This window comes from Kitasatospora viridis (genome assembly GCF_007829815.1).
Classification (GTDB): domain Bacteria; phylum Actinomycetota; class Actinomycetes; order Streptomycetales; family Streptomycetaceae; genus Kitasatospora; species Kitasatospora viridis.
The window spans coordinates 1-57,275 of record NZ_VIWT01000007.1; the positions used below are offsets into that span (position 1 = coordinate 1).

Here is a 57,275-nt window from a genome sequence, read left to right on the forward strand (position 1 = left end):
TACGAGCTGTCCACGACGTCCAGGCAGTGCTCGTTCCCGGCCCGGTCCCAGCCGGCGCTGCCCCGCACCAGGTCGAGGATCGGCTCGACCTTCAGCACGTTGCGCTCGTCCAGCATCCCGGGCCCGAGGTCGATCATCCCGCCGTACACCGGGTACAGGTACAGCATCGAGAGCAGCAACTTCACGAACCGCAGCTGGTAGTTGATGAAGCCCGCGCCGATCCGGCGCTCGGGGGTGTAGTAGTTGACGATGTGCCGCTTGTGGATCACGCCGGGCAGCTTGGCGTGGACCAGGGCGTGCAGCACGGCGTAGTCACTGCCGAGGGTCGCCAGCGAGGGCAGCAACGGCAGCACCTCGTAGGCCCGGTGGTCCAGGGCGACGTTGCACATGTAGACGTCCCAGATGTCCGGCACGCCGAGGACGGACTCGTCGTCACCGAACGCCTCGTCGCCGGCACCCGTGAAGGAGACCTCCACCATCGCGTCCCGGTCCTCCTGCGGCCACACGGGCGGCGTCCACAGGCGCACCAGGTCGCGGTAGACCTCCGGGTCCAGCTCCTTGATCTCGCCGATGTCCACGTTGAGTTCGCCGATGAAGGAGCCGCTGACCAGCATCACCGGCTTGTCCGCGTCGGCCGGGTCGAGCTTGGAGACGGACACGCCGGCCACCGCCTCGCCGGCCGGCTTGCCGATCGACAGCAGCTCGTGGTGGATCGGGAACATCTTGCGGCCGTCGACGACCTGGTAGTCGAAGTCGTCGTTGCGCAGGTGCGCCGAGGTGCAGCCCAGCGCGGTCGCGCCCAGGAACAGCCGGTTGACGCAAGAGCCGTAGGCGACGCCCTGCGGGAGCATCAGGTCGAGCAGCAGCGCGGGGTCGGCGGCGGCGCCGGAGCGCTCGGCCACCCCGAGCAGGAAGTCCCGCTGCTCCGCGTTGCCGAGGTGGTGCACGAACACGCCGGCGGTGGGCGCCAGCGAGGCCACGGCGGCCGCGTTCTTCGCGAACTCGGCGGCCTCGGTGGTGTCGAGGACGAGGAGGTGGACCTCGACCCCGAAGGTCGCGACGGCGTAGGCCGCCTCCTCGGCGAGGTCCACGATCGTGTCGGGGCAGGCACGCATGGTGGGCAGGGCGAGGCAGACTCGTTGCATGTGTGGGACTCTCCGTCTGGTCAGCGGATTCGTTGCGAGAGTTGTCGATTGAGCGGAGCACGCAGCCCTGGCTGGCGGCGCAGCAACGAAGCGTCGGTGTAGGGCGGTTGACGACGCGCGCGCGGACGTGATCGCGGCCGGCGGTCCGGGCGGCGGTCCGGACGGCGGTGGCGGCGCCGGATCGCGGGGCCTCGCCGGACTCGGGTGGATGACCTTGCTCACCACATTGGACTAGACCAACTTCGGTGTCAACACGGTGCATTCGGCGATCGGGCGGCGCGCGCCGACTCTGCCCGATGGGGAAGGCGTCCCTGCCCTTGAGCGTACGTCGGAGGGCCGGTGAGCCGCTGTGCGCTGCGGCTCACCGGCCCTCCTGGCCGTGCTGGTGTGGGGTTGTCGGGTCAGCCCAGGCCGAGGGTGTCGGCGACCTGGCCGGCCATCGCGGCCTCGCCCGTGGCATTGGGGTGCACTGGAACGTAGTTGGTGCCGAACAGGATCGGTTCGATCCAGCGGGTGCCGATCGGCTGGCAGGCGTCGTGCCCGTCGGAGGCGGCGGACATGTCGACGTAGGTGGCGCCGGTGTCGGCGGCGGCCCGCTGTACGGCCGCGTTCAGGTGCCCCTCCAGATCGCGCAGGTAGGGGATGTCGCCGGAGGCGATGGGCATCTTCAGGAAGCAGCCGGGAACCGCCTGGCTGGGCACGATCCACGGGTAGCCGACGATGGCCACCCGGGCGTTGGGCGCCTTGGCCCGGACGGCGGTGAGCGCCGCCTTCAGTGCCGGGTAGGTGCTGTTGTCGATGGTGTCGTCGAAGCTGGAGCCGTACAGGCTCTGGCAGGGGTGGCCGAACCCGAGGGTGACCACGCCGGCCGAGCCGCAGGCCAGGATGGCGTCGATGAAGGTGTTGTTGTCGTTGCCGCCGATGGTCATGGTGACCAGGTCGGTGCTCGCGCTCAGCGCGTCCAACTGCGGTGCGACGCCCGGATACTGGGAGCCGGCGAAGTCCTTGGTCTGAGCCCCGCCGCAGGTGGCGTCGGTGAGGTTCAGGCCGGCCTGGGCGGCCAGGTCGTGCGGGTAGTTGAGGCTGGAGCGGGCGCACTCCAGCGGCGCGCTCAGGTCGAGCGGCAGGACGCCCGATCCGGCGCTGTAACTGTCGCCGAGCGCGACGTAGTTGAGGGGCTGTTGGGCCTGGGCCTGGACCGGCGTCGCGAGCGCGAGGCCGGCCAGGGTGGCGGCCGTCGCGACGGTGGCCGCGAGGCGGCGGGGGAGGGCGGGCAGGGGCATTCGGGGTCTCCTTGAAACCAGGGGTGGGGGCTGTGCCAAAGAGAGGTGTCGGCCGAGCAGTTGGGGGGCTGCGGGCCGCGCTTCCGTGAAGTTACTCGCCGGGAAGTTACCCACTGGTCAGGTAGCGGTCAATGGCCGTCGCACGTTTTGTCGCGGACGGCCGCATCGTCGAGTGTCCGCGGGCGGCTCCTCCGTAGCTGGTGACTCGTACCCCCTGGGGTAAGAGGTTCCCAATGCATACCCCCCTGGGGTACTGTCGCCCGGTAATGATCAGCGAGTGGCGACACACCGATGATCAGGGGAGGGCGACGGTCCGCGGTGATGCCCCACAGTGGGTACGCGGCGGTCGCCGGCGCGACATGACGACGGAGGAAGCAGGACCGATGCACGCCATTCTTCACGCGCTGTCCATCACGGGGTCGATGACCTGGGAGATCACCTGGGCCCTGATCCTCGGCTTCACGCTCTCCGCCATTGTGCAGGCCGTCGTGCGCCGAGCGACGATCGTCCGGCTGCTGGGCGACGATCATCCCCGCACCCTGGCGGTCGCCTCCGCGCTGGGCATGGCGTCCTCGTCCTGCTCCTACGCAGCCGTCGCGCTGGCCCGCTCGCTGTTCCGCAAGGGCGCGAACTTCACCGCTGCGATGGCCTTCGAGATCGCCTCGACCAACCTGGTCGTCGAACTCGGAGTGATCCTGGCCCTGCTGATGGGCTGGCAGTTCAGCGCGGCCGAGTTCATCGGCGGGCCGATCATGATCGTGCTGATCGCGGTGCTCTTCCGGCTCTTCCTGCGCTCCAAGCTGCTGCGTGAGGCACGGGAGCAGGCCGAGCGCGGGCGTGCGGGATCGATGGAGGGCCACGCCGCGATGGACATGTCCGTCCAGCGTGAAGGATCGTTCGCCCGCCGGTTGTTCTCCGGCGAGGGCTTCACCTCGGTGGCGCACGTCTTCGTCATGGAGTGGGCTGCGATCCTGCGCGACCTGGTGGTCGGCCTGCTGATCGCGGGGGCGATCGCTGCCTGGGTGCCGGACTCCTTCTGGCACTCCTTCTTCTTCGCCGGCCACCCACTCGCGTCCAAGATCTGGGGCCCGATCATCGGACCGGTCGTCGCGGTGATCTCCTTCGTCTGCTCCATCGGCAACGTGCCGCTCGCGGTGGTGCTCTGGAAGGGCGGGATCAGCTTCGGCGGGGTGGTGTCCTTCATCTTCGCCGACCTGCTGATCCTGCCGATCCTCAACATCTACCGGAAGTACTACGGCCCGCGGATGGCCGCCTTCATCGCCGCGACCTTCTACGCCGCCATGGTCGTCGCCGGGTACGTGGTGGAGTTCGCCTTCGGCGGCGTCGGCCTGATCCCCGACCAGGCCGACGCCAAGATCCCGATGGAGGGCGTGAGCTGGAACTACACCACCTGGCTCAACATCGCCTTCCTGCTGCTGACCGCCGCGCTGATCATCCGCTTCTGGCGCACCGGCGGCCCGGCGATGCTGCGGATGATGGGCGGCTCACCGGACGATGGCCACACCGGGCACCACCACGCGGGCCACGACCACGACGGGCACCACCACGCCGGCCACGACCACCACACCGAGCACGACCACCACGCCGAGCACGCGCAGCACGCCGATCACCACGAGGCCGCGCCCACCGACCACGCGCACCACCATCATGGTCCGCAGACCGCCCCGGGCGATGCCTACCCCCGGGGGGTACAGTGATCCTCGTGAGTCCTCCGCTCGCCGCCTTGACGCGGCGCCAGTTCATGGCCCTCAGCGGGCCCGCGCCCGCCGGCGTGCGGTGGCGCGGCGGGCCGGCTGGACTGCTCCTGCTCCTCGTGGCGGCGCTGGGCCTGATCGCTCACCACTCGCTCACACCGCCCATGGCGATGTCCGCGCCCATCGCCACCGCCGTCAGCCCGGCAGCGATGTCCGCACTCATGGCGCCCGACGGCGTCGCGGCCACCGACCATGCGCGCCTCGGAACGCCCACCGCACAGCACGCACTGCCCGTCGGCTCCTCCGGCTGTGAGCAGGAGCACTGCACGGGCACCCCACAGCAGCCCAAGCCCCTGCCGGCTCCGGCACTCCCCGGCGGTCTGATCGTCGTTGCCCGGCCCGCGGCGGATCGCCCAGGCGCACCCGGATTCCCGTCCAGGTCGGGGGCGCCCCCACCGGACCTGGTACAACTCTCGGTCTCTCGCACGTAGAAGTCGCCTGAGCCGGTCGCACCCCCGCCGGCTCCGCAGCTCAGCCATGCCCACGGCACGCCGTGTTGCGTGCTTCGCGACTTCGACGAGAGACAACTCCATGACCACGACCGACCGCCGCTCCGTCCTGCTGGCCGGGCTCGGCCTGGCGGGCACCGGCCTGCTGGCCGCCTGCTCCGGCTCCCCGTCCGCCACCACGCCTGCCCTGGTCAGCCCCTCCGGCAGCCAGGTCACCCAGGCCGAGGCCAAGCGGCGCGCCACGGGCCGCGAGAAGACCGTCACGCTCACTGCGACCGCCGCCCCGCTGGACCTGGGCGGCGCGACCGTGCGGACTTGGCGGTACGAAGACCTGCCGCAAGGCGGCCTGCGCCTGTCAGCCGGCGACACCCTGGTCGCCACGCTCAAGAACCACCTCCCGGCCGCGACCTCGATCCACTGGCACGGACTGGCGCTGCGCAACGACATGGACGGCGTCCCGCCGGTCACCATGCGCGCCGTACAGCCCGGCGCCGACTTCACCTACCGCTTCGTCACCGAGCGGCCCGGCACCCACTGGTTCCACCCGCACACCGGGGTCCAGCTCGACCGGGCCCTCTACGGGCCGCTGATCGTCGACGATCCGAAGGAGCCGCTCAGCTACGACGCCGAGTGGGTCGTGGTGCTGGACGACTGGCTGGACGGGGTGACCGGCACCCCCGACCAAGCCCTCTCCGGCCTGCGCAAGGGCATGGCCGGAATGGACGCAACCGGGATGGACATGAACGGCATGGACGGCATGGACATGGACGGCATGGACATGGGATCCGGCAGCTCCGCCTCGCCGGACTCGGGCGGCATGTCACCGTTCATGCTGATGGGCGCCACCAGCCGGCTACTGGGCGGCGACGCGGGAGATGTCGCCTACCCGTACCACCTGGTGAACGGCCGGCTCGCCACCGCACCGGACGTCTACCAGGCCAAGCCCGGCACCCGGGTGCGCCTGCGAATCATCAACGCCGGCGGCGACACCGCCTACCGCCTGGCCCTGGGCGGCCACCGGATGACCATCACCCACACGGACGGCTACCCCGTGCAGCACGAGGAAGTGGACGCGCTGCTGCTCGGCATGGGCGAGCGCTACGACGTCCTGGTCACCCTGAAGGACGGCGTGTTCCCCCTGACCGCGCTGGCCGAGGGCAAGAGCGCCAACGGCATGGCGCTGGTGCGCACCGGCTCCGGCACCGCCCCCGCGCCCACCACCCGCCCGGCCGAACTGGACGGCCGGATCCTGCGCTCCACCGACCTGCGCGCCGACGAATCCGTCCGGTTGCCCGCCAGGAAGGTCGACCGGACCCACCGGATCGAGCTGACCGGCGGCATGGCCAAGTACGACTGGGCGCTGAACGGCAAGCCGTTCGACCTGAACAACCCCACCGCCAACCCGTTCACGGTCACCGTCGGCGAGCGGGTGCGCCTGCGGTTCGTCAACAGGACCACCATGTGGCACCCCATGCACCTGCACGGCCACGCCTTCCAGGCCGGCGCCCAGGGCCCGCGCAAGGACACGGTCATCGTGCTGCCGGGCGCCACGGTCGAATGCGACTTCGATGCCGACAACCCCGGCCAGTGGCTGACGCACTGCCACAACCTCTACCACGGCGAGGCCGGAATGATGGGCCTGGTCGCCTACGCCGCCTGATCCCGCACCAACTCCCGAGAGACCGAAAGGGCCGACCCAGGCCGTGCGCATCTGACGTCACGGGTAACCCGGGAGCGGACCCTGCGTCGCGGACCTTCCCGGATCCGGCGCCGTCCGCCGCGCGGCGGCGGGGAACGGTTCGCGGTGCCCGCGCCATTGAGTGGGCACCGCGAACAACCGCACCATGCACCAGGATTCGACTGCGCGGCCCCCTCTGGACGCCCGCCAGGTCGCAACGACATCCGACCAGGCCGCCCTTCAGGGCGCCGGGACGTTCTCAAGACAGGACGTGCCGCTCCCAGAGGCTGGTCAGGTGCGCGTGCAGGACGTCCTGTGCCTCTTGCGGGGTGAGGCGGCCGATGAGGACGTGGGTGGTGAGGCCGTCGGCGAGCGCGAGGAGGGTGCGGGCCTCGCGCTGCGGGTCGGTGGGCGCGGGGTGTCCGGCGCTCTCGCCGGCTTCCCGGATGAGCCGGGTGAACGTCTGCTGCAGAGCTGCGTAGTTGGCTTTCAGGGTGTCGGCGAGCGGCTCGCTCACCACGGCCTGGGCGACGAAGGCGAGCCAGACCCGGGCCTCGGCGCGGTGTTCTTCCCGCAGCAGGGCGACTTCGGTGACCGCGTGGCCCAGGGTGGTGGCGGCCGACTGGGCCGGACTCTGGACGAGGCGGGCCCGGACCCGCTCGGTGATCCGTTCGCCGATGTTCCTGAGGGTGAACACGAGCATCTCTTCCTTGCTGCGGAAGCAGCGCTGCACGGCGCCCATCGACACCTGGGCCCGGGCGGCGACGTCGCGCAGGGTCACGCCTTCGAGTCCGTGCTCGTCGGCGAGGAGGCAGACGGCCTCGGCGATGCGGCTGCGCCGGTCCTCGTGGTCAACCTTCCTGGGCATGCCTGGTTACCTCCGTCGGGTCGATGCCTTATTCGATGCGCTCGTATCGGTTCCCAGGCTACAGTTCCGATGCAAGCGCATCGGAACGTGGATGGGGAGGATCGGAATCATGGGGGATGCCCTGTGGGAACTGTCGGCTGCGGCACAGGCGCGGGCAGTGCGAGGCGGTGAGGTCCGCGCCGTCGAGCTGGTCGAGAGCCATCTGGAGCGCATCGCCGAGGTCAACCCGGAGGTGAACGCGGTCACCCAGCTCCTGGCGCAACGCGCCCGGCAGGCCGCCGAGTGGACGGACCGGCGGTGGGCCGCGGGCGAAGAGTTGGGCCCGCTCGCCGGGGTGCCGTTCACCGTGAAGGAGTCCACGGCCATCGAGGGCGTGCCGACCACGTTCGGCACCCCGCGCTTCCACGATCTGGTGGCGCCGGCCGACGCGCCCCCGGTGGCCCGGCTGCGCGCGGCCGGGGCGATCCCGATCGGACACAGCAACATGCCCACCCTGATCCTGGCCGGGATGCACACGCGCAGCGAGCTGTTCGGCGACACGCTCAATCCCTGGGACCGCGCCCGGACTCCCGGCGGCACGAGCGGTGGCGACGCGGTGGCCGTCGCGACCGGCATGGCCGCGCTCGGGCTCGGCAACGACTCCGGCGGATCGGTGCGGGTCCCGGCCCAGTTCTGCGGTGTGGCCGGGCTGAAGCCGACCACCGGCCGCTTTCCCGCCGACCACCGCATCCTCGGCCCGGACGACCCCGGCCCGGCGTCCCAACTGCTGGTCACCGACGGCCCGTTCGCCCGGACCGTGGGTGATCTGCGGCTGGCGTACGAGGTGTTGGCGGGCACCGATCCGCAGGACCCGCGGGCCGTACCGGTGCCCGCGTACGGCGAGCCCCTGCCCGGGCCGGTGAAGGTCGCGGTCGTGGCGGACCCCGGCGGGCACGGCGTCCACCCCACCGTGCGCGCGGCCATCGCGACCGCGGCCGACGCACTGCGGGACGCCGGGTACGACGTGCGCGAAGTGGCGGACGTGCCCCGGCTGGACGAAGCGCTCGACGCCTACGGCCGGATCGTCGTGACCGAGTTCGCCCCGACCTGGCCAGTGGTGCGGGGGCTGCTCGGCGAGGGCGGTGACCGCTACATCGAGATGACGATGGAGCAGACCCCGCCCGCGACAGCGGACGAATTCATGAGGCTCATGGGCAGCTGGCTGGGCATCCGCCGCTCCTGGGCCGAATTCCTGCACGAGTACCCGCTGTTGCTCGGCCCCTCGTTCACCGAACCACCCGTCGAACCCGGGCTGGAGTCGCGCGACCGGCCCGGGCACGACCGCGTCGGCTCGGGCATGCGCCTGTGCACCGTGACCAGCTTCGTGGGCGTGCCCGGAGTGGCCGTGCCGACCGGGGTCGCCGACGGCCTGCCGACCGGAGTGCAGATCATCGGGCGCGCCTTCCGCGAGGACCTGTGCCTGGCCGCGGCCGAGGCGATCGAGGCCCGGCTCGGCGTCCTCGCGCCCGTTGACCCGCACTGGGGCGTTCGGGCTGATTGATCCCCCGCGTCACAGCGGCCTCGCGCGGCTGGTGGATGACGCATGCCTGGCTTTCGATGAGTACGAGACCTATCGCCCAGCTGACTGCCCGAGTTGGTCAGTGAGGTCAAGAGCGTAGGCACGAACGGCTGGGTCGGTTGCCAGGGCTGCGTCGGCGAGGAGGTGAAGGCGCCAGTACAGGCGCAGGCGTTGGCGGATGTCCCGGGAGCCCGGATCCGTGATGATCGGTTGTGGTGAGGTCAGGTGAAGGCGGACGGCGAGTCTGGCGAGGTCGGAGAGCGGGTCGCCGAAGGCGGCGAGTTCCCAGTCCAGTAGTAGCCCGTGGCCCTGGGGTGTGCTGACGAGGTGTCCGGGTTGCAGGTCGTGGTGGAGCAGCCGTGGCGCGGTGTTGGGATTCACTCGATCGAGTTCCCGGCGCACTGAGTTCACGGCGTTGACGAGTTCGGGTGCTGTGCGGGCGTAGAGGTTCAGACGGTCGGTGAGGTAGGCCTGCCAGGTGGGGTGTCGGGTGGCACCGGCCAGGCGTCCGAAGTGGGTGCCGGGGATGGCGTGGACGGTGGCGAGGGGGTCGGCCAGTTCTTTCAGGAACCGGTCGACGGGGACTGGCTCGGCTTGGACGGCGCTCTGCGCGGTCCAAGCCGGCCGTCCCTCGGGGGCAGCGGCCAGCAGGCGGGGCCCGGGGCCGTGATGATGGGTGATCAGGGCGAGGGCGGCGGCTTCGTTGGCGGCGCGGGCCGGGTCCTGATAGTGCTTGAGGACGTACGGCACCTCGTCGGTGATGTACCAGACCCGGTTGGCCTGGCCGGTGGTGATCTCGATGGCTCCCCTCGGGACGCGGCCGTCGATCCTCGCCACGGCGGTCAGGCGAGGTCGCCGAGGTAGCGGGTGGGAGCCTCGTCGGTGAGGCCGGCGATCAGGTCGCGCAACCCATGGGGCAGCAGGTTCAGGCCCGGGATCTTCTCCAACTCCACCCACTCCAGGCCGGTCTGGGCCTCGTCCTGGGCGTGACCGCCGAGCTGGTGCGGGTCGCTGTCGAGGCGGCACAGGAAGATCGCCTCGATTCGGTGGTCGCTCGGGTCGCCGTCGTGATTGGCGCCGATGTACTCACGCAGCCACAGCAGACGCTCGGGAGTGACGTCCAGGCCGGTCTCTTCCAGGACCTCGCGGTGGGCGGTGGCGTCGAAGGCCTCGCCAGGGTGTTGGCCGCCGCCGGGCAGGAAGTAGCAGTCCTGCCCGCTCCAGTGGGCGCGCTGGAGCAGGATCCGGCCGTCGTGGAGGACGACGGCCTTGGCCGCGTTGCGGATGGTGGGGACGGTGGGTTCGGCCATGGCGTGCTCCGGTGTCTGAAAGGTGGTCAGGTTCAGCGTTCAGTCTTGCCGAAGTCGGAGCGGCGTCCGGCCGTTTTGGCCCAGAGCAGCCGCCAGGGCCCGGCCAGGCGTACGAACGGTTGGAGGGGGCTGGCCGCCACGAGAGCGATCGGATGTACGGGGCGAGTGCGGGGAGGCAGTTCCGTGCCGCTCGGCGGGCGGACGCCTCGGTGTAGTGCGGGGACGAGAGCGAGCAGTCGGGCGGTGGTGACCGGGCCGTGCAACAGGACGCCCACCGCAGCGACCTCGGCCCACAGCGGGCCTGCCCACCAGGCGCTGGCGACGGCGGCGGCGAGCACGGGTGCGCCCAGGAGCCAGACGGCTTCGTCCAGCCACTCCCGCAGCACGAGAACGGCCTTGGCCTGGGAGGAGAGCGTGCTGGGCAGGTGGGCGATGGCACGAGCGTGCCGGTCGGGCCGGGCGGAGGCGGCGAAGGCGAGCGCATGGAGGTTGGCCAGTCCGGTGGTGTCGGTGTAGGGCTCGTCGAGGACCAGCGCTGCGCTGGGGACGAGATCCGCCCCGAGCAGGGAGAGGCGGTGCCCGGTGCCGAGGTCCTCCATCGGCTCGGGGAAGCCTGCGAGGGTACGCAGGGCGGGCAGGTGCACGGCCATCCCGCAGCCGACGGCGTACACCATCGGCCGCAGCGCCGTGCGCGCCGGGCCGGGCAGACGGGAGCGGGTGATCTGCTGGTGGAAGAGGAGGCGGGCCAGTTCGATGCCGAGTGATCGGCGCAATTGGTAGGCCCACTCGCCGGCCAGCAGCAGGCCGACCGGACCGGTCGGGAACGCGCGACGAGCGAGCAGCGGGAGGCGCTGCTGCTGGATGAGCGCTGGGGTGCGGCCGGTTCCGGCCCGGTTGATGGAGGCGGCGTCGGCGAGGGCGGTGAGGGCGCGGGTGTCGGGGACGGCGTCGGCATCGTAGACCAGGACGAAGGTGTCGTCGCCGTCGGCGCCCTCGTGCCAGCCGAGTGGGCCGAGGATATCGGGCAGGCGGTCGAGCGCCCAGTTGAGTTGTCCGGCCTTGCGGCCCCCGACATCGTCCTGGTGAACGTGCACCAGCGGAAGGTGCCGTGTGGGTTGGCTGGCCAGCTCGGTCACGATGTCGGCGGTGCTGGGCTCGGTGTCGAACAGGTCGGTCAGCAGCGCGAGCTGCCCGTCGGGCGGAGCGGCGTTCACCAGCTGGGCGACGACTGGGCAGCGGCGGGCGGGGAACAGGCCCCGCAGATGAGCCGCCGTCAGGACGGGCAGTGCGGCTAGCTTGGGCAGGCGGTGGCGCTGCTCGGTGCGGGCGGAGTGCTCGCGTTCGGTGGTGATGACCACGACGGCAGCTTGGCCAGCGGGGTAGTCGAGCGCGGTGAACGCGGCGATCGACTCGGCGGCCACGTCCTGCTCGCGAAGCATCGGCACCAGCACCACGAACCAGGGCACGGCATCACCGCCGCCGGGGTCCTGGTGGGCGGGTGCGGAGCGCAGCAGCCAGCGCGCGCTCGCCTCGACGGCGAGGGCGGCCCAGGCGGCGCGGGCCAATAGAACGGTCACCAGCAGCGGCACGAGGACGTCCAGCCACAGCGCGAGCAGACTCACTCTTCCTCCAACAGGCGGTAGACGGCGCGGACCTGGTCGGCGACCAGTGGCCAGGCGAGGGACTCGGCTCGCCCGCGCGCGGCTGAGCGCCGAAGTTCGTGGGCCTGGGTGCCGAGTTCGCCGAGGAGCGTGTCGACGGCGGTCGCGGCGGACGGGGCGTCGCCCGGAGGCACGAGAAGTGCGGCCAGGTTGGTACCGGCGTAATACGGGATTCCGCCGATTCCGGTGACGACGGCCGGGGTGCCGCAGGAGAGGGCCTCCAGCAGCGCATTGTTGGCGCTGGCCCCGGTCAGGGGCAGCAGTAACAGGGACGCCCGCCGGTAAAGGTCGATCAACTCCTGTTCGCTGATCCCTTCGAGAACTCGGACGGCCGGGTGCCAGTGGCGTGCGGCGGCCTCTCGGGTGACAACGGCCAGTTCGACGTCCCGACCATGGCGCTGGTGCAGGATGTGATGGACGGCGTCGAGGGTGTCGAAGTCGCGCAGCCACCAACCGACGGTCAGCACCAGGGGGCGGCCAGGCCACGGGGGCGAAGCGGCGGGGGTGAAGACGGTGGTGTCGATGCCATGCGGGACCAAGTGCACGCGCTCGGGCGGCAGCAGGTCGGCGAAGAAGTTCCGCTGGCCGGGGTCGAGCACGATGAGGTGCCGACCACGCGGGGCCAGACGCCGCCATTCCTCTGGCAGCAGAAGCCGGGCCAGCCGCTCGGGCGGCTGGTGGTAGGTGACGGCGGTGGGCGCCCTGCGGTGGCGGGAGAACCAGAACTGCTCGTCCCCGTAGAGGACGTGCGCGGGCCGGCGGGAAGCGAGAACGCGCAGGTCGGTGGCGAAGTGCTCGGCCGGGTAGAACGGCAGCGGGCACCGGGAGGCGAGCAGGCGGTGCGCGACCCGGCTGGCTGGCCGGGCGACCGGGTGCGTCGGAGGGGTGATGCGCTGGACCTCGGGCAGGTGGTCGAGTAGGCGGTCGTAGCCGCCGTGGGCGGTGTGCCAGGGCACGCGGACGACGGAGGCGATCACGTGTCAGGTCTCCTTCGCGGGCAGCAGGCTACGGCGGCGCAGCTGCGTGGTGACGGTGGCTGGCTGGTCCAGGCGCAGCACATCCAGGCCGGTGGTGCGGCTGGGGTGCAGGCGCTGGGTCCAGCGCTGGCGGTGTCGGTGGTGGTGCACCGGGCCCCAGCGCAGGATGGAGTCGGGGCTGAGCAGGTGGCGGAAGGTCTCCTGGTTGCCGGCGAACAACTCCTCGCCCGTGGCCGCCCGGCGCAGCGAGCGGGTGACGAGGCGGGGCAGGCAGACCCGCAGCGGAAGGTCGAGCCACACGACCAGCTCGGCGCGAGACAGAAGCATCTCCGCGACCTCGCCGCCGTAGTTGCCGTCCGCGATCCAGGTTGCGGTGGCGAGCCGCTGACGGACGGTTCGGTGAAAGTTAACGGTGTCCAGGGGCGTCCAGTCCGGGCCCCAGAACAGGTCGTCGAGGTCGACGCGCGGCAGGCCGGTGTGGCTGGCGATCGCTGCGGCCAGAGTCGACTTGCCCGCCGCGACCGGACCGACTACAGCGATTCGACGGGGTGTCACCGCAGTTTCCCCGCTATTGCGTCGGCGATCCGGGCCAGCAGATCGGGTTGGTGGACGCCTACGGTGATCTCGATGACGGGCACTGTGGCGACAAGACGGTCGGCGATGGTGGTGGCCTGGCGGGCCAAGTCGCCGACGGGCCGCAGGCGGTCCGCGAACCAGGGCTTCAGCCAGTCCTCGTCGTACGGGGTGCAGCACGCGTCGGTGAGCCGACTGCGGGCCTGCGCGGCCCTGAGTGCGGTCACCCGCAGTGAGGTGCCGTCATCATGCAGGCGCGGGACCACGATCAGCCGTAGCGGCACCGTCTCCCGCACCCGGCAACCGAACGCCGCGGCGAACTCCCGCGGCGTCAGCGCTACCTTGTGTGCGCTGCCGAAGACCTTGGGCAATGTGCCCGCGTGGGGCAGACCCTTGCGCGGGGACACGGCTGCCAGGGTGCCGCCGCCTATCCGAACCGAGAGCGGAATTCCCATCACTGTCCCGGCGTCAGGGGCGATTGCCGCGCGGTCAGAGGCGACCAGGTCCGCACGAAGGTGGGTCGCAAGCGCCGTCAGCACGGTGGTCTTGCCCGCCCCGGACGGCGCGGCCACGAGCACGCCAAAGTCGGTCAGCGCAGCGGCCGCAGCATGGAAGACGGCCCAGCCACGGTGCTCGGCACAGCGCAGCGCCACTTCACGCACGACGCGCATGACGTACCGCTCGCCGCGTTCGGCACCGGGGCGTAGCAGTATCGTCAGCCGGCCCGTCGCGTCCCGGGCATAGAGGTGGTCAGGTCGCAGCAGGCTGTCCGGGACTGGACACCACCACGCGACCTGGCCGCGCCGACACGCCAGGTACGGCTCGCCGCGAAACGGCACCACGGTCACCGAACGGGAGGCCGCGAGGCTCACCAACTGCTCGGCGAACCGGGACTCGTCATGCTGAATCCGGATCCGCGTCTCCTCGCCGCAGGAGGGGGCGAGCGCGTGCTCGGGGCCGAACTCCTTGACGTACTTCTCCTGGGCCGGGTTGGAGTAATGGTCGATGGCAAGGCGGAAGCGATGGCCAGCGAAGAAGACGGCGACCGTGTCGAAACCGATCATGATGGACAGTCCACTCGGGTCGCAGGCATCGGGGTGGCGTGCGTGAACAGTTCTTCGGGCGTGCCGGCCGCCAGTCGGTGAGCGATGTCGATCCCCATCTTGACCGCGTGGTCCATGTTGCCGATCTCGTACCGCCAGGTCCCGAACCGTCCCCGGGGATAGACACCCTGCTTCTCGAACCATGGCACCACCTGAGCCAGGACCTCGTCGCGCCCGAGCGTGGGCACCGGGTAGGCGTACGGGATCACCTCGATGTGGGCGCTCACCAGCGGTGCCCGCTCGGGCACCAAGCCATGGCGGCGCAGCGCCTGGTCACACGAGTGGACCAGGGCCTGCTCATCGAGAGCCTTGCCGGGGGCGATGGACGTTTCGGTCATCCAGGCGCTGAACGCGCCAGTATCGGCACCAGGGACGTTGGCCGGCGCGTACTTGCCGAAGTTCGTGGCTCGATAGAACGGGACGTCCGGCTGGGGAAAGTACAGCCATGACCGCTCGTCGGACGTGGGCGTCCGGTACCCCAACCCGACCATGGCCACCGTGGTGTGCCGCAAGCCCTGCGCTGCTGCCCTCAGTGACTCCGGGCAAGCGGCAGTCATCGCGGCGAGCTGGTTCAGCGGGCCAGTCGCCACCAACTGGTCGTAGCGGACCAGCCGTCCGTCGGCGAGAGCGACGGTGCGTCCCACGGGATCGATGGCGATGGCCTGGGAACGCGTGTGCAGACGGTCCGAGCCGATCCGAGCGGCCAGTCTGCGCCAGATCTCGCCGGTGCCACCGCGCGCAGGGAAGGCGAAGGTGGAGTTCGGGCCCCAGCAATCGGGGACGGCGGTGCCGGCGAACGCGGCCAGGACCTGTTCGATGTCCACCGGGGCCACCCGCTCGGCAACCCAGGTCGAGCCCATGTCCTCCAGCCGTGTCGCCCAGACCTTGGTGTTGTATGGAGCGAAGAACCGATCGACCAGCGTCCGACCGTACATGCCGGCCAGCCACGTCGCGAAGTCCACCGGTGCACGCCCCGGGGTGCCGGTGCCCTGGCGCAGCGTCAGCAGTTCGCGCAGGCAGGTTGCCGACTCCGCAGGAGGCAGGTGGTGAAGGTGCCTCTGGAACGGGTAGGGCACCCACCGGTCGGAGTACCTGACGAACGATGACCTGTCGTGGTGCAGGAGCTCGTCGGCGGCGAACAGTTCGTCCAGTAGCCGGTCGAACTCCCCGAAGTGCGAGAAGACCACGTGGCCACCCAGGTCCCAGGTGAATCCGGCTGCATCCACGACGGACGAGGCGAGCCCGCCCGGGACTTCGGCTGCCTCCAGCAGGAGGAAGTCGTGGTGCCCGAGTCGGGTGAGCTGGTCCGCACATGCGAGACCGCAGGGTCCGGCGCCGAGGATCACGATCCGCCCGGGCACGGCGGCGGGTGGGTGTTGCCCCGGGCGGGTGGATGACGGGCGTAGTCCCATGTGTTCACTCCGGTTACTTGGTGGAAGCACGCTTCGATGCACGGCGGCCCCTGACCTTTGAGGGGCGCCGAGGTTAGTCCCAGTCACCGCGGCGGGCGATGACCGTGAGCGTTGTCGGGTCGGCGGGCTGCCCATCGGGCTCTCCGCCGTAGCGTCGGCGCAGGATCGGGAGGCCGCAGCGCATGTCGGTGACCACCCGCTCTCGGCCGCGAGCGTCCTTGACGAGGTCGCCGACGCCGACCGGGGGCTCCGCGGGATGCTCGGGACGGTTGGCGCTGATCAACTCGGTACCTCCGGAAGGATTGGTGGGGTGGTGGGCCACCCCAGGCCGCCAGCGAGCGGCGAGAGTGGGCCAGCCGGACGATGCAGTTGCAGAGAGGCTGAAGGATCTAGTTGACGAGTCGGGCCGTCACACGGCTGACCGAGCTCGGCACCCGGTCGATCCGAACGATGGCGTCCTTGCCCCCGGCCGGGCTCGATGCGAAGCGGAAGTCGGAAGCGAGCGCGCGAACCAGATCCAACCCGCGGCCGTGGATGCTCAGTTCGTCGACGGGACCGCGCTGGGAGAACCCCGGGATGGTGGGGTCGTTGTCGTGGATGATGACCACAACGCCCCCGGGTGCCCACTGCACCAGCAGGCTGGCCTGCGGGTCGGGGCTCCCGTCCGGCGTGAGCGCGTGGCACAGCACGTTGGACAGCAGCTCGGTCACGATGACTGCCACGTCGTCAGCGAGCTCCGCCAGGCTCCAGAGCCTCAAGCAGCCAACGACGACGGCTCGCGCGTGGCGCACCTTGCTCGCCGCCAAGGTCAGCTCCATCGTCAGCTGGCCCGAGCCGCAGCGGATCAAGGCGCGGGAGCGCCCCAAGGTCGTCGTCGTGTTCTCTGTGCCCATGTCGATTCCAGTCGTTCGCCGGAAACTGCCTCGCGGAGCTCGGTAGCGGTGTGTACTGGCCCCTGTACCGATTGAAACCATTGAAGGGGGCCCGCGAGGGCCACCGACAGAGGGTGATGCGGATGCCTCGGGAATCCGCATCAGGAGGTCAGAGCTCATGCCGCAACCAGAGAGGGTGCTCGACCCCAGCGCCTCGCCAGCCGCGTGGTTCGGCGCCGAGCTGCGCCATCGACGTAAGGCGGCCGGATACAGAACTGCTGGCCCGTTTGCTGCAGCCGTGCAGGTCAGCGTCGATGTGCTGCTGAAGATCGAGAAGGGCGAATACCGTTGTCCGGAGGACCTGCCGCCGCGGCTCGACGCGGTCCTCGGGACCGGTGGGCTGTTCCAGCGGGCTTGGGCGATGGCCTTCGAAGCGGACAATTGGCTGGCTGATGCGGATAAATCACGTCGTGGACTCCCCAGTCGAACCGCACAGCTACTCGAAGGACGCATGCTGGGGGGAACTGCACCACTCCCAGCCGGAAGTGACCCCATGCAACGTCGTGCTCTCCTCGCCATCAGCGGGCTTGCTGCCCTCGCCCCCCTGAACCTCGTCGGACTCCTCACGCCCGCGACAGCTCTGCCGCTGCCGCGACGGATCAGCCCTGGCGAGATCAGCCAGCTGACGGAGATGGCCGACAGCCTTCAACGGTGGGACAACTCCTACGGCAGCGGAGGAATGGTTGGCCAAGCGGCTTCCAACGCCATGCGGTGGGCCGTCGGCCTGCTCTCTGTCGACTGTCCGGACTCGCTGCGGCAGAACTTCCTGGCGGCCATCGCCCGTCTCGGACTGGTCGCCGGCGCCTGCCAGTTCGACATCCTGGAGCATGAGCCTGCCGAGACCGCCTTCCGAATCGCGGTGGAGTGCGCCGAGGAGGGGCTCCACTGGCACCTGCGTGCCAAGGGCTACTCCATGCTTGCCCGCCAGGCGGTCTGGATCGGTCAAGCGGACAACGGCCTGACGTACGCGGAGAAGGGCTTGGTGCGCTCGGACCGCCTGTCCGCCACGGAGCAGGCGATGCTCCACGCCGCCAGGGCGCGCGCATGGGGGAAGCTCCGCAATGTCCGGGAGACGCTGGCCGCGGTCGGTGCTGCTGACGATTCCTTCGCACGCCGGGAGCCGGAGAACGATCCCACCTGGATGAGCTACTACGACGAGGCTCAGCACAACGGCGATACCGCCCACGCCCTGTTCGACCTCGCGGTCGGAGTCGAAGGGCATGATTCCGCGCAAGCCATCAGGCGGTTCACCACGGCTGTACGTGGCCACGATGACCAGTACTCGCGCTCGCGGGCGCTCTCCTCAACGAAGTTGGCGTCCCTCGTCATTGCTACCGGCGACCCGGCCGAAGGCATCGCCCTCGGGCACCGCGCTGTGGCTCTCTCGAAGAACCTGACCTCGCAGCGAGCAGCGGCAGACCTGAAGGAGCTCGGAACCTACGCGGACCGGGCCTCGACAGTTCCCGGGGCGCTTGAGCTGCGCCATCTGGTCAGAACTATCGTCCAGGCGTGACTGGATCAGGAACGGTGTCATCGTCCGAGGTTTTGCGGGAGGCGTGCTCAGCCGCCGGCTTCGATGCACGCGGTGCCGAGCCGCGTCGGCTCGCCGAGAACGAGACGTGGTCGCTGGCCTCGGGGATCATCGTCCGCATCTCGATGGCTGGGCAGGGAACCGTAGCGGCCCGAGAGGTACAGGTCGCGCGCTGGCTCGCGGAGCAGGGAGTCCGCGCCGTGGCGCCGCTCGCGATGGACCAGCCGGTTGTGGTTGCCAGTCGGCCGGTCACCTTCTGGGTCGAGGTCCCCAACCATCAGCACGGCACGGTCTCCGAGGTTGCGGCGGTCCTGCGGACCCTTCACTCCCTCCCACGCCCTGACCACTTGGATGTCGGCAGGCTGGATCCCTTCGTCCGGCTCAGGGACCGGATCACCGCTGCTGTCACGCTCTCCTCCAGCGACCGCCGATGGCTGGTCGACGTCCATGACGACCTGGTCCAGCAGTGGAACGGCGGGTTCGGCAGCGGGCGACCGGAGTGTTTCATCCACGGCGACGCGTGGCCCGGAAACATCGTCAGCACCTCCGAAGGGCCGCTGGTCATGGACCTGGAACGCGCTTCCGTGGGCCCGCCGGAATGGGACCTCGTGTCCACCGCCGTCCGCTGCCGGACGACTGGCGCCATATCACCAGATGACTACGAGTCCTTCTGCGAGACCTACGGGTATGACGTCACCCTCTGGGACGGCTACTCGGTACTCGCCGCCATACGCGAACTCCGGATCACCTCCTATGCTGCGCAGCACGCATCCACGTACCCAAGTTGGCGGAGGGAGGCCCAGGTCCGCGTCGACTGCCTGCGGGGGCGCCGTGGGCCGCGCCCGTGGAACTGGAAGGGAATTCTGTAGCAGGCGCGCTCAAGAAGGCGTTGACGGTGATGGCGCCGCAATGAAGCGCCGCGACCTCGTCAGCGCCCCGGACTTCGCGCATCCTGACCAGCCGTTCCGGCAGCGACGAGCCCGCCACCCGGCGTGGCGGCAGGGCCTTGACGAGATGCGCCATGGCAGACTGACGGCACATCGAAGTTCGGTCACTGGCAGTCGACTTGGCAAGGTCATCCGCACCCTGCCTTGGAGGTCGTGATGCGTGCAGGCGTCGTGGTCGGTGCGCACCCCGGAGTGGCGGATCTTGCGGTGCGGGCCGAGGAGTTGGGTCTGCACAGCTTCTGGATCAACGACACCCCGATGGTCCACGGCGATCCCTTCGTCGCCTTGAGCCTGTGCGCGAAGGCCACCAGCCGCATCAAGCTCGGCATCGCCGTGACCTCGCCGGCGTTGCGCTCGGCTCCGGCTGCCGCGAGCGGGCTCGCCAGTCTCAACGCGCTGGCGCCGGGCCGGATCGTCTGCGGTGTCGGCACCGGGAACACCGCCCGGCGCACGCTGGGGATGCGGCCGACCACGGCAGCCAGGCTGGAGAGCTTCACCGCCGCGCTGCAGGAGCTGTGCGCCGGGCGCTCGACCGAGTACCGGGAAGGCGACCGGGTCCGCGACGTCCGGTTCCTGCACGCCGGGGCGCAGGTGAACACCACCGACCCGATCGAGTTCGTCGTGGCCGCGCTGGCCGGGCCGAAGGCCGCCGCTGTCGCCGGGCGCCGCGGCACCGGCCTGATCTCCTTCGGGCTGCTGGACCCCACCGCCTGGCACGCGCTGCACGAGGCCCGCCGCCACGCCTCGCAGGACGCGACCCGCACCCCCGACTCCTACCTGGTCACCGCGCTCCACCTCCTCGACGAGGGCGAGGACCCCCACGGCGACGCGGCCCGGGACGCGACCGGCCACCTGGTCCTGTCGCTGCTGGCCTTCGCCGCCGACACGGCCGCCGAAACACCCGCCTTCGCCGACCAACTCGGCCCTGCGGAACGCGAGGCGGTCCGGCGGCTCCTCGACCGGCGCGGCACCACCCCCACCGCGCCGGACCGGCACACCAAGCTCTACCCCGACTACCTCGGACGCATCGCAGCGGACGACCGGGACCTGGTGCTGCCCTCGCTGATGAACGCCCTGGCGCTGGTCGGCACCCGCGACGAACTCCTCGCCCGCATTGCCATCCTGGAACAGGCGGGCATCGACGAACTCCTCATCCAGCCGGTGGTCGACCCGCCCACCGAGATGGCCCGGCTCGCGGAACTCCTCCGCTGAGCGGTACGAATGTCCTCGGCAACTGCACCATGAAGACGTACGAAGACGTAGGGCAATCGGCATGAGTGAGACCATCGAGCAGCTGAGTCGCGTGCTCCCGTCGAGCACGCCTGGCGGGTCGAAGGACTGGGCGTCGGCCGCCCGCAAGATGGGCATCGAACTTCCGCGTGACTACCGGGAGTTCGTCGACACATTGGGCGGCGGGTACATCGACGGCTACCTGTACGTGATGGAGCCGGACTGCCCGTTCGAGGCCTCCGACCTGGTCGGCTTCGCCGAGGAGCGCGCCGAGGCCCTGGAGTACCTCTGGAGCAGTTCGGAGGACAAGCCGGGTGAGCTCGCCGACGCCGGTGACCGCCTGATCGCCTTCGCCATGAGCGACAACGGGGAAACCGCCTACTGGTTGGCGAAGGCCGGGCAAGCACCGGACGAGTGGACGATCATGGTCAACGAAGCCCGCGGCGAGTGGTGGGAGCACTACGACTTGAGCTTCGGTCAGTTCCTGCTCTCGACCCTGACCGGAGAGCTCCGCTGCGAGATCTTCTCCGACAGCTTCCCCGCATCCCCGCACACCTTCCGTTCCTTCGCCGACCCGTCCTGGGACGAGTGAGCCGGGTCGGACCGGTGTGTCCGGCGCTCACCGGCTACTGCGCCGGCTGCGGTCGGCCCACCCAGACCTCGGTGATCCCGCTGACGTAGCGGGCCCCGCAGTGGTCGGCGGGGACCACCAGTTGGGGCCCGGCCTCGTCCAGGGGAGTGCCGTCCATGCTGGTGGCGAGCAGGACCTGTTGGCCGCCGAAGTCCGGGTCGATCTCCGCCCAGGAGAGCACCGCCTGGTGGCCGTCGGCGCCCTTGACCGTCAGCACGAAGCCGGGGCGCTCCTTGCGGCCGGTCAGGTCGACCTGCGGGCGGGCCGCGCACAGGACGTCCCACAGCTTGGGCCCCTCGAAGCCGTGCCGCTGCTCGCCGTCGGAGCGGCAGTCGAAGCTCACCTGGACCTGATGCACCGGCAGATCGCGCAGTTGGGCGACGGTGAGCTCGACGGGGGCGTCGAGGTGGCCGTGGAAGCGGAAGGCGGCAGATCTGTGCATCGGGACTCCGTTCCGGACCGCGCCCGTGCGGTCCGTCCCGAGTGCTACCCGCCGAACCTCGCAGATACCCGCCTGCGTGGCAGTTTCACCAGCAGCTGCGATGTATCAGCCCATGCAGACCTGGGAAATGCGAGCCCACGAGGTGACCGGCCGTCAGCTGTGCTGCGGGATCCCGCCCGGCGGGCCCGCCCCTGCCGGGGAGACTCGGACGGTCCTCGTCCCCGCCTCGCCGACGGTCCTGTCCGGCCGCTGCTCGACGCCGCCGGCGAAACGTCAAGTACGCACGCTGGCCGGCGTCGGCCGCCGGGTAGCGGGCACGCGCGCCCCGCCCCTACCGACCGAGACGGGGAGCGGTCCTCGGTCGGCGGCGCGCGGACCGGTTCAGGCCCGGTCGGTGGTGACTTCGACGCTCCGGGTGAGGGCGAGGACGGCCGTGTCGTCGTCGCGGGGGCCGCCGGTGAAGCGGTGGACATCGGCGGTGAGGGTGTCGATGAGGTCCTGGGGCCGGGCGAACGGGCCCCGGCCTCGCAGCCGGGTGAGGGGATCGTAGAAGCTGCCCGCCGGGTCGCGGGCCTCGGTGATGCCGTCGGTGACCAGCAGGAGGCTGTCGCCGGCGGCGAAGGGCCAGCTGTCCGGGGCGGCACGGGGCAAGCCGGGAAGGCCCACGCCCAGGGGTAGGCCGGGGTCCGTGGCCGCCAGCGCCTCGACGCGGGTGCCGGTGCACAGGTAGGCGGGCGGGTGGCCGCAACTGAGCAGGTGGATCCGGTCGGCGGTGGGGGTGAACTCGCCGAGCAGAGCCGTGACGAAGCCCTCCAACCGGTATTCCGCCCCCGCCTCCGTGGCCAGGGCGCGCGCCAGGGAGTGGTCGAGGCGGTCGGCGAGTTCGGTGAGGTTGTCGGCCTGCTCGGCCGCTTCGCGGAAGGCGCCGAGCAGCACGGCGACGGCGGAGACCGCGCCGAGCCCCTTGCCGCGGACATCGGCGATGAGGACGCGGGGGCCGTTCGGCCCCTGCTCGACCGCGTAGGCATCGCCGCCGATCAGCGCCTCGTGCTGGGCGGCCTGGTAGCGGGCGGCCACGGCCAGCGGGCCGATGCGCGCGGGAGGTGCGGGCAGGACGGCGTGTTGGGCGGCCTCCGCAACGGAGCGGACGACGGCCAGGCGGCGGCCGTGGCGTGCGACGACGCGGTTGACGGCCACTCCGATGGCGACGGCGAAGAGGGTGTTGGCGACTTCCAGGCCGCCGGCGCCGCTCGCCGCGAACCCCGAATCGACGGTGACGATGACGATGCCCACGAGGATGGCGGCACCGATGGCCAGAGTGGCGGGCAGGGAGAACAGGGCACCGCTGATGACCACTGCCGCGGCGAGCATCGGGTCGCCCCAGTAGTTGGCCGGGTCGAGGGCGTCCCAGACGAGTCCCGCGACGACCAGGACGCTTGGCGCGACCCGCACGTACCAGGGCCAGTACGGGGTTCTGGTGACCATGGCTGCCCCAGGTGCCGGGCGGTATGCGGACAGTTGCCACTGTAGGTGTGCCAAGGCATGCCCGGTCATTGATCTTGCGGCGTGTTCCGGATCCCGGGGAGGTAGCCGCACCTCGGCGGTGGACCGGACGGGTCCGTGGCGTCCCCGCGCCGGTACGGCGGCGCTGACTCCGCGTCGGCCGACAGGTGTCGCCCGGTGCGCCGGAGGGCAGGATCGGGCGTGCCGCGCGGAACCGGCGCGGGCGCCGAGGGGGATGGTCATGGCGGCAACGGGGGCGACGTGGGCGCGTGCGGTCCGGGTTCTGCTGGTCGGACTCGTCCTGGCAGCGGTCTGCGCAGGCTGCGGCTGGGTCATCTACACAGACAACTTCAAGGGGGTCAAGGAATGGGACGTCGACGCACAGGGGCCCGTCATCGTCTCCGTCGACGGGCGGTACCTCACCCTCACGGGCGTGCCTGATCCGGCCTGGGATCCGGGCGAGTGCGCCGGCAACCTCACCGTCACGGTGGTGGCCGTGGAACACGCCACCACCGTGGCCATCCACTTCCACCTGCGCACCGCTCCGGCGGACATGGGACTGCCGCGGGGCAGTTGTGCGGCGTTCGCCGGGGTCAGGGGGGACATCGCCCACCCGCTCGGCTCGCGGACACTGACGGACAGTCACGGGCAGCCGCTCAAGACCGTGTTGGTGGCGAGCCTGCCGAGACCCCACGACCCGGGCCTGACCGAGGGCTACACCGGAGTGTGCACCCCCGCGGAGCAGCCGATCGTGCAAGGCACCTGCCTCGGCTCGCTGACTGTCGTCCGCAACTACCTCGACGCCTCGCAGCAGGAATGGACGCTGTACCAGTCCCTCGACCCGACGGCACCTGACCCCTCCACCGTGGCGGACCCGACGGCGCAGCACACGGTGCTGAACGGAGTCCCTGCCGTCTGCGGTCAGACGGCAGAGGGCGGTGCGGTCGTCGGCTGGACCGAGGCCGGGACGGCGCAGCAACTGGTGTTCGCCCCGCAAAGCCGCGCCACCACCACGCCCGACCAGGCCTGTACCCGTGCCATCGCCGAGGCGCGGACCGTGCGGTGAACCGCCGGTGGGCGGTGACGGTGGCGGTGGGCACGGCAGCGGCGTGCGCGCTCGCCGGCCTGGTCGGCTACCGGGCGGCCCTGGGCGCCGCGCTGCCCGGGCTGGCCCGTACCCCGGTCGACACCGTGCTGCTGTCCGCGGACGGCCGGGGGCTCAGTGTCGCGCGGAGCGGGGAGTGCCTGGGCACGGGAGCGCTGCGGGCCCGGGAGACACCGTCCGCCGTCGTGCTCGACTTCCGGACCGATCCGCCGAGCCGCGACTGCTTCGGCGGGGCCCAGCAGACGGTCTGGTCGGTCCGGCTCGGGCGACCGCTGGGCGACCGCGCGCTGCGCGACGCGAACAGCGCCAACAGCGGGGCCGGCGACGCGGTGCCGTACTTCCGCGCCGCCGACCTCCCGGTCGCCGGCTCGCTCCCGCCCGGCTTCCACCACGCGTACGACGCCCCCGGCTACCTCGGGGCCACCGCAGCAGGGCAGTGGAGCCCGGCCGCCTCGGAGCTCTTCCTCGCCGGGACGGCGCGCCTGTGGCTGGTGGTGGAGTACGGCCGCCACTGGCCCGGCGACTGGCCCGCCAACGCCACCACCCTCCTCCCGGTCCAGGGCCGGCTGGCCAGGGTCGGCCCGGACGGCATCGCCTGGCAGCAGCCGGACCCCGCATCCGGCCCCGTGCGCAGCTACGCGCTGCTGGCCGACCCACCCCTCCCGGCCGGGCAACTGGCCGCCATGGCCGACCAGTTGCGTCCGCTTCCGGGCTGAATGGGCGGTCGGTGTGCCTCAGCCGCGCAGGCTCGACAGCCAGGCCTCGACGTCGTCCGCGGTGCGCGGCAGCGCGGCCGAGAGGTTCTCGTTGCCGTCGGCGGTGACCAGGATGTCGTCCTCGATCCGCACGCCGATGCCGCGGTACTCCTCGGGCACGGTCAGGTCGTCGGCCTGGAAGTAGATGCCGGGCTCGACGGTGAGGACCATGCCGGCCTCCAGGGTGCCCTCCACGTACAGGTCGGTGCGGGCCCGGGCGCAGTCGTGCACGTCCAGGCCGAGCATGTGACCGGTGCCGGCCAGCGTCCAGCGTCGCTGCAGGCCGAGCGCGAAGGCCTCGTCCACCGAGCGGCCGGGGATCAGGCCCCAGGAGACCAGGTGCTCGGTGAGGGTCCGCTGGGCGGCGTCGTGGAAGTCCCGGTACGCCGCACCGGGCTTGACGGCGGCGATGCCCGCCTCCTGCGCGGCCAGGACCGCCTCGTAGACCTTGCGCTGGAGCGGGGTGAAGCGGCCGCTGACCGGCACGGTGCGGGTGACGTCGGCGGTGTAGAGGTTGTTGGTCTCCACACCGGCGTCGAGCAGCAGCAGGTCGCCGGGGCGGGCCTGGCCGTCGTTGCGGACCCAGTGCATGGTGGTGGCGTGCGGGCCGGCGGCGGCGATCGTGCCGTAGCCGACGTCGTTGCCCTCGATCCGCGCCCGCATGAAGAACGTGCCCTCGATGCGGCGCTCCGGGGTCGGCTCGTCGGTGCCGAGGATGCGCATGACGTCCTCGAAGCCGCGGGCGGTGGCCGCGCAGGCGAAGCGCAGGTCGCCGATCTCGAACTCGTCCTTGACCAGGCGCATGCCGGAGAGGAAGGTGCGGAACTCCTCGTCCGGCTCGGCGCTCACCCGGCCGGCCAGTGCGGCCTCGACGCCGGCGTCGTACCCGCGCAGCAGGCGGACCGGTCCGGTGGCCTCGGCGAGCCGGGCAGCCAGGGCGCGGACGTCGTGGCAGGGCAGGCCGAGGAGCCGCTCGTTCTCGGTGAGGCTGTTGCGCCGGCCGTCCCAGATCTCGCCGTGGTGGTCCGTCCAGAACTCGCCGTTCTGGCGGTCCGAGCGGGGCAGCAGGTGGGCGACCGCCCGGTGGCCGTCCGCGGTGGGCTCCAGGACCAGCACGGCGTCCTGGGACTGATCGCCCGTCAGGTAGACGTAGTCGGAGGAGGGGCGGAACGGGTAGTCCGTGTCGTTGGCGCGGACCTTCGGGTTGCCGGACGGGATCACCAGCAGCTCGCCCGGGAAGCGGGCGGACAGCTCGGCCCGGCGGCGCGCGGTGTGCGCGGCCTGCGGGAGGGGGGTCAGGTCGTGCTGCTCGGTGTCGGCCCAGCCCTGCGTCATGTTCTCGGCGAGCTCGTCGCTCACACCCCCGAGCAGTCCGTTCTTCCGGGCGTTGCGCTCGCTCGCGGGCGCCTCGGGCTCGGGGCGCTGGGCGGTCGGCTGGGTCACAGGTGTCTCCTGAGGTTGTCCTGAGGTTGCTTCGGGCGTGCCCGGATCATCCCGCAGTCCGCCGGGCACCGGGGAGGGGTGCGTACCGCCTTCCTGGGGGCGGTAGGGCTTCGTGACGGACTGTCGGCTGTCCCACAGCGAATTCCGACAATGGCTGCGGGATCAATGGGGGTGGCCACGAACCCGTATACCTGTTTCTTGGCCGGTCTCTCGCCAGGCTCTCGCCGGGCTCAGGCCAGGTTCACGCCAGCGGACGGGCCGCGGCCGTCGGTTCGGCTCGTGCCTCGCGCGGGGTCAGCGGGCCGTGGCCGTCGGCGCACTGGACGACGACCTCCAGCGGGGCCCCGCAGCCGCGGTGGTGGACCTCCAGGGGCGGGCCGTCCGGGTCGGCCGTCCAGCGGTCGCCCCACTGCTTGAGCGCGATGACGGCCGGCCAGAGGTCCCAGCCCTTCTCGGTGAGCCGGTACTCGTGGCGGGTGCGGCTGCCGGGCTCGCGGTAGGGGACGGCGGCCAGGATCCCGGCGGCGACGAGCTTGCGCAGGCGGTCGGAGAGGACGGCCTCGGACAGGCCGACGTGCCGGCGGAAGTCGTCGAAGCGGCGCACGCCGTTCATCGCGTCGCGCAGCACGAGGAGGGCCCAGCGTTCGCCGATCAGGTCGACGGCCCGCTGGACGGTGCAGTTCTCGGTGCTCGTCTCCAGCCACGTCGTCATGGGGCCCATCCTAGGCTGGCTTCGGGATTGACAGCCAGCAGTGGAGGTGGCTAGCTTCGAATTATGAAGTCAGCTAGAGGGGAGCAGGGCATGACCAGGACGCGGACACGGACACGGACCCGGACGTACGGCTGGCAGGACCCCGCCATCACGGCCTCCGCCGTCGGGGACGAGAGCGGGCTGGAGTTCCTGCGCGGGTTCCTCACCGGTGAGCTGCCGCCGCCCCCGCTCGCCGCGACGCTCGGATTCGCGCTGGAGGAGGTCGAGTTCGGGCGCGCGGTGTTCGTCCTGGAGCCGGGGGAGGAGCACTACAACCCGATCGGCAGCGTGCACGGCGGCGTCTACGCCTCGCTGCTGGACTCGGCGGCCGGCTGCGCGGTCCACTCCGTGCTCCCCGCCGGGACGGGGTACACCTCGCTCGACCTGAACGTGAAGTTCCTGCGCCCGATCACCGTCGACACCGGGAAGGTCCGCGCGGTCGGCACCGTCCTCACCAAGGGGCGGCGCACGGCCCTCGCCCAGGCCGAACTGCTGGACTCCGAGGACCGCCTGCTCGCCCACGCCACCAGCAGCTGCATGCTCCTGCCGCTACCGCCCCGCTGACGCCATCCGTGTACCCGGCCGTGGACCGTGGTCCGGTTGATGGACCTCGACCCACCTGTTCCGAGGGCTCCCGTATGATCCGGAACAGTTACTGACAGCTCCCGTCCTAGGAGGACCCTCATGGCTCAGGTCACACTCAAGGGAAGCCCGGTTCAGGTCAAGGGCGACCTGCCCCAGGCGGGCGCTCAGGCCCCCGCGTTCAGCCTCGTCGGCGAGGGCTTGGCGGACAAGTCCCTGGTGGACTTCGCCGGGACGCGCAAGATCCTCAACATCTTCCCGAGCGTCGACACCCCCACCTGCGCGGCCTCCGTCCGCGCGTTCAACGCCACGGCCGGCGACCTCGCCAACACCGTGGTGCTGTGCATCTCGGCCGACCTGCCCTTCGCGCAGGGCCGGTTCTGCGGCGCCGAGGGGCTGGAGAACGTGAAGACGCTCTCGACCCTGCGCGGTCGCGAGTTCCTGGAGAACTACGGCGTGGCGATCGCCGACGGCCCGCTGGCCGGCCTGGCCGCCCGCGCCGTCGTGGTGCTCGACGAGAACGACAAGGTCATCCACTCGCAGCTGGTCGGCGAGATCGCCGATGAGCCCGACTACGAGGCCGCGCTGGCGAGCCTGAAGTAACACACGGCCGCCACGGGCGACCGGTCGTCACGGGTCCGCGAGCGAGCGCGACTTCGAGCGCTCGTGAGCCGGCCCCGGGTCAGCGGCCGGTCGGCCCCGTGGCGGTGTGCCGCAGCCGGCGGGCGTCGAACGTCCGCTGCCGGGCCCGGCTACTTCGACTTGAGCTTCTTCGACAGCAGCTTCACGGCGGCCTTGCGCACGTCCTCCGTCGGGTTCGCGTTGTCGGGCTGCATCACGTCGCGGCTGACGCCGAGCGCGTCACTGATCGTCAGGGCGAACTCGCGGACGTCGGGGTCCGAAGACCGGGCGTAGTCGAAGAGCTGACCCGACTTCACCTCGCGCTCGCTCTCGATCTTCTTCCAGACCGCCACGGTGTCCCAGAGGTGCCGGGGCCCGGACTTGTCGTCGGCCGCCGTGGCCTTCCAGCGCTTGCCGAGGGTCCGCTTCGAGGCGTACCCGGCGACGACGGCACCGACGACGCCGCCTGCCACACCGACCGCGATGCCGGCGGTGGCCGCCGCCGCGCCGACCGTCACGGCGACGCCCACCGCGCCGCCCGCGATGCCGACCGACGAGCTGAGCACATCGGCCGCCCGGTAGGCGATCCGGCGCTGGGTCTTCATCTCGGCGTACTGCCGGATCACTTCGAGGGTGGCCAGACCCGTCACCCGAGTATTCGCCTCGATCTCCTGCAGGGTGGCGGCAATGGCCTGCGCGACCTCGCTCATCCGAGCCCGGACGGATTTGCTCGCCTCGGCCCCGGCCTCCTCGCTGGCCCCGATGAGCCTGGTCGTGACCGCGAGGGACAGCTCCAGGTTCCGCAGCTCCTGGTAGCCCTCTTGCAGTTCCTTCAGGTGCGCCTCCAGATCGGCGCCGGCGTCGGCGATCGGGCCGGGTTCTTGACCCTCAGCCTCGTAGGTCGTGATGGCGCGCAGCGCCCGGCGCCGCTTGTCGGCTTTCCAGCCCTTGCGCATTGCCCGGGCCAGCGAGATCAGGCCGCTCGGCAGCGAGATGCCGCCGGCCACCAGGGAGAGCGTGCCCGCGGTGCCGCCCTCCGCCGCGTTGGCGATCTGCATGCCGCCCTCGGTGGCGTGGATGGCGGTGTCGGCAACGCCCAAGGCGCTGTGGCCGACGTTCGTGCCGGCCACCTTGTTGTTGTAGGCGCCCAGCGCTGACCCGGTCGCGTTGCCCTGCGCGTTGGCCTTGTGGGCGTCGTGCAGGTCCCCGCCGGCGGTCACCAGACCCTTGATCTCGCCGATGCCGCTGACTGCCGCCTCGCCGAGCTTCAGGACGCCCCCGATCGCCCCGTGGGGCGACCGCTGGATGCTGGGGGCGGCCGCCGACTGCACCGCGGTCCCGGCCCCGGCAGGGCTGTGGGCGAAGTCCTGCTCCAGGTCGGCGCGTTGGACCGGGGCCGGGGCGGACATGGCGCGGGTGGCGTTGGCCTCGGCGGCGCGCTCGAAGCGGTCGGCGGGGTCGGACACGCTGAGGCCGGAGCCGTTGTCGGTGCCGGCGACGGGGCCTTGGCTCTGCTGGATGACGTGGGTGAGCTCGTGCGCCAGGGTGTGCTTGTCGGCGCCGCCGGCGCCGATGACGACGTGGTTGCCGGAGGTGTAGGCGCGGGCACCGAGCTCGGCGGCCGAGGCGCGGGCCTCGGCACCGGTGTGCAGGCGCACGTCGGAGAAGTCCGCGCCCAGGCGGGCCTCCATGTCGGTGCGGGTGGCCTCGGGCAGCGGGCTGCCCGAGGAGCGGAGCACGCCGTGGACCGCGGCGGCCGGGCCGGGCCCGGCGGCGTGGGCGTCCTCGGCGGCGTGGCCGGTGTGCGCGTGGCCGGGTTCCTGCTCCTGGTCGCGGGCCAGCAGCTGGAGCACTGCGGCGTTGCCCGCCGAGCGTTGGAGCGCCAGCACGTCCGCCGGGGTCAGCGGGCGCCCGCCCGGTCGGACCGCCGCGCCACCGGCGGGTTTCCGGTTCGCGGCGGACCCGCGGCCCTTGCCCGCCGCGTCCGACGCCACCGTCCGGTCCTGCGCTCGCATGCCAGCTCCTTGAGATCCTCAGGTGGTAGCCCCACGGGCACAGTGCCATCCGGGTGTGATCTCGGCAACGGTCCGCGAGGGCAGACTTGGGCTGCCCGCACGGACAGTGGGCTCAGCAAGGCCACCCACGATCGTCTAAGCCTTGACCACCTTCTCGCGCCGGTAGGCCGCTTCGAGGTCATCGATCGCCTGGTCCAGCAGGCTCGCGGCAGGTGTCACCAGGTCCGACCAGGTGCCGGTCCGCTGCTGCTGGGCGGCCCGCAGCGCCGTGAAGTCCGGCGCCCGGCCGGCCCGCACCTCCTCGGCCACCGCGTGCGTCGCGGCGGCCAGCGCCTGCGCGAACTCCGTGGCGCCGGGGGCCGGCTCGGCCGTCGCCGGCGGCAGTTGGGCCTCCAACAGCACCCCGGCCCGGGCGAGCAGGCCGACCGCCGCCCGGGCCTTCTCCAGCCGACGGGGCGTCAGCGTCTCGCAGCAGTGCCAGCCGGGTTCCACCTCGGCCCGGGTGATCCCCTCCAGCAGTTCGGCGCGGGCCGTGCGGGCGTCCAGCAGTGCCTCGCGCACCGCGCGGCGATCGCCGGTGCGCGGTGCGCCGTGGACCGTCAGCACGGCAGAGCAGTAGCGGCCGGTCGCCTCGATCCAGTCGCCGAGCCGGTCGTTCAGCCGGGTCGAGGCCCAGCTCGGGAAGAGCGCGAAGGTGGCCAGCGCGATCGCGCCGCCGATCAGGGTCAGCTCGACCCGCTGCAGGGCCAGCGGCAGCGGATCTCCCGGCTGCAGGCCGAGCAGGAAGACCACGTAGGCGCTGACGAAGGCGGTCATCATCGCGTAGCCGGTCTTCAGCGTCAGGTACGCCCCGCCGAGGCAGAACACCGCCAGGCCGACGGCGAACCAGCGGTTCGGGTGCAGCAGCTCGACCAGCACGGTGGCCACCACCACCCCGACCGAGGTGCCGGCCAGCCGGGCCACACCCCGGCTGAAGGTCTGCCCGAAGTCCGGCCGGATCACCATCGCCGCGGTCAGCGGCGCCCAGTACCCGCGCGAGAAGCCGAGCAGCCCGGTGATCAGGTGCGCCACCGTCACCACCGTGGCCAGCCGCACCGCGTGGCGCAGCACCGGCGAGTCGTGGCGCAGCTGGCGGCGCACGTTGTGCAGCGCCCGGGGAACGGCGTGGAACAGGGCCGGGCGCGGCAGCCCGCTGCTCGTCGTGATTGCCGCGCCTGGTGCGCTCGGCGCGTCGGCGGTGCTGTGGTGCGCCGAGCGCTCCAGGGTGTCGGCGGCCCGGCCGAGCAGCGTGGTCAGCTGCCGGGCGCAGCGGGCGGCCGGCCCGGGCAGCGGCTCGGCCGCCGTGCGGCGCGGTGCGGGCAGCAGGGTGGCCGCCGAGCCGGGCAGCTCCAGCGGGTCGCCGGTGCGCACCGCCAGCGCCAGCGCGTCCAGCGTCTCGGCGGCGGCGGCCAGCAGCGCGCGCACCCGCTCCCGGGCCGGACCCTGCTCGGGCACGCCCGCCCGCGGGTCGGCCAGTGCGGTCAGCGCCGGGCGCATCGACTCGGCCAGGGTGCGCAGCCCGTGCAGCTCCGGTGGGCGGTGCCGTTCCTGCCAGGGCGTCAGCTCGGAGGCGTGCCGGGCCTGGATCAGCGCCTCGGGGTCGATCGGCGCGGTGGGGTCCTCGCGCAGTGTGCGGGCGTACTTGGCGAGCGAGGCGTAGGCGTCGGCCAGCGCGTCGCGTTGCGCCTGCCAGTCCTCGATCGGCCAGAGCGCGATCAGCAGTGCCTGCACCACCCCGCCGAGCGTGCAGAGCAGCCCGTGTTCGAGCGCGGTGGGCACGCTCACCGGGAGCTGGACCACCACCAGCATCACCGAGATGGTGGTCGCCGCCACCACCCCGCCGGTCTGCCCGATCGACCAGGCCAGCCCGGCCAGCAGCGCCCAGCAGGCCAGGACCACCGGGAACAGGCCGGGCACCCCGACCGAGACGTAGCCGGTGAAGGTGCTGACGCCCAGTCCGAGCGCGGAGGCGATGGCCAGTGAGGGGCGCGGGCGGAAGCTGCGCTGGAAGGTGGCGACCCCGGCGATGAACGCGCCGAGCGCGGCCGAGGCGGCCGGGCGCGGGCCGCCCAGCGCCAGGGTGGGGAAGGCCACCAGGGCCACGGCCAGCGCACCGCGCACGGCTCGGCGGGGGCTGGAGTACGCGCGGTTCAAGTGCAGCCCGGTTCGGGTGGTGCTGCGCAGGGAGTCGATCCAGGGCATGGCGGAGAGTTTATGCGGAAGGTGATCCTCCGTTGCAGGGTCCCCAGCTCCCCAGTTCCCCGGCTCCCCGGCGCAAACTCGGGTGCGGCCGCCGCCCGCTGTCCCTAGGCTGCTGCGGTCGCGGCGGACGCAACGCCGTATCGACCGTCAGCGGATCGGAGATGCACGGGGTATGACCAGTCAACTGTTCGCCGTCTGCTTCAACGCGACCCGGCCGTCGGACCTGGCGACGTTCTGGTCCGGGGTCCTGGGATGGAAGGCGGCCGAGGGTCCGGACGGCGACGTCGCGATCCTGCCTCCTGACATTGCCGACCCCGCCGGGTTCCGGATCCGCTTCCTGCCGAGCCAGGAGCCGAGGACCGGCCGGAACCGGGTGCACTTCGACCTGACGAGCACCTCCCCGGAGGATCAGCAGCGGACGGTGGCCAGGGCGCTGGACCTCGGCGGGCACCACCTCGACGTGGGCCAACTCCCCGAAGAGGGACACGTGGTGCTCGCCGATCCGGACGGCAACGAGTTCTGCGTGATCGCGCCGGGCAACAAGTTCCTCGCCGACACCGGCGTCATCGGAGCGCTGTCCTGCGACGGTACGCGGGAGGTGGGCTACTTCTGGAGCGCCGCGCTGCGCTGGCCGCTCGTCTGGGACCAGGACGAGGAGACCGCGATCCAGTCGCCGACCGGCGGCACGAAGATCACCTGGGGCGGCCCTCCGGTGGCGCCGAAGACGGGCCCGAACAGGCTCTACTTCGACCTGCGCCTGCCGGACGGCGCCGACTGGGAGGCGGAGCTCGACCGCCTGATCTCGCTCGGCGCGACGCGCGCCGACACCGGCGAAGGAGCGGGCGAGGGCGGCCGCGCGCTGCTGCTCGACCCCGACGGCAACGAGTTCTCCGTGCAGCGGCTCAGGTAGCGGGGGAGTCGGCCTCGGCCTCGCTGCTGCGGATCAGCTCCTGCACGTGCTCGGCCCGCGGGCTCCCGATCTCCGTCAGCACGGCGTGGGCGGCTTGCCAGGACGCGCGGGCCTCGTCGAGGCGGCCCAGGGCCTTGAGGGCGTTGCCGAGGCCGGCGAGCCCCCGCCCGTGCTGTTCGAGGTCGCCGATCTGCTCGGCGACCCGCAGCTGCTCGGCGTAGACGTCGTGCGCGCGATCGGCCCGGTCGAGGTGCAGGTTCAGGTCGGCGACGTTGCTGAGCAGGATGCACTCCGCGCGCCGGTCGCCGTACTCCCGGGCGCCGGTCAGCGCCAGCTGGGTGTAGTCGTACGCCGCCGGCACGTCGCCGAGCTCGTAGTACGCGACGCCGAGGTTCACCTGGCAGATCATCACGTGCCGCGGATCGCCGCCGTTGGAGCTGATGCTCTGTTCGAGGACGGTGACCGCCTCGGCGGGCCGGTTGCGGGTGTTGTGCAGCCGGCCTAGTTCGAGCAGGGCCCAGCCCGCGCCGCGCCCGTCACCTGCTTCGCGGTAGAGCCCGAGCGCCTCGGTGAACATGTCCTCCTGCTCCTCGTACCGGGACATGTTCGCGAGCGCGGTGCCGGCGCCGAGCAGGTTCCAGGCGAGCACCGTCCCGTCGCCACGGGCGCGGGCGGCTTCCGCCGCTACGGCGTGCGCGTCCACGCTGTTGATCCGGTGGAACCTGAGGTTCCGGAAGTGCGCGAGGATGACCGGGAGTTGCCAGGTGGGCTCGTAGAGCTGTGCGGCCGCTGCTGCGCCGTGCACCGCGATGAGGTTCGCGTGCTCCGCGTCGAGCCAGGCCAGGGCCGCGGCGTAGGAGTCGAATCCCAGCGCCGTGGTGTCACCGCCCTCAGTGAGTTCCGGCAACACCGGGGCGTTCATCGTCTTCGCGGCACGGTACGCGGAACGCAGGAACCACTGGACGAGGCGTTCCAGGGCCGCCGGGCCTTCGCCGCTCTCCGGCGTGTCCGCCGCCGTTTCGAGGGCGTAGGCCCGCAGCAGGTCGTGGAGCTCGTAGCGGCCGGGCGTGCTCTGGCGGACCAGGTGCTCGTCCAGGAGCTGTTCGAGGGCCTCCTCGGCCGCCGGGACGGGGATCTGCGCGAGGGCGGCCACCATGGCCGGCGTGAAGTCGGGCCCCGGGTGCTGGCCGATCAGCCGGAACACGCGCCGCAGCGGTTCGGTGAGGTCGCGGTAGGAGAGGTCGAACACGGGGCGGATCGCGCGGCCGCCGGCCCGCAGCGTCTCCAGCCGGCTGGTCCGCATCCGGTCCGCGAGCTGTGCGAGGGACCACGCGGGCCGCGAGCGGAGCCGTGCCGCGGTCAGCGCCAGGGCGAGCGGGAGCCGGTCGCAGTAGTCGATGATGCGTGCGGCGGCCTCGGGTTCGGCGGCGACGCGGTCGCGACCGGCGATCCGGCCGAGCAGGTCGAGCGCCTCGGGGTCGGTGAAGGTGTCGAGCAACTGCGGCGTGGCGCCGTCGAGACCGGCCAGGCTGCGGCGGCTGGTGATCAGGACCAGGCAGCCGGCGCCGGCGGGGATGAGGTCGCGGACCTGCTCCTCGTTGGCGGCGTTGTCCAGCAGCACCAGCGCGTTGCGGCTGCGCAGCTGGTCGCGGTACATCACCGCGCGCTCGTCCAGGCTCGCCGGAATCTGCTGCGCGGGCACACCGAGCTGCCGCAGGAACGCCTCCAGGACGGTCGACGGGTCCGCCGGCGCGAGGTCGGGGTCGAACCCGCGCAGGTTCACGTGCAACTGGGCGTCGGCGAAGTGCCCGGCGCGGACCAGCTCGTGGGCCGCGTGCACGGCGAGTTGGGTCTTCCCGACGCCGGCCATGCCCTCGATCGCGGAGATCACCACTGTCTTCGCGCCGATGCCGTTACCGTCGTCGTCGCCGTTGCCTTCGCCGGTCGCGGCGGTGATCAGCCGGGCGAGTTCCGCGCGGCGCCCCGTGAAGGTCGCGAGCTCCGCGGGCAGTTGTCCGAAGACGCCGACCGGGCCGCCGGTCTTGACCTGGACGTGCACGCGCACGCAGGCGGCGCGCCACCGGCCGACGGCGTCCTCGTCCAGGCCCAGTGCGCGGACCACGGCGACCACGAGGTCCTGGTTGAGGCGGCGCCGGCCGGGCTGGAACATGTCGGCGATCGTCGACTTCGACACCTGCTGAGTCGGCGCCAGGAACGGTCCGACCCGCTTGGCCAGCTCCCGGAACGACGGATCCCCGGCCCACACCCGGAGCCGCTCCAACAGCCCGATGTAGTCCGCCAGATCCACCGCCTTGTCCGGATCGGGCAACTCGCCGAGCCGCTCCGCAGCCATGCTCTCCTCCGCGTCCTGTCGCCCCTCGTGATCCGGCGCGGGTCAGCCTAGCGTCCGGACTTGTCCGGGAAAGTGGAGGGCGGTCCCGGACACCGGCCATCCTCGGAGCCCGGACACCGCTCCGGACCAGCGACTTCGGCTGACGCCACGACTCCCGTCAAGGGGAACCGCTCATGCACACCCACAGAACCGCCGTACCGCCCATGCCCTCCCTCGTCGGCACCCCGGGTGCACCCTCGGTGACCGGAACGATCCCACGCCACCCGGAGCGCCCCGGCCTGCTCGGCCACTGACCCACACCTCCGGGAAACCGCGGCGACGGACTCGACGGGGGTGAGCCCGGCGCCGACCAGGGGGTGTGCACGGTGCCCGGTGCCGATCGGCACCGGGCACCTCCCGTCAGCGCCCGGCCTGCGTGAAGCGGCCGCCGAGGTAGCGGAACTCCGGGTCGTCAGCAGGGAGTTCGCCGAGCTTCGCGATCAGCCCGGCGGCGAACACCTCGGCGTCGTCCAGCGGCTGGTAGCCGAGCGCCCGGGCCGAGGTGAGATCCCACCAGGCCCGGGTGTTGCCGGAGATCCCGTAGGCCACGGTGTGGCCGGCCACGGGCCCGGTGAGCGCGGCGTGCACCAGCCGGGCGCAGTCGCCCGGGCTGAGCCAGGTGGCGAGCATCCGGACGCTGCGGGGTTCGGGGGCGAAGGAGCCGATGCGCAGTGAGACCGTCTCCATGCCGTGCCGATCCGCGTACAGCGAGGCGAGGTTCTCCCCGAAGCACTTGGAGAGCCCGTAGTAGGTGTCCGGCCGCTGCGGGGTGCTGTCCGGCACCCGACCGCCGTCGGCGGGCCGTTCGGTGAACCCCACCGCGTGGTTGCTGCTGGCGTAGACGATCCGCCGCACGCCCGCCGCCCGGGCGGCCTCGTAGAGCTGGTAGGTGCCCTCGACGTTGGCGGCCATGATGTCGGCGAACGGTGCCTCTCCCGCGATCCCGGCCGCGTGGACGACGGCATCGACGCCGTCCATCGCCGCCGCCAGCGCCCCGGCCTCGCGAAGGTCGGCGACGACCGCGTCGGGCTCGCCGGGCACCGGCAGACGGTCGAAGGACCGCAGCTGGTAGCCGTAGCCGGGCAGCAACTCCCGCAAGCTGGTACCGATGCGGCCGGCGGCACCGGTGAGCAGCACCCGTCGTGGTCGGTTCGCCATCTGTGGCATCTCCATGGCTCGTCGCGGACTTCATCGAACTGACAATCGGATCCGGCGCGACCATACTTGATGAACCGACAGGGCCTGCTGGATTAATGGACGTACTCGGGCCGACCGGGTCGCGCGGAGGCGACCCGCCAGTCGGAACTACGGGCGTGCGAGCGCTGCCGAGTGGGCATCCGCCTGGTCGGCGCGCTGGTCGACGCGCTGGTTGGCACCGTGCGCGGTGTGCAGGTAGCAGTCGAGCAGCCGCTGCATCGCGCCGGCCACCGCGCCGCCCGCCTCGGCGACGGGCGCGGCCTGCGCCAGACCACGGGCGTAGGCGCGCAGCAGGTCGTGCATCCGGTAGCGGCCCGGGACCGACTGCAGGAGCAGGCTGCGGTCGAGGAGGGACTCCAGCAGGCGCTCGGCGTGCCGCATGCTCGTGCCGAACATGTCCGCGGCGGCGTGGGCGTCCAGGTCCGGCCCCGGGGCCAGCCCCACCAGCTCGAACATGCGCCGCTCGTCCCCGTACAGCACCGCGTACGAGGCGTCGAACAGGGACCGCAGGTTGCGCTCGCCGTCCTGGAGCTGGGACAGGCGGTCGGCGCTGTCGTGGATCTGGGCGAGGAGGTCTTCGATCCGCAGCGCCCGGTGGTGGCGCAGGCGAGCGCCGACGATGCGCACCGCCAGCGGCAGGCCGCCGCAGAGGGCGACCAGCTGGGAGGCGGCCGGGTGGCCGGCCGGTGTGCGGTCCGGCCCCGCGACTCTGTGCAACAGGGCGAGCGCCTCGTCCCCGGGCAGCACGTCGAGACTGAGCAGGTGGGCGTCGTCCAGTCCGGCCAGCACGGTTCGGCTGGTGATCAGGACCAGGCAGCCCGGTGTCCCGGGAAGGAGCGGGCGGACCTGGGCGGTGCCGGCGGCGTTGTCGAGGACGATGAGGGTGCGGGTGCCGGCCAGTCGGGAGCGGTAGAGCGCCGCACGCTCGGCCGTGTCCTCGGGAATCGACTCCGGCGCCACCCCGAGCGAGCGCAGCAGAAAGGCGAGGGCGGCGTCGGCCGTGACCGGTTCCAGGCCGGTGGTGCCGCCGCGCAGGTCGACGAACAACTGCCCGTCGGGGAATCGCTCGCTGACACGGTGAGCGGCACGCACGGCCAGGGCGCTCTTCCCGACGCCGGCCATCCCGTCGATCGCGGAGATCACCACCATCCCGGCGTCACTCCCGGCGGATGCCGAGGCCGACAGGGCGAGCAGCTCCTCAAGCTCCCGGGAGCGCCCGGTGAAGACCCGGGTGTCGAAGGGCAGTTGCCGCGGCACCGGATCGGCGACCGTGGCAGGCGACGCCGTGACGGCAGCGCGCGCGGGTCGCGCTGCGGGGCCCGACAGGAGCAGGGCCGGGTCCGCCCTGAGGATCCGGGCGTGCAGGGCCTGCGATGCCGCCGAGGGCTCCACCGCGAGCTCGTCCGCCAGCGTGCGGCGCAGCGCACGGTAGGCGTCCAACGCATCGGCCTGCCGCCCGTCCCGGTAGAGCGCGAGCATGAGCTGCGCCTGGAACGGCTCACGCAGCGGCTGCTCGGCGACCAGCGCGCGCAGCTCGCCCAGGACGTCCCGGTGGTGACCGAGGCTCAGGTCCGCTTCGACCCGGCCCTGAAGGGCCTGGAACCGGGCCTCGTTCAGCTGGTGCACCCGTGGGTGGTCCGCCAGGGCGGGAACGTCGTCGAACGGGCGCCCCCGCCACAGGTCCAGCGCCGCGTGGTACTGCTCGCGGGCGTCCGTCCAGTCCTCGCGCGCGGCGGCGCGCCGCGCGTCGGCGCTGTGCCCCTCGAACAGGTGCAGATCGAGCGTGCCCGCATCCACGCGCAGGCGGTAGCCCGGCGCGACGGCCTCCAGCAACGGCCCTCCGTCACCGAGGCTCTGACGCAGACGGGTGACCTGGTTGTACAGCGACGACACCACTGACGCGGGCTGCTTGCCGTCCCACAGGTACCCGGCGAGTTGATCAGTCGACACGACACTGTTCGCGTGCGCCAGCAGAACCGCCAGAAGTGTCCGCCGCCGCAGTCCGCGCACCGCCACCACGCCGCCCCCGGCCCCCCGCACGTCGATCGGGCCCAACACGCTGAAACGCACCCATACCCCCCGGCACCAGGTTCGAGACGACCACGCACGACAGCCAGATGGTAGTTCCATGACAGGCCGTGTCGACAGGATCACCGCGGCGGGCGGACGAGAACCGCCCGAGCCGCACACTTCGGCCGACACGACATCGAGGGACGACATGAATCTCACTCAGGGCCGGGCGAGGGCCGCCAAGGCGGCGGCTCTCGCGACCATCGCCTGGACGTGCGTGCTGGGGGCGCCCGGCAGCGCCTCGGCCATGGCGCCGGGCACCAACCCGCAGTCCTGGCCCGCGACCTCGTCGCAGTGGATCAACCTGGAGACCGGGAACTGTCTGAGCTCCGACGCCGGCCGCCAGGCCGAGCCAGGAGCCGCTGCCAATGTCAACACCGAGGCCTGCGGCTACGCCGGGATTCCCTACCTCCCCTCCCTCTGGCTGGACCCGTCGCTCGGCCAGACCCTCTACTACGAGATCTTGCGGAGCAGCTGGGACGGCCAGGAAAGCCTGTCGTCGACGAGTGACGACTGCCTGGACAGCAACAACGCCATATCGAATGGCAAGCAGGGCTACGTGTACGTCATCCCGTGCAACTGGAACAACTGGCAGATGTGGTCCGAGATGCCCACGACCGGCGGTCACTGGACCCTGACGAACTACCACACCGGCCTGGCCCTGGACGCCGGCCCCGGCGGCGGGAACGCCGACGGCATCTACGCCAACACCCCCAACGGCAACCCCTGGCAGACCTGGCAGTGACACACCCGGCCTGCCCGGGGAACCCCCTCCGGGCAGGCCGCCTCCCACCCCGAACACCTCGAACACCGACCAGCCCAGGACAAGGACCCATGCCGATGCGCAACGCCGTCACCAAGCTGATCCCCTTGGCCCTCGCCACAGCGGGCCTGGCCGGCGCGCTCACGGCGTGCTCCACACCCCACGCCCCCGCACCGGCCGCGCTCGCCGGCTTCCCATCGGCCCCTCAACCGGACAACCCCGTCGTCTACCGCGACGGCAACACCGAACTGCTCGCCGACGGAAGCCTCGTGCTCCCGCTCGACGGTTATGACGCCTACGCACAACCCACCGACCGGACACTGCTCACCGACGCCCTGACCACCGTCGAGTCCACCTGCATGCAAGCCCACGGCGCACACCTGCCCGCCGGCTACGCCACCATGGACATGCCCAAACCGCTACCACCCCTCACCTACTACGGCGTCACCACCACAGCCCAGGCCCGGACCACCGCATACCGACTGCCCGGCACCGACGACACACGGAACACCACCCAGGCACTCGCCACCACCGCCGACCAGAACGCCTTCTACGGCAACTCCGGCTGCGCCCAGGCCGCACACGCCTCACTCCAGCTCTCCCGGGCCGACAACGCGTTCAACACCGTCCAGGACCTGCGCTCCCAAGCCCTGCTCTCCCTGATCGCCGACCCCGCGCTGAAGACGGCCAACGCCGCCTGGAGCTCCTGCATGAAGACCGCCGGCTACGACTACGCCACCCCCACCGGTCCCGGCCACGACAAGTCCCTGCTCGGCAAAGGCCTGCCCACCCCGCCCGGAAGCTCCCTGCCGCCCGTCTCACCCGACGAGCGCACCGCCGCCCAGACCGACGTCACCTGCAAACAGAAGACCAACTACCTCCAGACCTACGCCACCCTCGCCGCCGAACACCAGAACCGACTCATCGAACAGAACACGCAGAAGCTCCAACAGGCCCTGCACGACTGGCAGACCGTCCTGACCACCGCCCGCACCCACGCCGGCGCGCCGCACGGATCCCCGACCCCCACGCCGTGAGCACCCACTGGTCGTGACCCCCGCCACCAACCTCCGGCCCGCGCCGAGAACTGGCTACCCGTCAGGAAGTGGGACACGATCGGGGGTAGGGTCGGTGGGCCGAGGCTGCGGGAGCTTTTGCCGCCTCGCGCCGAGGAGTTGAGGGTTCCGAGAGAGGCATGCCGACTGTGCGGGGCGACGGGTGTTCGAGGTTCGGGGCGAGTTCGACGGGGGTGGGGTGGTGAAGGCGCTCCAGGAGGGCGATCCCGCGCGGGTCGGGCCGTACGAGCTGGTCGGGGTGCTGGGTTCGGGCGGGATGGGCAAGGTCTACCTGGGGCAGCGCGACGGCGAGCTGGTCGCGGTCAAGGTGATCAACGACGAGCTGGCGCACGACGCCGAGTTCCTCGCCCGGTTCCGCCGCGAGGTGGTCGCGACGCAGGCGGTGTCCGGGCCGTACGTCGCGGCCGTCAAGGACCACGACGTCGAGGCGGAGCAGCCCTGGCTGGCGACCGAGTATGTGCCCGGTCCCTCGCTGCACGCGGTGATCGCCGAGCACGGCCCGCTGGCCGTGGTGCCGGTGCGGGCGTTGGGGATGCGGCTGGCCGAGGCACTGGCCGCGATCCACGGGGCGGGGCTGGTGCACCGGGACGTGAAGCCCGGCAACATCCTGCTGGGCCCGGACGGTCCCCGGCTGATCGACTTCGGGGTCGCGCGCGGTGCGGCGGTGACCACCCTGACCCAGACCGGGGTGCTGCTGGGCACCCCGCAGTTCATGGCACCGGAGCAGTTGCAGGGCAAGGGCCGGGTCGGCCCGGCGGCCGACGTGTTCGCGCTGGGGCTGGTGCTGGCCTTCGCCGCGACCGGTCAGCACCCGTTCGGCCAGACCGACTCCTTCGGGTTCGGCTTCCGGATCGTCTACGAGGAGCCGGACCTCGACGCCGTGCCGGCCGAACTGGTCGAGGCGGTCCGGAGCTGCCTGGTCAAGGACCCCGAGCAGCGGCTGACCACCGAGGCGCTGGCGAGGGCGCTGAACCTGGGCGAGGCGACGCTCGACGTCAGCGGCGTGACCAGTCTGCGCGAGTACGCCGCCCATCCGCCCACCATTCCGGTCGTGCCGCAGGGGCCGAAGAGCGGCCGGCGGGCCCGGCTGCGGCGACCGTGGGTGATCGCCGCGGCGGCCGCGGTGGTGATCACTGTGGCGGTCGCCGCCGTGCTGGGTCTGGACGGGCGGACGCCGGCGGACAACCAGGGCCTGGGATCGCCGAGCGCCAGTCACCCGGGCTCCTCGCTGCCGGCGACTCCCACGGCGGGTTCCTCGGGTGCGAGCGGTTCGCCGTCTTCGGCCGCGCCGTCCTCCTCACCACCGTCCTCCTCGCCGCCGTCGTCGCCGTCGGCCGCACCGTCGAGTGGCGCGCCCTCGCTCGCGCAGACGCCGAGCGGAGCCGCCGCCAGCCCGCCCAAGGGCTCCGGCAGTGTGGGCACCGGAGGGGGATCGGCCCCCGGGACGGGCGGGACCCCGGGCGGCACCGGCGGCAGCGGCACGAGCGCGGGCAACTCCGGCGGCACGCCTGGCGGTACGTCAGGAGGCAACGCCCCGCCCCCGAGCCCGGCTCCGCCGCAGGGCTCCCCGCCACCGGACATGACCCAGTTCAGCTACAAGTTCAACGAGTTCTGCGCCGGCGCGTGCTCGATGCCGCTGACCGTGAGCTGGACTGCCCTGTCGGGCGCGACCCGCTACGACATCCACTACGACAACCAGACCGCGAAGGTGGACACCGTCTACTCGGCGACCGGTACCAGCTACCTGATCAACGGCCCGTTCTCCGGAGACCACATCTGCCTCACGATGCGAGCCGCCAATCAGTACGGGGCCTCGGCCTGGACCCAGACCGGCTGCTTCGACGTGCCGTACTAGGAGGATCCCGTCCGGAACACCGTGACCGTTCCGGTCACCGGGTCGAGCGCGTACACCTTCCCCGTGGTGTTGTTCACGGCCAGCGCGCCGAACTGGGTGGGCGTGCCGAGCGGAGCCTGGGTCAGCAGGGTGCCGCCGTCGGCCACTCCGAGGCCGCCCGGGCCGCCGGCGCCGCTCTGCTGTGCGACGAAGATCCGGTTGAAGTCCTCCAGCACGACGTCCTTGTGCGCCGCGTTGCCGGGGGCGGACGACACTCCGCAGACCTGCGCCTGCCCCGTGACCGTCGTCCCGACGATCCGGTCGACGCGGCCCCCGTTGGTGCCGCAGCTCGTTCCGCCCTCCAGATGGACGTAGACCGCCCCGGCCGCTGGGTTGTAGACCGCGGAGAGGGGAGTGTAGGCCGTTCCCGCCAGGTCGTCGATCGGTGTCGAGCTGCCGTCGACGGGGTTGATGACGATCGTCGTCGCGACGCTCTTCCACGGTCCCTTGGGGTTCGCAGGGTCCGGAACGCACCGCTTGGCGAGGAGGTAGACGAGGTTGCGGACGGGATCGACGGCGATGCCGCCACGGGCGCTGTTGCCGAAGAGGACGTCTCCGGCATTGGTGCCGCAGGCCAACTTCGTCGGGAACTGGGTCACCAGGGTGGCGGCGTGGGTCTGCGAGGAGATGGCGAAGAGGCCGATGCCGGCGAGTGCGCTCGTCCCGGTGCCGAGGTTCCCCTTCGTGAGGTACACGGCGTGGTGGGCGGGGTCGAAGGAGAAGTCCGTACCCACGCTCGCGCCCACGACACCCGCGACGGGCAGGGGGATCGGCGTCGCCGACGTGCTGCCGGCCGCGATGTAGGCGACCGCCGAGGAGCCGATGGTGCCGCCGGCGACGTAGACGTCCCCGTTCTCGGGTGAGACGGCCAGCGCGCTGACGGCCGTGGCGTAGCCACTGACGGGGGTCACGCGGTTGGCGTTGGCCGTGTCGATGATCGCGACGCCGCCGGTACCCGCGACGTAGACCTGGCCCGTGCCGGGGTTGACCGCGATGCGGCTCGGGCTGGACACGGCGCCGGAGACGTCGATCGGAGTGCCGATCGGGGTGTCGGTCTTTCCGTCGATCACGGTCACGGTGTTGCTGCCGGCGGCCACGACGTAGACGCGGTCGGCCTTCTCGTCGACCGCGAGGTCGGCCGGGTTCGTGCCCGCCGGTATCGCGGCCGCTGCGCGCACCGTCGCCGTGGAGGTGTCGTACAGCGAGAACGACGACTTCGCGCCCTGACCGCACTTGTTCTCCGCGCCGACCACCACCACGTTGTAGACCGGATCGCCGGCCAACAGCCCGTCGGCCTTCAGGTCGTCGACCGTCGCGTACTGTCCGTGCTTCGCGCAGTAGGACTCCTCCGCCGTGCGCAGCGTGGCCGCGTCCGCGGCGATCGCGCTCTTGCGGCCGTCGTCGCCGATGCCCCGGACGGAGAACACCACGATGGCGGAGAGGACGCCGAGGATCACGACGACCACGAGCAACTCGACGAGGGTGAAGCCGTCCTGGCCTCTGGTGCGCAGTGCGGACGGGCGGTGGTCCGGTGTCATGGCGGTCGGGGCTTCCTTCGATCGATGGGTCACATTCAGCCCGGGCGCGGGCGCGGGCGCGGGCGCGGGCACGCGCGCGAGCCTTCGCCGCGTCACGGTGCTCCCCGCCGCACGGGCTTGACGTCCTTCGGTCCCGGCAGGTTCGGGCACGCGATGCCCTTCCTGCCGGGGTCCAGGTGGTTCGGGTCGGCCGGATCGAAACGCAGGACGGCCTGCGCGTCGGCCTGGCTCGCGAAGTCCGAGCAGTCGTAGGCGTCATTGCCGTAGCGCAGGAAGTAGCGTGGATCGAAGGGCTGTTCCGGTTTCGGGCAGCGCGCGCTGCGGTTGTCGCCGGGGCCGCAGCCGGCCCGCTGCGCGAGGTCGGCCACCGGTGTGGTGTCGCGCGGTCCCGGCAGTTCGCGACAGGCGACGCCGCCGCCGTCGTCCAGGTGGTTCGGATCGCCGGGGTTGGCCCGCAGCACCGCCTGGGCATCCGCCTGGCTGGCGAAGTTGATGCACTGGAAGGCGTCGCCGTGGGTGGTGTACTGCTTCGCGTCGAACTGCTTGCCGTGCGGGCAGAGCGCACTGCGCTGGGTGCCCGGCGTGCACCACGCGGGGTCGGACTTGCGGGCCTGGGCGGCCGGGTCCGACCCGCCGCCCGCGAGCGCCACGACGACCAGGGCCACTGCGGCCAGCGCGACAACCACCGCACCCCATTTGGCCGTTCGCGAACGCGACAGTCTGCTCAACAGTGCCATACCCCGCCTCTGCCCATGTGCCGCCAGCCCCTTCCGTGCGCGTGGCAGCGCACCGACGGCGCTCGGCCGCCGGCGTCGCTGCAGGCTGGATACGTGCATTACATCCATGCCCGACTCGGTTGTCAATCATTGACTACCGGGCGCCCATCTGAGCACCATCTAGGCATGTGCGGCACCGTCATGCCGGGAAGCCTGGTAGATGCCATGGCATTTGGGACATTGTCTGATCCCACCAACAGCACGCCCGTGCGACGGCCGCCGCCCCCGGATCGACGAGGAGTAGCAGATGCAACAGAGGTCGAGGCCCACGTGGAACGCCCGGAACGCGGCCCGCACCGCGGTGCGCCGGATGCGGACGGCGTTCGCGGCGGGCGCCCTCGCGACGGCGCTGATCGCCGTCGCGTCACCGGCGGCGTTCGCCACCACGGACGCGCAGGTCGGCATCGCGAACAACATGTACCCGGCGGCGAAGGACATGAAGAGCACGATCGAGTCGCTGGAGTCGTTCACGGCCTTCACGGCGAACGCCTCGTCGCAGGCCGGCGGGTACTGGAACAACCAGTCGGTCGACACGTCGACGATGCGCGGGATCACCTCGGGCAGCCTGCGCCAGCAGCTGAAGAGCGCGGGCCCGTACACCACGTGTGATCCGTCGTCATCGAACAACTGCGCCAACGGGCCGCTGAACATCGACGCGTTCCTGTCCGCGGACGAGACCAACGCGAACGCGGTGATCCCGACCTCGGACGGCGGGACGTGCACGGCGAGCGCGAGCGTCGAGTGCAACGGCACGATCTCCAGCCTGCATGCGGTGGCCGTCGGGCACCTGGCGATCTACAGCTGCAGCGGCAGCTGGGCGGGCTCGACCGGCGGTGCCGACCCGTCCAACGGCGCGACCCCGCCGCTGGCGTTCGGCGCGGACGCCAACGGCAGCGGCAACGGCAAGCCGCAGTCGCCCCGTTGTGACGCGTCCCCGATCTCCGGCGGCGCCCCCACGACCATGTCGGGGGTGGTGAGCTGGCTCGCGACGAGCGGCAACCGGATCGCGATCGCCGACCCGGCCTCCGCGCCGTTCGGTGCGGCGTCCGAGCAGGCGCTGATCCAGGCCGGGTTCTCCTGGGTCGCGAGCGGCGCGGGTCAGAACGTGTTCACCGGGAGCGCGTGCGACAGTGCCGGCACGGCCTGCAAGGTGCGCCTGGAGTCCGGGATCAGCCAGGTGCGCGGCGCGGTCACGGCGAACGCCGGCGGGAACACCCAGCTGGGCCTGGTCGCGAAGTCCAACATCATGAACGTGACCTGGACGTCGAGTTCGCTGAACGGCACCACGGGCAACGACCCCAACACCTGGACCGACGTGGACCCGAGCGCGTACTCCGGCTACGGGGACATCGACCAGTACGGCGTCGCCCTGACCGGTGGCAACACCGGTGCGGCGGCCGCCTGGGACGACCTGTTCAACACCAAGTGGGACAACAACAGCACCATCCAGTCGACCCTCGCCGCCTACGGCTTCTAGGCGAACCGGCGAGCACCGGTCAACGGGCCGCGGGGTCCGATGAGACGCCCAGCTGCGGCGAGGGCCCGGCGATCGCGGTGACGCGATCGCCGGGCCCGTCTCGCCGACGCTCTGTCGAGCACGGCCCACGGCTGCCGGCTGTGCTGCCGGAGGTCCGGGTGGGGGCTGGTGCTGCGGCGTCGGGGTGCGGTCCGTCGTGGTCGTTCCGGCGGCTGCCGGTCGGATTGCATCGTCGCGCGCGGGGCGGCGGGATGGTTGCCGAGGAAGGACGACCACGAGCGTGGGGTCAGCCGGTCTTGGCGGCCCCCTGCACCGAGTCGACCTCGGCGGCGTCGAGGAACCGGCGGGCGGCGCGGACGTGTTCCAGCCGCCAGGCGTAGATCGCGCGGGCGAGGTGGTCGCCGGCGGCGTCCTCCTTGGCGCGCAGCGACTCCTCGATCTCGTCGATGACGACCCGCTGACGCTCGATCAGGCGGGCCGGGCTGGCCTCGCGGCGCTGGAGCAGCAGCAGCTTGCAGGTGAGGTCGGCGCGGACGTCGAACAGCTCGGTCACGGGTTCGCCGAGCCACCGGGTGACCGTCGCCTTCGCCGCGCGGGTGGCGGCGTAGACCATGCGCTGCGGTCCGCGGTTGCCCTCCTCGGCGCCGACCGGCGTGATCAGTCCGCGCTCGACCAGCCGGGTGATCGACCGGTAGACCATGGGCCGCGAGATGTACCAGAACTCGCCGATTTCCGCACCCTCCGCGGTCAGGGTGGCGATGGCGAAGCCGTGGCTGGGCCCTTCGGCGATGAGCGCGAGCACAATCCACTCGGCCAGCGGGAGATCAAGTTCCTTCATGGTGACAAGGGTAAGGACGGCCCTGACCGCGACCGATACCCGTCGCCGGAACAACCGGGCGCGGGGCTCGATTCTCATCCTCCGGGGCCGGATTCTCATGATCCGTGCCGGACCGCGGTGAGCGGCGCACCCGTCGCGTACGGGTCGCTCAGACTCTCGTACCAGTGGACGACGGGAGCGCCGACGAGGAGGGCGGCGATGGCTCCGGCGGCGAGGAACAGCCCGAACGGGAGCCGGGTGTGACGGGTGGCCCGCCCCGAGGCCATGAGCGCGACGCCCACCAGCAGGCCGACGGCACTGCCGGCCACCAGCGCGAGGACGAGGTACCACGGGCCGAGCCAGCCCAGCCCGGTGCCGAGCAGCCCGGCCAGGCGCACGTCGCCGAAGCCGAGCCAGGCGGGCCGCACCCAGTGCAGGGCGAAGAACGCGGCGAAGGCCCCGGCGCCGCAGACCGCGGTCGTGCCGAGCCGCTGCCACTGACCGGTGGCCGTCGCGGCCGCGAGCAGGCAGGCGGCGGTGAGGCCGAGCGTCGGGTAGATCAGCCGCCGGGGGAGCAGGAGGTGCTCGGCGTCGCAGGTGGCCAGGGCCAGTAGCCCGGCGGTGAAGACCAGTTCGGCCGGCAGGGTTTCCGAGCGGCCGAAGCGCAGCGCCTCGGCGGCGAACAGGATCGCGGTGAGCGCTTCGAGGAGCGGGTAGCGCGCGGGGATCGGCAGCCGGCAGGAGCGGCAGCGCCGGCCCAGCAGGAACCAGGACAGGACGGGGATGTTGTCGCGGGCCGCGATCGGCGCGGCGCACCGCGGGCAGGCGGAGCGGGGCCGCACGACGGAGCGGCCGGCCGGCACCCGGGAGGCGGCGACGTTGAGGAACGACCCCACCGCCAGCCCCAACAGACCGATGATCAGGACGAGGGTGGGTGGCATGGGTGCGAGGGTGCCGTTCCGTGCGGGCCGGTCGACGCCGGCGTGGTGCGAGTGGTCCGGTCAGTGCGCCGGTTCGCCAGGCGGCGGTTCTGCTGCCACCTGGCGAACTCGACCGTCCGACGACCGCTGGTCGGTCAGGTCCGGTGCGGACGCTGCCGGATCAGCTGCAGGGGTTCGCCGGGCTGCCGGCGGGCGGGGTGGTCGGCGTGATGGCGTACGTGGTGCCACTCGGGTTGGCGTCGTACCAGGTGGAGGCGGTGGACAGGAATCCACCGCTGACCAGCTCCGCCATGGTGGCGTACGTGCTGTGCCCGTTGGCGAAGTACGCCTCCTCCGCGGTCTGGATCGTGGCCTTGTCGGTCTTGCAGGCCGCGCTCTGGCCCTTGTCGTTGATGCCGCGGACGGAGAACACGACGATGGCGGACAGGATGCCGAGGATCACGACGACGACGAGGAGCTCGACCAGGGTGAAGCCGGCTTCCGCCGTCCCGTTCCGCGCACGCATTCGCCGGCGCAACGTGCCTTGCAGGTTTGTGAACATCTCTCTCCATCTACGGCGATCGGTGCAAGCAGCGTCGGGAGATAGTTACTGCTTGAGTAATCAGCGGCAGACTACTTAGCGGGCAGTGCACCTGCAAGGGGTGATTCCGACGAGCAGTGCCGAATTCGGGAGAGTCGACGGCGCGTTGGATTGATGTAGTATCCCGCTGACTAATCAGCGGCTGACATTACGTGGGGGTGGGTTCCTTGGCCGAACGACGGCTGCTCCGGCGTCGCGCGGCGACGACCGGTCCTGCGGGTGGGACGACCGGCCCGGCGGGCGGGGACGGCACCCCGCCCGACGCGGAGCGGGGCCCCGCGCAGTCCCCGCCCGCAGAGCGGCGGACGGGGCCGCGCATCGGGGAACTGCTGGTGCAGCGCGGGCTGCTCACCCCGGCGCAGGCGGACGAGGCGCTCCTGCAGCAGTCTGCGTCGGGCAAGCGACTCGGCGCCCTGCTGGTCGAACTCGGCATGGTCGACGAGCGGTCGCTGATCGAGGCGCTGTCGGTTCAACTCGGCGTCCCGGTTGCGGACTTGCGGCAGAGCGAACCCGATCCCGAGGCGGCCGCCCGGGTGCCCGAGGCGCTGGCCCGCTCGCTGGGCGTCGTCGCGGTGCGGCGGGCCGAGGGCACGCTGCTGATCGCGGCGGGCGACCCGGCCGACCCCCGGGTGCTCGACGAGGTCGGCCGGGCTGTCGCGCCGGACCGGGTGCGGCTGGCGATCGCGGCACCCGCGGACATCCGGCGGTCGATCGACAGCACCTACCGGGCGCTGGCCGGCGTCAGCAGCCTGGTCGAGGCGTTCGAGGCGACCGAGACCGGCCGCGACGCCAACTCCGGTGCCAGGGTGGTGAGCGAGGACGCGCCGGTCGTCCACCTGGTCAACCTGATGCTGACCCAGGGCCTGCGCGACCGGGCCTCGGACATCCACGTCGAGCCGCACGGCGACCGGGTCCGGGTCCGGTACCGCATCGACGGCGCGCTGCACGACGTGCTGAGCCTGCCGCAGGCCATGGGCCCGTCGCTGGTCAGCCGGATCAAGATCATGGCCAACATGAACATCGTGGACCGGCGCCGTCCGCAGGACGGGCAGATCGCCACCGAGGTCGACGGCAGGTCGCTCGACATCCGGGTCGCGACCAGCCCCACCATCTGGGGCGAGAAGGCCGTGCTGCGGCTGCTGGACAGCAACCGCACGCTGCTGCGGCTGGGCGAGCTCGGCATGCCCGCCGCGACCCACGAACGGTTCTCCGCCCTGCTGCGCTCCCCGTACGGCATGGTCGCCTGCGCCGGGCCGACCGGCAGCGGCAAGACGACCACCCTCTACGCCACGCTCGGCGAGCTGAACCAGAGCGAGCGCAACATCACCACCATCGAGGACCCGGTGGAGTACGTCGTCCCGTCGGTCAACCAGATCCAGATCAACGAGCAGGCGGGCATCTCCTTCGCCACCGGGCTGCGCTCGATCCTGCGGCAGGACCCCGACGTGATCCTGGTCGGCGAGATCCGGGACGCCGAGACGGCGCGGATCGCCGTCGAGTCCGCGCTCACCGGCCACTTCGTGCTGTCGTCGATCCACGCCGCCGACGCCTGCTCCGCGCTGCACCGGTTCGCCGACATGGGCATCGAGCCGTTCCTGATCACCTCCACGGTCGCCGGGGTGGTCAGCCAGCGACTGGTGCGGCGGATCTGCGACCAGTGCCGCGAGCCCTACCGGCCCGGCGTGGACGAACTCGCCTTCTTCGCCAAGGCCGGCGGCTCGACCGACACCCGGTTCTGGCAGGGCCGGGGCTGCAACTTCTGCTCCCGCACCGGCTACCAGGAGCGGATCGGCGTCTTCGAACTGCTCGTGATGAGCGACGCGGTCAAGCGGCTGCTCGTCGAGAACGCGCCGATCGACAGCCTGCGCAAGGCCGCCCGCGAGCAGCACATGGACAGCCTGCTGGACGGCGGCGTCCAACTGGTCGAGGAGGGCGTCACCACCATCACCGAGATCATGTCCAGCGTCTACGTGGCGTAGCCGGCTCGGACGAAGCCAACCTCTCACCCCGGAACCAGGAGGGCACCGGCATGGCCACCTTCAAGTACGTCGCGTCCGGCCCGGACGGGAAGCGGGCCACCGGCGTGCTCAAGGGCTCCAGTGTCGACGGCGTCCGCGACAGCCTGACCCGGCAGGGCTACGACGTGCGGTCGGTCAAGGCCGCCGGCCGCAACCTGCTGCAGCTCGAACTCACCGCGGAGAAGGTCGACCTGGTCGAGCTGAGCAACTTCTCCCGCCAGATGGCCGCCTTCATCAAGGCCGGCGTGCCCATCCTGGACGCGCTGGAGATCATCCGCGCCGAGACCAGGGACAAGAAGCTGGGCCGGGTGCTCGTCGACGTGATGGACTCGCTGCGCTTCGGCGAGGGCTTCGCCGCCGCGATGGCCGCCCACCGCAAGGCGCTGCCGCCGTTCTACGTCTCGGTTCTCCGCTCGGCCGAGGCGACCGGCGAACTCGACGTGGTGATGGCCCAGTTGGCCCGCTACATCGAGCGCGACGTGGAGGGGCGGCGCGGCATCCGCTCCGCGCTGACCTATCCGCTCCTGGTGATGGGTCTGGCGGTTGCCGTCGTCCTGGTGCTCGTCATCTTCGTGCTGCCCCGTTTCAAGGTGTTCTTCGCGTCCTTCCACGCGAAACTGCCGCTGCCGACCCGGATCCTGCTGGGCTTCACCGACTTCGTCGCGGCCTGGTACCCGGTCATCGCCGGTGCGCTCGTCGTGCTCGTCGCGGCACTGCTCGCGGCCCTGCGGACCGAGCGGGGACGAGCCCTGCGCGACCGCCTCCTGCTGGCGACTCCGGTGCTCGGCGACGTGGTCCGCTTCATGGTCATCGAACGGTTCTGCCGCATCCTGACGTCGATGATCAAGGCCGGAGTGCCCATCCCGGAGGCGCTCGGCCTGGCCGGCGCGGGCGCGAACAACCTGGTGTACGAGCGGTCCATCGGGGCGGCCCGCACCGAGATGCTCGAAGGCGGCGGCATCTCCCGGCCGATCGCCCGCACCAGGCTGTTCCCCGGCGCCGTCACCCAGATGATGCGCGTGGGGGAGGAGACCGGGACCCTCGACGAACAGCTGGAGAACGTGTCGGACTTCTACGAGAAGGAACTGCAGCACAAACTCAAACGGCTGACCAGCCTGTTCGAACCCATCGTGGTGATCATGGTCGGGGTCGTCGTGGGATTCGTGGCCGTCGCCCTCCTCTCGGCGATCTACGGCGTCTACAGCCAGGTCAACGTCCAGTGACCAACCCGGAACACCGCCGGCGCAGCCGCGGCGAGGAGGGCGAGACCCTGATCGAGGTCCTCGTCGCCGTGGTGCTCATGGGCGTCGCCTTCGTCGCCATCCTCGGCGGCATGGGCACCGCGATCATCAGCTCGGCCACGCAGCAGAAGGTGACCAGTGCCGACTCGATCATCCGCAGCGCCGCCGAGACGGTCGTCAGCGACCAGTACGCGTCCTGCGCCGTGACCTACGGGACGCCGGCGCCGCCGGCCGGGTTCACCGTGACCGTCGAGGTCGACTACTGGGACGGGGCGGGCACGTTCGGCCGCCCCTGCCCGGCGGCCGACACCGGAGTGCAGAAGGTGACGCTCACCGTGCACTCGACCGGCCCGCACCCCGTCCGGGACACCACGCTCGAAGTGATCAAGCGGGAGGTGGTGCCGTCATGACGACGCGACAGCCGACCGGGCGCTCGGAGTCCGGGTTCACCCTGACCGAGCTGCTGGTCACCATCGTCATCGTGGGCATCATCGCGACCCTGCTGCCGAAGGCGATCATCCTCGGACTCCGGTTCACCGCAGGCACCCAGCAGCGGGTGGCCGCCACCAGCGCCACGGGCGCGCTCAACCGCTACTTCTACGGCGACGTGCAGAGCGCGGACGCGGTCACGACCGCCCCCGGCTGCGGCATCGCCGGCCCGATCGTCCACCTGAGCCGGGCCGGCGACGACGTCGTCTACACCTACGACCCACCGACCGGCGCCCTCGACCGGGTCACGTGCGCCGACGGACGCGTCGTCAGCACGCTGCTGGGCCGGTTCGACAGCGCCACCGCGACCCCTCCGGTGACGCTGACCTGCGGTGCCGAGACCTCGTGCACCTCGCCCATGGAGGTAACACTGACCGTGCGGAGCGACCCCGCCACGCCCCCGACGACCCTCACCGCCGTCCGACGATCGAGCGCGTCATGACCGGCCGTCAGGGTCCGCGCCGCCCGGGTCCGCGGCTCCTCCGCCGCGACGACGATCAGGGCGCGACCTTGATCCTCGCCCTGGCCTTCGTCGTCGTCTTCAGCCTGATCGCCGTGTCGCTGCTGTCCTTCACCGGCACCTCGCTGAAAGCCGCGAGCGTGTACGTCGACCAGGGCAAGCGGGCCTACAGCGCGGACGGCGCCACCCAGCTCGCCATCGCGAACTTCGCGCAGGGCAACCCGTGCGCCGACTACACCGCGCCGCCGATCAACGGCCGGCAGATGACCGTTCACTGCGACCCCCTCAACGCGTCCCCCAGCACCGCCCGCGCGACCCAACCGCAGGACGCGCTGCGCAGCCTGGGCCAGGCGGCCGACGACGGCATCAACGTGACCACGCAGGGCCTGCGCGTGCAGGGCAGCGTGTTCTCCCGCACGAACATCACCGCCGGCGTCGGCGCCTCGATGGTGGTGACGGGCGACGTGTCCGCCGTCGGAAACTGCTCCGCCGCCGTGTCCCGGGCCCAACTGCCCCCGAGCCAGCCGCCCTACGTGCACGACTGCGCCAACGACACCCCGCCGGCCCCCGCCGACGCGGTCGTGGGCGCCGACCCCGACTACACCCCGCCCGTCACGGCCGTTCCGGTCCGGCGCACGGTGCCCGCGTGCCCCGGCCCCGGCTCCTGGCTGGTGCGGCTGCAGCCCGGCTACTACGACGACGCCCGCGCCCTCACCCGGCTCACCGGCGGCGACTGCCCCGGCGCCGTCGTGTGGCTGCAACCGGGCCTCTACTACTTCGACTTCACCTTCACCGGCGGCACCGCGGTCTGGACGGTCACCGATCCCACGGTCAGCGTGGTCGGCGGCACGCCGGCCGGCTGGGACCCCGGGGCCCCCGCCCGCCCGACCGTCCCCGACCCGGGCGGCTGCGACCGGACCCGGCCCGAGGGCGTCGAGGTCATGATGGGCGGCGGCAGCCGGTTCCAGGTCGACCGCGGACACGCCGAACTGTGCGCCCCGGTGGCTCCGGACGCGCAGCAGGTGGCGGTGTACGGGGTCCAACCCCCGAAGCCGTCGCACACGCTGAAGCCGACGGCGGTGGTCACGGACACCGGCTTCGCCAACCCGACCCACGCCCTGACCAGCGGCGAACAGCCGAGCCTGCCCGGGTGTTCGCCGCCGTCGGGCACCACGGGCTGCACGGCCGATGCCGTCCTCGGCCCGACGGACCGTCAGCCGGCCTCGATCCAGCTCGCCGGCTTCACCCCGCAGGTGCCGCCCGGCTCGGTCATCACCGGCGCGACCCTGGGCGTCAGGCACGAGGACGACGGCGACCTGACGACCCCCGGCGCGCTGACGGTCACCACCGCCGTCGGCAAGGACACCTGCCGCACCGTCAGCCCGTCCCGGCACCCGGCGCTCGCCACGGACCCGCCGATCGACCTGCTGGCCGCGTGCGGACTCACCGACCCGACCCGGCTCGCCGACCTGACGGTGACCTACTCCGCCGCCCTGGACGCCAACGGCAGCACCGCCACGGAACGCCTGGACGGCATCTGGCTGGAGGTCGCCTACCGCACGCCGACCACGTTCAAGCCGACCGCCGTGGCCGCCTCCACCGGCTTCACCGATCCCGGCAACGCCCTGGAGATCGGCGAGCAGCCGACCCCGTCGGTGGCCCGCGCCGACCTGGGCCCGGCGGCCCCGTCCGCGTCGATCACCCTGGCCGGCTACGGCCGGCCACCCCTGCCGGCGGGGTCGACGATCGACTCCGCCGTGCTGCGGGTCGCCCACCAGGAGACCGGCGGCGTGGCGGCGCCCCGCATCACCGTCACCCCCGCGGGCGGCGGCGGCAGGTGCGCCAACCTGCCGCTCACCGCACGGACCGACCTGGGTGACGACCGCGTCGACCTGAAGGCGTGCGGCATCACCGACCCCGCGCAGCTGTCCGGCCTGACCGCGACCTACGCCGCCGGACCGACCCCGGGTGGCACCGGGGGCGCCGCCTCCCTGGACGGTATGTGGCTCGAAGTCGTCTACGACCCGCCGCCACCCCGGCCGGCCACGACCGCGGAGTCGACGACGTTCACCTCCCCGGCCAACGCCGAGGCGATCGACGGTTCCGCCACGGCCCGCGCCGCACTCAGCCCGACCACACCGACCGCCACCATCGACCTCGGCGGCTTCGGCACCCCCGCGGCGGCGCCCGGATCGGTCCTGGACACCGCCCTGCTGCACGTCGCGCACCGCGACGATCCCGGGGCGGCCGCCGGACCGCCGCCGACGGTCGCGGTCACCCTGTCCGGGCCGGGCCTACCGCACCCGTGCACCACCCCGCTGAACCTCCCCGCGCACCAGGGCGCCCTGGGCACCGACACCCTGGACCTGGTCGCCGCCTGCGGGCTGACCGACGCCGCCCAGCTGACCGGCCTGGCCGTCACCTACACCGCCACCCTCGGCGCCGGCAGCACCACCGCCACCGACCAACTCGACGGCGTCGCCCTGGACCTGGCCTGGCGACCCCCGATCGCGGTACGGCCCAGCACCGCGATCAGCACCGCCACGCCCACCGCCGCCGCGTTCACCACCCCGGGGAACGCGCAGGCGATCGACGGCACCAGCGCGACCGCCACGCTCGCCGCGGCCACCCCGTCCGCCTCGATCCGGCTCGGCGGGTTCACGATGCTGCCGCTGCCGGCCGGGGCGGTGATCGACAAGGCCGTGCTGCGCGTGTCGCACCAGGACGACGACACCACCCCGGCCCCGGCCCCGGCCGCGCCCTCGCCGCCGACGGCTGTGCTGACCGTCTCCGGCACCGGTACCGCCTGCGACGCGGACCACCCCCTGACCACCCGTCAAGGGGCACTCGGCGTTGACGAGGTCGACCTCGGCGCCTGCGGGGTGACGACGGACGACCAGCTCTCCGGGCTCGCCGTCGACTACGCGGCGAAGCTGGGCACGGGCAGCACCGACGCCGTCGACCGGCTCGACGGCGTCGAGCTCGACATCGTCTTCCGAGCCCCCTCCATCGAGCCCCTGTCCGGCTGCCTCACCGCGGGCAGCGGCTGCGCGGTGCTCAAGTCGACCGATACCGCCGACACGGCCACCGACCACAGCCGCCTGACGGTCAACGGCACCGTCTACACCCCGACCGCCGCCGTCGACCTGTCGATGAGTCAGGTCGGCTCGCAGGTCGTCACCCGCGGCATCATCGCCCGGACCATCGACCTCGGCATCGGCGCGGCCCCCGGATACCTCCGCCCGGTGATCGGAATCCCGCCGGAGCCGGTGCAGTTCACCACCTATCCGGCCGCGAGCGCGACACCGGAGTCGGCCACCGCGGTCACCGGGTTCACGCCCCCGGCCCCCGGTGCGCCCGTCGACGTCACGGACGCCGCCGTCCCCGGGGGCGGCCGGGCCTCCCTCACGCTCGGCGGCTACACCCAGCAGGCACCGGCCACGACCGGACCGCTCGACCACGTCGCCCTCCAGGTGGCGCACCAGGAGAGCGGCGCCGCGGCATCGGTGAGCGTGTCGGTGGACTTCGCCGGCAGCACCTGCACCGGCGTCGACTACGCACTGGCCCTGCCGGTCCGCCCCGGAGCGAACGGCCCGGTGACCGACCGGATCGACCTGGCACCGTGCGGTCTGACCCAGGCCGCCCAACTGGCCGGGCTGACCGTGACCTGCACCGTCACCGCCGGGAGCGGCGGCGCGACCGAACACCTCGGCGGCACCCGGATCGACCTGCTGTCCGGCCCGCTCCTCCAGGCCGCCGTGTCCTTCGACGGCCACGCCGCCACCGTCAAGCAGTGGAAGGTCCTGCCATGAGCGAGCACACCACCCCGTCCGGACCGGGTCCCGCGATGATCGACCACCTGCTCGGCGAACTCTGGGAGCGGGGCGGCAGCGACCTGCTGCTCACTGCTGGATCGGCGCCGTTCCTGCGCGTCGACGGCGCCCTGCGAGCGGTGGAGGGAGCCGCGCTGACCGAGCCCGAGGTCGACCGCCTGGTGACCGGGGTCCTGGGCGGGGAACTCACCGACCGGTTCCGCCGGGAGAAGCAGGTCGACTTCGCGTTCAGCTGGGGGGAACGCGCCCGGCTGCGCGGGAACGCCTTCGTGCAGCGCGGCG

Annotated in this window: 48 protein-coding genes (1 of these 48 running past the window's edge); 22 read left to right on the forward strand and 26 right to left on the reverse strand. The window is 71.9% G+C overall.

The window, feature by feature from the left end:
• Together FHX73_RS41920 and FHX73_RS41930 are read right to left on the reverse strand one after the other, a co-directional pair.
• On the reverse strand, nt 1–1,145 hold a 1,145-nt coding region (locus tag FHX73_RS41920), incomplete at its 3' end, for a DUF6271 family protein (RefSeq protein ID WP_145911375.1).
• Between the two features lie 401 nt (nt 1,146–1,546).
• Nucleotides 1,547–2,428, reverse strand: a complete 882-nt coding sequence (locus FHX73_RS41930) for an SGNH/GDSL hydrolase family protein (protein WP_145911376.1) — start codon at nt 2,426–2,428, stop codon at nt 1,547–1,549.
• A gap of 383 nt (nt 2,429–2,811) precedes the next feature.
• Between FHX73_RS41930 and FHX73_RS41935 the strand changes: the two genes are divergently transcribed.
• Both FHX73_RS41935 and FHX73_RS41940 read left to right on the forward strand, forming a co-directional pair.
• Nucleotides 2,812–4,146 carry a permease gene (locus FHX73_RS41935; protein ID WP_145911377.1) on the forward strand — a complete coding sequence of 445 codons (1,335 nt, stop codon included), beginning with the start codon at nt 2,812–2,814 and terminating at the stop codon, nt 4,144–4,146.
• A gap of 588 nt (nt 4,147–4,734) precedes the next feature.
• Nucleotides 4,735–6,312 carry a multicopper oxidase family protein gene (locus FHX73_RS41940; RefSeq protein ID WP_145911378.1) on the forward strand — a complete coding sequence of 526 codons (1,578 nt, stop codon included), beginning with the start codon at nt 4,735–4,737 and terminating at the stop codon, nt 6,310–6,312.
• 277 nt (nt 6,313–6,589) lie between these two features.
• On the opposite strand, the gene FHX73_RS41945 is transcribed toward FHX73_RS41940, so the two are convergent.
• On the reverse strand, nt 6,590–7,198 hold the full coding sequence (locus FHX73_RS41945; RefSeq protein ID WP_145911379.1) for a TetR/AcrR family transcriptional regulator: 609 nt from the start codon (nt 7,196–7,198) through the stop codon (nt 6,590–6,592).
• Between the two features lie 109 nt (nt 7,199–7,307).
• Between FHX73_RS41945 and FHX73_RS41950 the strand changes: the two genes are divergently transcribed.
• Entirely contained in the window at nt 7,308–8,738 is a 1,431-nt protein-coding gene (locus FHX73_RS41950) for an amidase (protein WP_211786509.1), read from the forward strand.
• Between the two features lie 69 nt (nt 8,739–8,807).
• Here the strand turns inward: FHX73_RS41950 and FHX73_RS41955 are convergent, their stop codons facing one another.
• From FHX73_RS41955 to FHX73_RS41995, 9 genes are all read right to left on the reverse strand, one after another.
• Nucleotides 8,808–9,593 carry a phosphotransferase family protein gene (locus tag FHX73_RS41955; protein WP_170305325.1) on the reverse strand — a complete coding sequence of 262 codons (786 nt, stop codon included), beginning with the start codon at nt 9,591–9,593 and terminating at the stop codon, nt 8,808–8,810.
• Nucleotides 9,594–9,598: 5 nt separating this feature from the next.
• The gene (locus FHX73_RS41960; protein WP_145911381.1) at nt 9,599–10,066 is read right to left on the reverse strand and encodes an NUDIX domain-containing protein; all 468 of its coding nucleotides are present in this window, start codon (nt 10,064–10,066) and stop codon (nt 9,599–9,601) included.
• A gap of 32 nt (nt 10,067–10,098) precedes the next feature.
• The gene (locus FHX73_RS41965; protein WP_145911382.1) at nt 10,099–11,688 is read right to left on the reverse strand and encodes a glycosyltransferase family protein; all 1,590 of its coding nucleotides are present in this window, start codon (nt 11,686–11,688) and stop codon (nt 10,099–10,101) included.
• Nucleotides 11,685–12,704, reverse strand: coding sequence for a glycosyltransferase family 4 protein (locus tag FHX73_RS41970; protein WP_145911383.1), 1,020 nt, complete (start codon nt 12,702–12,704; stop codon nt 11,685–11,687). The genes FHX73_RS41965 and FHX73_RS41970 overlap by 4 nt, the downstream gene beginning before the upstream one ends.
• Nucleotides 12,705–12,707: 3 nt before the next feature.
• Nucleotides 12,708–13,259, reverse strand: coding sequence for a P-loop NTPase family protein (locus FHX73_RS41975; RefSeq protein WP_211786510.1), 552 nt, complete (start codon nt 13,257–13,259; stop codon nt 12,708–12,710).
• The gene (locus FHX73_RS41980; RefSeq protein WP_145911384.1) at nt 13,256–14,341 is read right to left on the reverse strand and encodes a nucleoside/nucleotide kinase family protein; all 1,086 of its coding nucleotides are present in this window, start codon (nt 14,339–14,341) and stop codon (nt 13,256–13,258) included. Before FHX73_RS41980 ends, FHX73_RS41975 begins: the two co-directional genes overlap by 4 nt.
• Nucleotides 14,338–15,741 carry a protoporphyrinogen/coproporphyrinogen oxidase gene (locus FHX73_RS41985; protein ID WP_246214226.1) on the reverse strand — a complete coding sequence of 468 codons (1,404 nt, stop codon included), beginning with the start codon at nt 15,739–15,741 and terminating at the stop codon, nt 14,338–14,340. Before FHX73_RS41985 ends, FHX73_RS41980 begins: the two co-directional genes overlap by 4 nt.
• A 124-nt stretch (nt 15,742–15,865) precedes the next feature.
• Nucleotides 15,866–16,075: a hypothetical protein gene (locus FHX73_RS41990; protein WP_246214227.1), complete on the reverse strand. Its 210-nt coding sequence runs from the start codon at nt 16,073–16,075 to the stop codon at nt 15,866–15,868.
• A gap of 106 nt (nt 16,076–16,181) precedes the next feature.
• Complete coding sequence (locus FHX73_RS41995) at nt 16,182–16,685, reverse strand: ATP-binding protein (RefSeq protein WP_145911386.1); 504 nt, start codon at nt 16,683–16,685, stop codon at nt 16,182–16,184.
• Nucleotides 16,686–16,842: 157 nt separating this feature from the next.
• Between FHX73_RS41995 and FHX73_RS42000 the strand changes: the two genes are divergently transcribed.
• The 4 genes from FHX73_RS42000 to FHX73_RS42015 all read left to right on the forward strand — a co-directional run bounded on the left by FHX73_RS42000 (nt 16,843) and on the right by FHX73_RS42015 (nt 21,024).
• Entirely contained in the window at nt 16,843–18,237 is a 1,395-nt protein-coding gene (locus tag FHX73_RS42000) for an NsdA family TPR-like regulatory protein (protein WP_145911387.1), read from the forward strand.
• 14 nt (nt 18,238–18,251) lie between these two features.
• Nucleotides 18,252–19,124, forward strand: coding sequence for a phosphotransferase family protein (locus tag FHX73_RS42005; RefSeq protein WP_246214228.1), 873 nt, complete (start codon nt 18,252–18,254; stop codon nt 19,122–19,124).
• A 234-nt stretch (nt 19,125–19,358) separates the two neighbouring features.
• The gene (locus FHX73_RS42010; protein ID WP_145911389.1) at nt 19,359–20,414 is read left to right on the forward strand and encodes an LLM class flavin-dependent oxidoreductase; all 1,056 of its coding nucleotides are present in this window, start codon (nt 19,359–19,361) and stop codon (nt 20,412–20,414) included.
• Nucleotides 20,415–20,475: 61 nt separating this feature from the next.
• A complete protein-coding gene (locus tag FHX73_RS42015) occupies nt 20,476–21,024 on the forward strand; it encodes an SMI1/KNR4 family protein (RefSeq protein WP_145911390.1) in 549 nt (182 codons plus the stop codon).
• Between the two features lie 34 nt (nt 21,025–21,058).
• Here FHX73_RS42015 and FHX73_RS42020 read toward each other — a convergent pair whose 3' ends face one another.
• Together FHX73_RS42020 and FHX73_RS42025 are read right to left on the reverse strand one after the other, a co-directional pair.
• The gene (locus FHX73_RS42020; protein WP_145911391.1) at nt 21,059–21,505 is read right to left on the reverse strand and encodes a molybdopterin-dependent oxidoreductase; all 447 of its coding nucleotides are present in this window, start codon (nt 21,503–21,505) and stop codon (nt 21,059–21,061) included.
• Nucleotides 21,506–21,886: 381 nt separating this feature from the next.
• The gene (locus FHX73_RS42025) at nt 21,887–22,990 is read right to left on the reverse strand and encodes a PP2C family protein-serine/threonine phosphatase (protein ID WP_145911392.1); all 1,104 of its coding nucleotides are present in this window, start codon (nt 22,988–22,990) and stop codon (nt 21,887–21,889) included.
• Between the two features lie 259 nt (nt 22,991–23,249).
• Here FHX73_RS42025 and FHX73_RS42030 point away from each other — a divergent pair, with 259 nt between their 5' ends.
• Complete coding sequence (locus tag FHX73_RS42030) at nt 23,250–24,074, forward strand: hypothetical protein (RefSeq protein ID WP_145911393.1); 825 nt, start codon at nt 23,250–23,252, stop codon at nt 24,072–24,074.
• Nucleotides 24,071–24,829 (forward strand): hypothetical protein, encoded by a 759-nt coding sequence (locus FHX73_RS42035; protein ID WP_145911394.1) that lies wholly within the window; start codon nt 24,071–24,073, stop codon nt 24,827–24,829. The genes FHX73_RS42030 and FHX73_RS42035 overlap by 4 nt, the downstream gene beginning before the upstream one ends.
• Nucleotides 24,830–24,847: 18 nt before the next feature.
• On the opposite strand, the gene FHX73_RS42040 is transcribed toward FHX73_RS42035, so the two are convergent.
• Both FHX73_RS42040 and FHX73_RS42045 read right to left on the reverse strand, forming a co-directional pair.
• Nucleotides 24,848–26,311: an aminopeptidase P family protein gene (locus tag FHX73_RS42040; protein ID WP_246214229.1), complete on the reverse strand. Its 1,464-nt coding sequence runs from the start codon at nt 26,309–26,311 to the stop codon at nt 24,848–24,850.
• A gap of 241 nt (nt 26,312–26,552) precedes the next feature.
• Nucleotides 26,553–27,023: a winged helix-turn-helix transcriptional regulator gene (locus FHX73_RS42045; protein WP_145911395.1), complete on the reverse strand. Its 471-nt coding sequence runs from the start codon at nt 27,021–27,023 to the stop codon at nt 26,553–26,555.
• A 90-nt stretch (nt 27,024–27,113) separates the two neighbouring features.
• Between FHX73_RS42045 and FHX73_RS42050 the strand changes: the two genes are divergently transcribed.
• Nucleotides 27,114–27,626, forward strand: a complete 513-nt coding sequence (locus FHX73_RS42050) for a PaaI family thioesterase (protein ID WP_145911396.1) — start codon at nt 27,114–27,116, stop codon at nt 27,624–27,626.
• A gap of 120 nt (nt 27,627–27,746) precedes the next feature.
• Nucleotides 27,747–28,247 (forward strand): thiol peroxidase, encoded by a 501-nt coding sequence (gene tpx, locus FHX73_RS42055; protein WP_145911397.1) that lies wholly within the window; start codon nt 27,747–27,749, stop codon nt 28,245–28,247.
• Between the two features lie 149 nt (nt 28,248–28,396).
• Here the strand turns inward: tpx and FHX73_RS46975 are convergent, their stop codons facing one another.
• Complete coding sequence (locus FHX73_RS46975) at nt 28,397–30,280, reverse strand: eCIS core domain-containing protein (protein ID WP_246214230.1); 1,884 nt, start codon at nt 30,278–30,280, stop codon at nt 28,397–28,399.
• Between the two features lie 135 nt (nt 30,281–30,415).
• The gene (locus FHX73_RS42070) at nt 30,416–32,521 is read right to left on the reverse strand and encodes an FUSC family protein (protein ID WP_145911398.1); all 2,106 of its coding nucleotides are present in this window, start codon (nt 32,519–32,521) and stop codon (nt 30,416–30,418) included.
• Nucleotides 32,522–32,693: 172 nt separating this feature from the next.
• Here FHX73_RS42070 and FHX73_RS42075 point away from each other — a divergent pair, with 172 nt between their 5' ends.
• Nucleotides 32,694–33,431 carry a VOC family protein gene (locus FHX73_RS42075; protein ID WP_145911399.1) on the forward strand — a complete coding sequence of 246 codons (738 nt, stop codon included), beginning with the start codon at nt 32,694–32,696 and terminating at the stop codon, nt 33,429–33,431.
• Here the strand turns inward: FHX73_RS42075 and FHX73_RS42080 are convergent.
• The 3 genes from FHX73_RS42080 to FHX73_RS42090 form a co-directional block, all read right to left on the reverse strand.
• Nucleotides 33,424–35,784: an ATP-binding protein gene (locus FHX73_RS42080; protein WP_145911400.1), complete on the reverse strand. Its 2,361-nt coding sequence runs from the start codon at nt 35,782–35,784 to the stop codon at nt 33,424–33,426. The genes FHX73_RS42075 and FHX73_RS42080 overlap by 8 nt on opposite strands.
• Nucleotides 35,785–36,183: 399 nt before the next feature.
• Entirely contained in the window at nt 36,184–36,981 is a 798-nt protein-coding gene (locus FHX73_RS42085) for an NAD-dependent epimerase/dehydratase family protein (RefSeq protein ID WP_425461488.1), read from the reverse strand.
• Between the two features lie 147 nt (nt 36,982–37,128).
• Entirely contained in the window at nt 37,129–39,240 is a 2,112-nt protein-coding gene (locus FHX73_RS42090; protein WP_145911402.1) for a BTAD domain-containing putative transcriptional regulator, read from the reverse strand.
• On the opposite strand from FHX73_RS42090, the gene FHX73_RS42095 reads away from it, so the two are divergent.
• From FHX73_RS42095 to FHX73_RS42105, 3 genes are all read left to right on the forward strand, one after another.
• Nucleotides 39,239–39,835, forward strand: coding sequence for an RICIN domain-containing protein (locus FHX73_RS42095; RefSeq protein WP_145911403.1), 597 nt, complete (start codon nt 39,239–39,241; stop codon nt 39,833–39,835). The genes FHX73_RS42090 and FHX73_RS42095 overlap by 2 nt on opposite strands.
• 95 nt (nt 39,836–39,930) lie before the next feature.
• Nucleotides 39,931–40,890: a hypothetical protein gene (locus FHX73_RS42100; RefSeq protein WP_145911404.1), complete on the forward strand. Its 960-nt coding sequence runs from the start codon at nt 39,931–39,933 to the stop codon at nt 40,888–40,890.
• Between the two features lie 181 nt (nt 40,891–41,071).
• Nucleotides 41,072–42,784: a serine/threonine-protein kinase gene (locus tag FHX73_RS42105; protein ID WP_145911405.1), complete on the forward strand. Its 1,713-nt coding sequence runs from the start codon at nt 41,072–41,074 to the stop codon at nt 42,782–42,784.
• Here the strand turns inward: FHX73_RS42105 and FHX73_RS42110 are convergent.
• Nucleotides 42,781–44,361 carry a YncE family protein gene (locus tag FHX73_RS42110; protein ID WP_145911406.1) on the reverse strand — a complete coding sequence of 527 codons (1,581 nt, stop codon included), beginning with the start codon at nt 44,359–44,361 and terminating at the stop codon, nt 42,781–42,783. The genes FHX73_RS42105 and FHX73_RS42110 overlap by 4 nt on opposite strands.
• 92 nt (nt 44,362–44,453) lie before the next feature.
• Nucleotides 44,454–45,098 carry a hypothetical protein gene (locus FHX73_RS42115; protein ID WP_145911407.1) on the reverse strand — a complete coding sequence of 215 codons (645 nt, stop codon included), beginning with the start codon at nt 45,096–45,098 and terminating at the stop codon, nt 44,454–44,456.
• Between the two features lie 286 nt (nt 45,099–45,384).
• Between FHX73_RS42115 and FHX73_RS42120 the strand changes: the two genes are divergently transcribed.
• On the forward strand, nt 45,385–46,614 hold the full coding sequence (locus FHX73_RS42120; RefSeq protein WP_145911408.1) for a type 2 periplasmic-binding domain-containing protein: 1,230 nt from the start codon (nt 45,385–45,387) through the stop codon (nt 46,612–46,614).
• Nucleotides 46,615–46,900: 286 nt separating this feature from the next.
• On the opposite strand, the gene FHX73_RS42125 is transcribed toward FHX73_RS42120, so the two are convergent.
• The 3 genes from FHX73_RS42125 to FHX73_RS42135 all read right to left on the reverse strand — a co-directional run bounded on the left by FHX73_RS42125 (nt 46,901) and on the right by FHX73_RS42135 (nt 48,877).
• Nucleotides 46,901–47,452, reverse strand: a complete 552-nt coding sequence (locus FHX73_RS42125; RefSeq protein WP_246214232.1) for a PadR family transcriptional regulator — start codon at nt 47,450–47,452, stop codon at nt 46,901–46,903.
• Between the two features lie 95 nt (nt 47,453–47,547).
• Nucleotides 47,548–48,372: a prepilin peptidase gene (locus FHX73_RS42130; RefSeq protein ID WP_145911409.1), complete on the reverse strand. Its 825-nt coding sequence runs from the start codon at nt 48,370–48,372 to the stop codon at nt 47,548–47,550.
• A gap of 160 nt (nt 48,373–48,532) precedes the next feature.
• Nucleotides 48,533–48,877, reverse strand: coding sequence for a prepilin-type N-terminal cleavage/methylation domain-containing protein (locus tag FHX73_RS42135; RefSeq protein WP_246214233.1), 345 nt, complete (start codon nt 48,875–48,877; stop codon nt 48,533–48,535).
• A gap of 242 nt (nt 48,878–49,119) precedes the next feature.
• Between FHX73_RS42135 and FHX73_RS42140 the strand changes: the two genes are divergently transcribed.
• The 6 genes in view from FHX73_RS42140 to FHX73_RS42165 are tightly spaced (at most 50 nt apart) and all read left to right on the forward strand, a layout consistent with a single transcriptional unit that may run on beyond the window.
• On the forward strand, nt 49,120–50,931 hold the full coding sequence (locus FHX73_RS42140; protein WP_246214234.1) for a GspE/PulE family protein: 1,812 nt from the start codon (nt 49,120–49,122) through the stop codon (nt 50,929–50,931).
• Nucleotides 50,932–50,981: 50 nt separating this feature from the next.
• On the forward strand, nt 50,982–52,193 hold the full coding sequence (locus FHX73_RS42145) for a type II secretion system F family protein (RefSeq protein WP_145911411.1): 1,212 nt from the start codon (nt 50,982–50,984) through the stop codon (nt 52,191–52,193).
• Complete coding sequence (locus FHX73_RS42150) at nt 52,190–52,621, forward strand: type IV pilus modification PilV family protein (RefSeq protein ID WP_145911412.1); 432 nt, start codon at nt 52,190–52,192, stop codon at nt 52,619–52,621. Before FHX73_RS42145 ends, FHX73_RS42150 begins: the two co-directional genes overlap by 4 nt.
• Nucleotides 52,618–53,142, forward strand: a complete 525-nt coding sequence (locus tag FHX73_RS42155) for a type II secretion system protein (protein WP_145911413.1) — start codon at nt 52,618–52,620, stop codon at nt 53,140–53,142. The genes FHX73_RS42150 and FHX73_RS42155 overlap by 4 nt, the downstream gene beginning before the upstream one ends.
• The gene (locus tag FHX73_RS42160; RefSeq protein ID WP_145911414.1) at nt 53,139–56,972 is read left to right on the forward strand and encodes a hypothetical protein; all 3,834 of its coding nucleotides are present in this window, start codon (nt 53,139–53,141) and stop codon (nt 56,970–56,972) included. Before FHX73_RS42155 ends, FHX73_RS42160 begins: the two co-directional genes overlap by 4 nt.
• Nucleotides 56,969–57,275, forward strand: the 5' end (the start) of a protein-coding gene (locus FHX73_RS42165) for a type IV pilus twitching motility protein PilT (protein ID WP_145911415.1). The gene runs 794 nt beyond the window's last position; 307 of the gene's 1,101 nt are visible here — the first part of the coding sequence; it begins with the start codon at nt 56,969–56,971; its stop codon lies beyond the right edge, outside the window. The genes FHX73_RS42160 and FHX73_RS42165 overlap by 4 nt, the downstream gene beginning before the upstream one ends.

Excerpts from the sequence above, each read along its gene's own strand:
- FHX73_RS42085 (WP_425461488.1), bottom strand. The coding sequence starts at position 36,981 with ATGGCGAACCGACCACGACGGGTGCTGCTCACCGGTGCCGCCGGCCGC.
- FHX73_RS41960 (WP_145911381.1), bottom strand. The coding sequence starts at position 10,066 with ATGGCCGAACCCACCGTCCCCACCATCCGCAACGCGGCCAAGGCCGTC.
- FHX73_RS41935 (WP_145911377.1), top strand. The coding sequence starts at position 2,812 with ATGCACGCCATTCTTCACGCGCTGTCCATCACGGGGTCGATGACCTGG.
- FHX73_RS42015 (WP_145911390.1), top strand. The coding sequence starts at position 20,476 with ATGAGTGAGACCATCGAGCAGCTGAGTCGCGTGCTCCCGTCGAGCACG.
- FHX73_RS42100 (WP_145911404.1), top strand. The coding sequence starts at position 39,931 with ATGCGCAACGCCGTCACCAAGCTGATCCCCTTGGCCCTCGCCACAGCG.
- FHX73_RS41945 (WP_145911379.1), bottom strand. The coding sequence starts at position 7,198 with ATGCCCAGGAAGGTTGACCACGAGGACCGGCGCAGCCGCATCGCCGAG.
- FHX73_RS42075 (WP_145911399.1), top strand. The coding sequence starts at position 32,694 with ATGACCAGTCAACTGTTCGCCGTCTGCTTCAACGCGACCCGGCCGTCG.
- FHX73_RS42010 (WP_145911389.1), top strand. The coding sequence starts at position 19,359 with ATGCGTGCAGGCGTCGTGGTCGGTGCGCACCCCGGAGTGGCGGATCTT.
- FHX73_RS42125 (WP_246214232.1), bottom strand. The coding sequence starts at position 47,452 with ATGAAGGAACTTGATCTCCCGCTGGCCGAGTGGATTGTGCTCGCGCTC.
- FHX73_RS41950 (WP_211786509.1), top strand. The coding sequence starts at position 7,308 with ATGGGGGATGCCCTGTGGGAACTGTCGGCTGCGGCACAGGCGCGGGCA.
- FHX73_RS42045 (WP_145911395.1), bottom strand. The coding sequence starts at position 27,023 with ATGACGACGTGGCTGGAGACGAGCACCGAGAACTGCACCGTCCAGCGG.
- FHX73_RS42135 (WP_246214233.1), bottom strand. The coding sequence starts at position 48,877 with ATGCGTGCGCGGAACGGGACGGCGGAAGCCGGCTTCACCCTGGTCGAG.
- FHX73_RS42050 (WP_145911396.1), top strand. The coding sequence starts at position 27,114 with ATGACCAGGACGCGGACACGGACACGGACCCGGACGTACGGCTGGCAG.
- FHX73_RS46975 (WP_246214230.1), bottom strand. The coding sequence starts at position 30,280 with ATGCGAGCGCAGGACCGGACGGTGGCGTCGGACGCGGCGGGCAAGGGC.
- FHX73_RS42110 (WP_145911406.1), bottom strand. The coding sequence starts at position 44,361 with ATGACACCGGACCACCGCCCGTCCGCACTGCGCACCAGAGGCCAGGAC.
- FHX73_RS41980 (WP_145911384.1), bottom strand. The coding sequence starts at position 14,341 with ATGATCGGTTTCGACACGGTCGCCGTCTTCTTCGCTGGCCATCGCTTC.
- FHX73_RS42020 (WP_145911391.1), bottom strand. The coding sequence starts at position 21,505 with ATGCACAGATCTGCCGCCTTCCGCTTCCACGGCCACCTCGACGCCCCC.
- FHX73_RS42120 (WP_145911408.1), top strand. The coding sequence starts at position 45,385 with ATGCAACAGAGGTCGAGGCCCACGTGGAACGCCCGGAACGCGGCCCGC.
- tpx (WP_145911397.1), top strand. The coding sequence starts at position 27,747 with ATGGCTCAGGTCACACTCAAGGGAAGCCCGGTTCAGGTCAAGGGCGAC.
- FHX73_RS42080 (WP_145911400.1), bottom strand. The coding sequence starts at position 35,784 with ATGGCTGCGGAGCGGCTCGGCGAGTTGCCCGATCCGGACAAGGCGGTG.
- FHX73_RS42160 (WP_145911414.1), top strand. The coding sequence starts at position 53,139 with ATGACCGGCCGTCAGGGTCCGCGCCGCCCGGGTCCGCGGCTCCTCCGC.
- FHX73_RS42115 (WP_145911407.1), bottom strand. The coding sequence starts at position 45,098 with ATGGCACTGTTGAGCAGACTGTCGCGTTCGCGAACGGCCAAATGGGGT.
- FHX73_RS42145 (WP_145911411.1), top strand. The coding sequence starts at position 50,982 with ATGGCCACCTTCAAGTACGTCGCGTCCGGCCCGGACGGGAAGCGGGCC.
- FHX73_RS41930 (WP_145911376.1), bottom strand. The coding sequence starts at position 2,428 with ATGCCCCTGCCCGCCCTCCCCCGCCGCCTCGCGGCCACCGTCGCGACG.
- FHX73_RS41940 (WP_145911378.1), top strand. The coding sequence starts at position 4,735 with ATGACCACGACCGACCGCCGCTCCGTCCTGCTGGCCGGGCTCGGCCTG.
- FHX73_RS42095 (WP_145911403.1), top strand. The coding sequence starts at position 39,239 with ATGAATCTCACTCAGGGCCGGGCGAGGGCCGCCAAGGCGGCGGCTCTC.
- FHX73_RS42025 (WP_145911392.1), bottom strand. The coding sequence starts at position 22,990 with ATGGTCACCAGAACCCCGTACTGGCCCTGGTACGTGCGGGTCGCGCCA.
- FHX73_RS42130 (WP_145911409.1), bottom strand. The coding sequence starts at position 48,372 with ATGCCACCCACCCTCGTCCTGATCATCGGTCTGTTGGGGCTGGCGGTG.
- FHX73_RS42000 (WP_145911387.1), top strand. The coding sequence starts at position 16,843 with ATGCCGCAACCAGAGAGGGTGCTCGACCCCAGCGCCTCGCCAGCCGCG.
- FHX73_RS41995 (WP_145911386.1), bottom strand. The coding sequence starts at position 16,685 with ATGGGCACAGAGAACACGACGACGACCTTGGGGCGCTCCCGCGCCTTG.
- FHX73_RS42030 (WP_145911393.1), top strand. The coding sequence starts at position 23,250 with ATGGCGGCAACGGGGGCGACGTGGGCGCGTGCGGTCCGGGTTCTGCTG.
- FHX73_RS42090 (WP_145911402.1), bottom strand. The coding sequence starts at position 39,240 with ATGTCGTCCCTCGATGTCGTGTCGGCCGAAGTGTGCGGCTCGGGCGGT.
- FHX73_RS42070 (WP_145911398.1), bottom strand. The coding sequence starts at position 32,521 with ATGCCCTGGATCGACTCCCTGCGCAGCACCACCCGAACCGGGCTGCAC.
- FHX73_RS42155 (WP_145911413.1), top strand. The coding sequence starts at position 52,618 with ATGACGACGCGACAGCCGACCGGGCGCTCGGAGTCCGGGTTCACCCTG.